Source organism: Streptomyces diastatochromogenes, from assembly GCF_002242805.1.
Lineage (GTDB): Bacteria > Actinomycetota > Actinomycetes > Streptomycetales > Streptomycetaceae > Streptomyces > Streptomyces diastatochromogenes.
This window is the reverse complement of the sequence record NZ_MCGQ01000009.1, coordinates 57672-113446: the sequence shown is the minus strand read 5'-3', so window position 1 is coordinate 113446 and position 55775 is coordinate 57672. Positions and strand designations below refer to the sequence as shown.

Here is a 55775-nt window from a genome sequence, read left to right as displayed (position 1 = left end):
CTCCTCGACAAGATGAAGCAGACGAAGTCGAACGCCGAGTTCCTGATGCAGATTCAGAAGACGACGCCGACGCCCGGCAACGGCGACTAGTCGGTAGGTACTGGGTAAGAAGAGAGGCCGCCCCCCGTCACTCAGGTGACGGGGGGCGGCCTTTTGGCGCTGAGAGGTATCGGGAGCGCACCACGCGCCCCTCCCGTCTCACCTCTCCCTGGGAGCACTCCCTTGCCCACGCCCCTGCCCGGGCGGCACAGACGTCGTATACGCCTTGCCCTGCCCCTCGCCGCCGCCGGTGTCGCCGCCGCCGCGACCGCCGCGCTGCTCACGACGTCCGCCGGTGCGACCACCCCGCTGCCGAAGCCGACCTCCCAGCCCGTCGTCAGCCAGCCCTCCCAGGCCACGCTGGAGAAGCGCATCGCGAGCGCCTCCGCTCTCGACACGTCGACGCGGAGCAGCAGCCCGTCCGCCGTGTCGCCGAGGATCATCGGTGGTACCGAGACCACCATCTCCTCGGCACCCTGGATGGCCCAGCTCTGGTACGTCGACGACAAGGGCACCACCGACACCAGCGACGACACCGGCTTCTTCTGCGGGGGCTCGGTCGTCTCGCCCACGAAGATCCTCACCGCCGCTCACTGTGTCTGGGACGAGGAGCACAACAAGGCCTTCGACTGGAAGGACCACGGCTGGGTCGTCACCGGCACCGACCAGCTGTCCCCGGGCACCGACCTGCACGGCGGCCAGGCCACCGCTGTGCAGCGCCAGTGGAAGAACCCGTCGTACAACCCGGCGACGATCGACAACGACATCGCCGTGCTCACCCTGGACGTCCCGGTCAAGGCGACGCCGATCCGGATGGTGACCTCGGGCGACACCGGCTCCTACGCCGCCACGACGCCGGCGCAGGTCTACGGCTGGGGCCGCACCAGCTCCACCAGCGACAACATCTCCGACACGCTGAAGACGGCCACGCTGCCGATCCAGTCCGACAGCGTCTGCTCCGGCTACTACGGCACCCAGTTCGTCAAAGGCCACATGGTGTGCGCGGGCAGCCCCGCCAGCGGCAGCGACACCGGTACGACCACCACCTGCAACGGTGACTCCGGCGGGCCGCTCGTGGTGAACGGCCGGATCGCCGGCGTGGTCTCCTGGGGCAGGCCGGACTGTGTGCAGAAGGGCTCGTACCCCGTCTTCAGCAAGGTCTCCACGTACGTCGGCGCCGCCTACCCGCAGATCGACGACACCAACCTGAGCCCCCTCAACGGCAAGTCCGACAACAAGGCCGACCTCTTCGTCCGGGCCTCCTCCACCAAGACCGGCTACGAGAAGGACTCCAGCGGCACCTCGTTCGCTGCCCGGGTCTCCTTGGGCGACTGGAGCGGCGTCAACCTGGTCCGGCAGACCGACCTGAACCGGGACGGTTACCAGGACCTGGTCTACCGGGTCAGCTCCACCGGTGATGTGTACTGGGAGCACGTCGTGCTCAACAGTGAGCGTACCCAGGGCACTTGGACCACCACGAAGATCTTCACCGGCTGGAAGACCCGCACCCGGATCATCACGCCCGGCGACCTCACCGGCGACTACCTGCCCGACGTGCTGTCCGTCGACTCGGGCGGCACGCTGTGGCTCTACCCGGGCAAGGGCGACGGCACCTTCGGCGCGCGCGTGCAGGTCGGCACCGGCTGGGGCCAGTACAACATGGTGCTCGGCCACGGCGACTTCACCGGTGACGGCAAGGCCGACCTGCTTTCCCGGCAGAGCAGCACCGGCGACCTGTACCTGTACAAGGGGACCGGGAAGTCCGGCTCCGGCGCCTTCTCCGCCCGGATCAAGGTGCGCAGTGCCTGGACCGGCTACAACGCCTTCGACGCGGTGGGCGATGTGAACGGTGACGGCAAGGCCGACTTCCTGGCCCGCACCTCCGGCGGAACGCTCTACCTGTACAAGGGCACGGGCAAGGCGACCAGCGAGATCTTTGCCACACGTGTCTCGGTCGGTACCGGTTTCCAGCAGTATGACCTCTGGGGCTGAAACCCCAGGTGAGCCAAGCTCACCGAGGTGAAGCCATCACACAGAGTGCCCATCGCCGTACGCGATGGGCACTTTGCGTTGTGCAACCCTTGCCCGAGTTCCTCCGTCTGACCAGACGGAGCGACGATGGTGTGATGGACGAGACCTAGGAGTGACGTGGCCGCCGAGAGCACGCCGGAGCCCGGCATACCGGGGCTGGGCGAGACCGGATCCCGCCGTGGGGGCAGCCGCCGCAAGCCCCGCAGCGGCAGCCGCAAGGCCCTGCTCGCCGTGGCCTGGACGGCAGCCGGTGTGGTCGTGCTGGGGGGTACCGGCGCCGGGTACGTCTACTTCAAGCTCAACGGCAACCTCAAGAGCGTCGACATCAACCAGGCCCTCGGCGCCGACCGGCCCTCGAAGATCGATAACGGCTCCGAGAACATCCTGGTCCTCGGCTCGGACTCGCGCTCCGGCTCGAACAAGAAGCTGGGCGGCGGCACCGACGACGGCAGCGCCCGCTCCGACACGGCGATGATCGTCCACGTCTACGAGGGTCACAAGAAGGCCGGCGTGGTCTCCATCCCGCGCGACACCCTCATCGACCGCCCCGCGTGCACCGACACGGACGGCACCGCGCATCCGGCCGCGGCCGGCGTGATGTTCAACGAGGCGTACTCCACCGGCGGCGCGGCCTGCACCGTCAAGACCGTCGAGTCGCTCACCGGCATCCGCATGGACCACTATCTGGAGGTCGACTTCGCCGGCTTCCAGAAGCTCATCGACGACCTCGGCGGGGTCCCGGTCACCACGACCAAGAACATCGACGACCCGCAGAGCCACCTGAAGCTCAAGGCCGGCACCCACACCCTCGACGGCGAGCAGGCCCTCGGCCTGGTCCGCACCCGGCACGGCGTCGGCGACGGCTCCGACCTGGGCCGCATCCAGCTCCAGCAGGCCTTCGTCAAGGCGCTGCTCGACCAGGTCAAGCAGGTCGGCGTGTTGAGCAACCCCAAGAAGCTGTACGACCTCGCCGACACCGCGACCAAGGCCGTCACCACCGACTCCGACCTCGGCTCGGTCAACGCCCTCGCGGACTTCGCCAACGGCCTCAAGGGCATCAGCTCGTCCCACATGAAGATGGTCACGATGCCGGTCCGGTACGACCCGGCCAACCTCAACCGGGTCCTGGTGCAGAAGTCCAAGGCCCAGCTGGTCTGGGACGCCCTGAAGAACGACCGCCCGATCCCGAAGGCGGCCACACAGGGAACGGCCACCGGCGAAGCCAAGGGCGTGGTGACTCCCTAGGCGCCCCACTCACCCGAGGGAATAGAACAACCGCACCCCCGGTTTGGGAGGATGGCGCCAGTCCTGGCAGACTGGTACGTCGGCTCCGGTTCACGCTTTCGCACCCCGCGGCAGCGACCCGGCGCCCTCCCGGAATCTAGGAGACACCCTTGAAGCGCGACATCCACCCCGAGTACGTCGAGACGCAGGTCAGCTGCACCTGTGGCGCGTCGTTCACCACCCGTAGCACGATCCAGTCCGGCACCATCCGGGCCGAGGTCTGCTCCGAGTGCCACCCGTTCTACACGGGTAAGCAGAAGATCCTCGACACCGGTGGCCGTGTGGCCCGCTTCGAGGCCCGCTTCGGCAAGGCTGCCGCAGGCTCCAAGAAGTAGCGAGCCCCATTTCGCCGGTCCACGGTCGCGCCCCCACCGGGGTGTGCCCGGGACCGGCGTTTTTGGTCGCCGCCACCCCTCCCCCCGCAGTACAGGAGCCGAAAGATGTTCGAGGCCGTCGAGGAACTCGTCGCCGAGCACGCCGATCTGGAGAAGAAGCTCGCCGATCCGTCGGTCCACGCCGACCAGGCGAACGCGCGCAAGCTGAACAAGCGCTACGCCGAGCTGACCCCGATCGTCGCCACGTACCGCTCCTGGAAGCAGACCGGCGACGACATGGAGACCGCGCGCGAGCTTGCCGCCGACGACCCTGACTTCGCGGCCGAGGTCAAGGAACTGGACAAGCAGCGCGAGGAGCTCACCGAGAAGCTGCGCCTGCTGCTGGTCCCGCGTGACCCGAGTGACGACAAGGACGTCATTCTGGAGATCAAGGCGGGCGCCGGCGGCGACGAGTCCGCCCTGTTCGCCGGTGACCTGCTGCGCATGTACCTGCGCTACGCCGAGCGCATCGGTTGGAAGACCGAGATCATCGACGCCACCGAGTCCGAGCTGGGCGGCTACAAGGACGTCCAGGTCGCCGTGAAGACCAAGGGCGGCCAGGGCGCCACCGAACCCGGCCAGGGCGTGTGGGCCCGGCTGAAGTACGAGGGCGGTGTGCACCGCGTGCAGCGCGTGCCGGCCACCGAGTCCCAGGGCCGTATCCACACCTCCGCGGCGGGTGTGCTGGTCACGCCGGAGGCCGAGGAGGTCGACGTCGAGATCAACCCGAACGACCTTCGCATCGACGTGTACCGGTCCTCCGGGCCCGGCGGGCAGTCCGTCAACACCACCGACTCCGCGGTGCGCATCACGCACCTCCCGACCGGGGTCGTCGCCTCCTGCCAGAACGAGAAGAGCCAGCTGCAGAACAAGGAGCAGGCGCTGCGTATCCTGCGCTCCAGGCTGCTCGCCGCGGCGCAGGAGGAGGCCGAGCGGGAGGCCGCCGACGCCCGCCGCAGCCAGGTCCGCACGGTCGACCGCTCCGAGAAGATCCGCACCTACAACTTCCCGGAGAACCGCATCTCCGACCACCGGGTCGGCTTCAAGGCGTACAACCTGGACCAGGTCCTGGACGGCGACCTCGACGCGATGATCCAGGCCTGCGTCGACGCCGACTCGGCGGCGAAGCTCGCGGCCGCGTAAGGGACGTACGAGTACCACACGGAGGACGAGCGTGAACCTGCTGCTCGCGGAGGTGGCCCAGGCCACCCAGCGGCTGGCCGACGCCGGCGTGCCCTCGCCGCGCAACGACGCGGAGGAGCTCGCCGCGTTCGTGCACGGCGTGAAGCGGGGCGCGCTGCACTCCGTGAAGGACTCCGACTTCGACGCGCGCTACTGGGAGGTCATCGCCCGGCGCGAGCAGCGCGAGCCGCTGCAGCACATCACCGGGCGGGCCTACTTCCGGTACCTGGAACTCCAGGTCGGCCCGGGTGTCTTCGTGCCCCGGCCGGAGACCGAGTCCGTGGTCGGCTGGGCCATAGACGCCGTGCGCGCCATGGATGTCGTCGAGCCCTGCATCGTCGACCTGTGCACCGGCTCGGGCGCCATCGCGCTCGCCCTCGCCCAGGAGGTCCCGCGCTCGCGCGTGCACGCCGTGGAGCTGTCCGAGGACGCCCTGGTGTGGACCCGTAAGAACGTCGCGGGATCCAGGGTCGACCTGCGCCAGGGCGACGCCCTGGATGCCTTCCGCGACCTCGACGGCCAGGTCGACCTGGTCATCTCCAACCCGCCGTACATCCCGCTCACCGAGTGGGAGTACGTCGCCCCGGAGGCCCGCGACTACGACCCGGAGCTGGCGCTGTTCTCCGGCGAGGACGGCCTGGAGCTCATCCGCGGCATAGAACGCACCGCGCACCGGCTGCTGCGCCCCGGCGGGGTCGTCGTCATCGAGCACGCCGACACCCAGGGCGGCCAGGTGCCGTGGATCTTCACCGAGGAGCGGGGCTGGGCCGACGCGGCCGACCACCCGGACCTCAACAACCGCCCCCGGTTCGCGACCGCCCGCAAGGCGCTGCCGTGAGCACCCCGACGGCAGTGTTTTCTGAAGCCCCGCATTACGTGTACGAGGAGGCCCGCTAGACATGGCACGGCGATACGACACCAACGACGCGACCGACCGCGTGACGGGTCTGCGTGAAGCCGCGTCCGCGGTCCGCCGGGGCGAGCTGGTGGTGCTGCCGACCGACACGGTGTACGGCATCGGCGCCGACGCGTTCTCCTCGGAGGCCGTCGCCGATCTACTCGCCGCCAAGGGCCGGGGCCGCAACATGCCCACCCCCGTCCTCATCGGCTCCCCGAACACCCTGCACGGCCTGGTCACGGACTTCTCCGAGCTGGCCTGGGAACTCGTCGACGCGTTCTGGCCGGGCGCCCTCACGCTGGTCGCCCGGCACCAGCCGTCCCTGCAGTGGGACCTCGGCGACACCCGCGGCACGGTCGCCGTGCGCATGCCGCTGCACCCGGTCGCCATCGAGCTGCTCACCGAGGTCGGCCCCATGGCCGTGTCCTCGGCGAACCTCACCGGCCACCCGGCGCCGGAGGACTGCGACGCCGCCCAGAACATGCTCGGCGACTCCGTCTCCGTCTACCTCGACGGCGGCGCCACCCCCGGCAACGTGCCGTCGTCCATCGTGGACGTCACCGGCCCGGTGCCGGTGCTGCTGCGCGAGGGCGCGATCTCCCCGGACGAGCTGCGGAAGGTCGTACCCGACCTCGAGGTGGCGAATTGACGGCCCCTGACGCGGGGCGTGGCATAGGCAACGGGGAACGTGACGCGGAGATCACGACGACGTTCGTGGGGCTTCCGCGTGACAGCTTCCGCATCCTCCACGTCAGCACCGGCAACGTGTGCCGCTCGCCCATCACCGAGCGGCTGACCCGCCATTTCGTGGCGGAGCGGCTCGGCGTACTCGGCGGTGGGCTGATCGTGGAGAGCGCGGGCACCTGGGGCCACGAGGGCGCGCCCATGGAGGCCAACGCGGAGGCCGTGCTGGCCGAGTTCGGCGCGGACGCCTCCGGCTTCGTCGGCCGGGAACTGCTGGACGAGCACGTGATCATGGCCGACCTGGTGCTGACGGCCACGCGCGACCACCGGGCCCAGGTGATCTCGATGGGGCACTCGGCGGGGCTGCGGACGTTCACGCTGAAGGAGTTCACCCGTCTGGTCCGCGCGATAGATCCGGCCACGCTGCCGCCGCTGGAGGACGGCGTGGTCGCGCGGGCGCGGGCGCTGGTCCGTGCGGCCGCTGCTCTACGCGGGTGGCTGCTGGCGCCCAACGCCGAGGCGGACGAGGTGTACGACCCGTACGGGGCGCCGCTGCCGTTCTTCCGGTCGATCGGGGACGAGATACACGAGGCGCTGGATCCGGTGGTCACGGCGTTGACCGGCGTAACGGCGCGGATGTAGGCCACTCCGGGCCGGCGCGTCCTCGATACCGGGCATTCCGCACATCCCGGGCCTACATTGGACCTACGTCCCCGCCGACGCCCGGGAGCCCACCATGGCGGTTACCCCTACCCTCGAGACCGACGTCTTGCGGCGACAGGACCCCGAAATCGCCGATCTCCTGCTCGGAGAGCTCACGCGGCAGTCGACGACGCTGCAGCTGATCGCCGCCGAGAACTTCACCTCGCCGGCCGTGCTCGCAGCCCTCGGCTCGCCGCTCGCCAACAAGTACGCCGAGGGCTACCCCGGCGCCCGGCACCACGGCGGCTGCGAACTGGTCGACGTCGCCGAGCGCCTCGCGGTCGAGCGGGCCAAGGCGCTCTTCGGCGCCGAGCACGCCAACGTGCAGTCCCACTCGGGCTCCTCGGCCGTCCTGGCCGCCTACGCCGCCCTGCTGCGCCCCGGCGACACCGTCCTCGCCCTCGGGCTGTCCTACGGCGGCCATCTCACCCACGGCTCGCCCGCGAACTTCTCCGGCCGCTGGTTCGACTTCGTCGGGTACGGCGTCGACGCCGAGACCGGGCTCATCGACCACGACCAGGTGCGCCACCTGGCCCGCAATCACCGGCCCAAGGCCATCGTGTGCGGCTCGATCGCCTACCCCCGCCACCTCGACTACGCCTTCTTCCGGGAGGTCTCCGACGAGGTGGGCGCCTATCTGATCGCCGACGCCGCGCACCCCATCGGCCTGGTCGCCGGGGGAGCGGCGCCCAGCCCGGTGCCGTACGCGGACGTGGTGTGCGCCACCACCCACAAGGTGCTGCGCGGCCCGCGCGGCGGAATGATCCTGTGCGGCGGTGAGCTGGCCGAGCGCGTCGACCGGGCGGTCTTCCCCTTCACCCAGGGCGGCGCGCAGATGCACACCATCGCCGCCAAGGCCGTCGCGTTCGGCGAGGCGGCAACACCGGCGTTCGGCGCGTACGCCCATCAGGTGGTCGCCAATGCGAGGGTTCTCGCGGCCCAGCTGGTCAGCGAGGGGCTGTCGGTCACCACCGGCGGCACGGACACCCACCTGATCACCACCGACCCGGCCCCGCTCGGTGTGGACGGGCGCACCGCGCGCGGCCGGCTGGCGGGCGCCGGGTTCGTCCTGGACTGCTGTGTGCTGCCGCACGGCGACGGCCGCGGGCTGCGCCTGGGGACGGCCGCGGTGACCACGCAGGGCATGGGGGAGCCGGAGATGGTCAAGATCGCCGCGCTGCTGGCCTCGGTCCTGCGGGGCGAGACGGAACCGGCCGCGGCGCGGGAGGAGGTGCGCGAGCTGGCCGGTAGATTTCCGCCGTATCCCGGCTGAGCGGGGGTGGGCGCACATCCGTACACCCCGGTGTGCACCGCCGTGCACAGCCAGGCGTGCAACCATCGTCGCTACCCGGCAGTCCTCATCCATATGCGTCGCTCGCTAGGGTGGTGGGCTGTGATGGCCAGCGAGACCTGTGGGGAAGCCCGTGCGTGAATACCTGCTGACGCTCTGCATCACGGCCGCGGTGACGTATCTGCTGACAGGGCCGGTACGGAAGTTCGCGATCGTGGCCGGAGCCATGCCGGAGATCCGGGCACGTGACGTGCACCGGGAGCCCACTCCGCGCCTCGGCGGGATCGCCATGTTCTTCGGCCTGTGCGCGGGTCTGCTGGTCGCGGACCACCTCACGAACCTCAACGAGGTCTTCGCCAAGTCCAACGAGCCGCGGGCGCTGCTCTCCGGGGCGGCGCTGATCTGGCTGATCGGTGTCCTGGACGACAAGTTCGAGATCGACGCGCTGATCAAGCTGGGCGGCCAGATGATCGCCGCGGGCGTCATGGTCATGCAGGGTCTGACGATCCTGTGGCTGCCCATCCCGGGTGTCGGCAACGTGGCGCTGACCCAGTGGCAGGGCACGCTGCTCACGGTCGCCCTGGTCGTCATCACGATCAACGCGGTGAACTTCGTGGACGGCCTGGACGGCCTGGCCGCGGGCATGGTGTGCATCGCGGCGGCGGCGTTCTTCCTGTACTCGTACCGGATCTGGTACTCGTACGGCATCGAGGCCGCCGCGCCGGCGACCCTGTTCGCGGCGATCCTGATGGGCATGTGCCTGGGCTTCCTGCCGCACAACATGCACCCGGCGCGGATCTTCATGGGTGACTCCGGCTCGATGCTGATCGGGCTGGTGCTGGCCGCGGGTGCGATCTCCATCACGGGGCAGGTCGACCCGGACGCGCTGGCCCTCTTCACGGGTTCGGAGAAGGCGGCGGTGCACCAGACGGTGCCGGTCTACATCCCGCTGCTGCTCCCGCTGACGATCATCGCCGTACCGGCGGCGGACCTGGTCCTGGCCATCGTGCGCCGCACCTGGCGCGGCCAGTCCCCGTTCGCGGCCGACCGGGGCCATCTGCACCACCGGCTGCTGGAGATCGGCCACTCGCACAGCCGGGCCGTGCTGATCATGTACTTCTGGTCGGCGCTGATCGCCTTCGGCGCGCTGGCGTACTCGGTGAACTCGGCGTCGATGTGGATCGTGCTGGGCGTGGTCTTCCTCAGCGCGATCGGCCTGGTCCTGCTCCTGCTGCCCCGCTTCACCCCGCGTGCCCCCAGGTGGGCGGAGCGCTTCGTGCCGCCGCGGTACCGCAGGCGGCGGGCGGTCCCCGCACTCGACGCCGGGCTGCCGGCGGGCGCCGCGGTACGCGAGTGCCACGGCTCCACGGCGCTCCGGGACCAGGCCCTGGTACCGGACCGGGGGCCCGAGGCCGACGTGCGGTAGCCCTGCCGCCACCGTTGTCCGAGTCCCGAATTCAAGATCGCGGAGACCCTGATCAAGGGGCTCTCCTGCCCACGGCAAGGTAAGAATCTGACTAGAGCATTGCCAAGTCGTGGGGGAGCAAAGGGTCCCAATACCAGACAACACACCTCGGTTTTTGCACAGACGCGCGCTGTCACTCTCATGTGTGACAGCGGGCACACCTACCAGGTAAAGACCTCATCAAATAGTTTGTGATACGGTTCACGAGAACCCCGGATAGAGCCGAAGGACCGAAGTGCGTCGGTCCAATGGCGTGAGGTCTCGATCACTCAGCCCGGGACTACGCTCGTCCATGACGACACCCTGCCCCCCTGTGAAAGCGGAGTTGCCGCCATGCCGTCCAATGACGCCCGGATCCTGGCCCAGGCCGCCGTACCCACGGCTGTCGTCGGCGCGCTTGCCGCCGTCGTCAGCGGAGTGGCCGCGGGCGGCAAGGGAGCGATCGGGGCTGTCGTCGCGACGGCGGTCGTGTGCCTCTTCATGGGGTCCGGTCTCTACGTGCTGCAGCGCATCGCCAAATCGCTTCCGCAGTTGTTCCAGGGTATGGGCCTGATGCTTTACACGGCCCAGTTGCTGTTGCTCGTCGTCTTCGTGGCCGTGTTCAAGGACACGACGCTGTTCAATCCCCGCGTCTTCGCCATCGTTCTTGTGGTCACCACCCTGGCGTGGATCATCGCGCAGACCCGTGCCCACATGAAGGCCAAGATCCTCTACGTCGAACCTGACGCCTCGTCGAAGGGCGACAAGCCCGAGAAGACGGGGCACTCACGGTGAGAGGTAGGGCCGGGATAAAGGCACGCCAGAGATGCTGCTATCGTCCGGTGCCAACTGCGGCATCGCGGGCGCGGGCATCTGAGCTGACGCCTGCTCAATCGCGAGGCGAGATGCCCCACAGCCGCCCCCACATCCGTTACACCAGTCCCGTGCCGAACCGCGGCCCCGCGTCGCGCCGACACAACGAGGTTGCCGTACCTATGCGCCACGATGAAGGAGCCCGCGGTGAGTGCTGACCCGACTCAGGTGCTCGCCTTCGAGTCCGACTGTCACATCTTCTCCGGATGTGGATTCCCGGCTCCTGGCCTGCACTCCTTTGTCTTCAAGCCGCTCTTCACTGTCGGCGGGTTCGAGTTCAACAAGCCGATGCTCCTCGCCCTGCTGGGCACGGTCGCGATCGTCGCTTTCTTCTGGGCCGCGTTCGCCAGGCCCAAGCTCGTGCCGGGCAAGCTCCAGATGATCGGTGAGGCCGGGTACGACTTCGTGCGTCGCGGCATCGTCTACGAGACGCTGGGCAAGCGCGAGGGCGAGAAGTACGTACCCCTCATGGTGTCGCTGTTCTTCTTCATCTGGATCATGAACCTGTGGTCCGTGATCCCGCTGGCACAGTTCCCCGTGACGTCCATGATCGCCTTCCCGGCGGGTCTGGCGGCCATCGTCTACATCCTGTGGATGTTCCTGACGTTCAAGAAGCACGGGTTCACCGGCGGTCTGAAGAACATCACCGGTTACGACAAGTCGCTCGGCGCCGTACTGCCGGTGATCGTCATCATCGACTTCTTCTCGAACGTCCTGATCCGGCCCTTCACCCACGCGGTGCGACTCTTCGCGAACATGTTCGCCGGCCACCTGCTGCTGCTGACCTTCACCATCGGCAGCTGGTACCTGCTGAACGGCATCGGCATCATCTACGCTGGCGCCTCGTTCGTGATGACCATCCTGCTCACGGCGTTCGAGCTCTTCATCCAGGCCGTTCAGGCGTACGTCTTCGTACTCCTCGCCTGCAACTACGTTCAGGGCGCTCTCGCCGAGCACCACTGAGCCTCCTCGCCCTCCCTGTCCAACCTGACTGACCGGTGGCCAACCCCCACCGGTACGCGTAAAGAGAAGGAAGATCCGGCATGTCCGCTCTCCAGTTCCTTGCCGCCGACGGCGTTACCGGCAACCTCGGTTCGGTCGGCTACGGCCTCGCTGCGATCGGCCCCGGCATCGGCGTCGGCATCATCTTCGGTAACGGCACCCAGGCTCTCGCCCGCCAGCCCGAGGCTGCCGGTCTGATCCGCGCCAACCAGATCATGGGTTTCGCCTTCTGTGAGGCCCTGGCGCTGATCGGTATCGTCATGGGCTTCCTCTTCCGTAGCTGAAGCGCGCTTCGACGCAACTCCCTTAGACGGAAGGCACTGATGTGAACGCCCTGGTAACGCTGGCGGCGACAGAGGAGCAGAATCCTCTGATCCCCGAGATCCCAGAGCTTGTCATCGGCCTGATTGCTTTCGCCATCGTCTTCATCTTCCTCGCCAAGAAGCTCCTCCCGACCATCAACAAGGTTCTGGAAGAGCGTCGCGAGGCCATCGAGGGCGGTATCGAGAAGGCCGAGGCCGCGCAGACCGAGGCCCAGAGCGTCCTCGAGCAGTACAAGGCCCAGCTCGCCGAGGCCCGGCACGAGGCCGCGCGCCTGCGCCAGGAGGCGCAGGAGCAGGGTGCCGCCCTCATCGCCGAGATGCGGGCCGAGGGCCAGCGGCAGCGCGAGGAGATCGTCGCCGCCGGTCACACCCAGATCGAGGCGGACCGCAAGGCCGCCGCGGGCGCCCTGCGTCAGGACGTCGGCAAGCTCGCCACCGAACTGGCCGGCAAGCTCGTCGGTGAGTCCCTCGAGGACCACGCCCGGCAGAGCCGTGTGATCGACCGCTTCCTCGACGAGCTCGAGGAGAAGGCCGAGGCCACGCGATGAACGGAGCGAGCCGCGAGGCCCTGGCAGCCGCACGTGAGCGTCTCGACGCGCTGACGGACTCCACGTCCGTGGACGCCGTCCAGCTCGCGGACGAGCTGGCGGCCGTCACCGCGCTGCTCGACCGCGAGCCCAGCCTGCGTCGGGTCTTCACCGACCCGGCGCAGCCCGGTGAGGCCAAGGCCGAGCTGGTCCGGCGCCTGATCGGCGGCCAGGTCGGCGAGACCACGGTCGACGTGGTGTCCGGCATGGTCCGTTCCCGCTGGTCGCAGCCGCGCGACCTGGTGGACTCGCTGGAGGAGCTGGCGAACATCGCCGACCTCACGGCGGCGGAGAAGACGGACACGCTCGACGACGTCGAGGACGAGCTGTTCCGGTTCGGCCGGATCGTCTCCTCGAACACCGAGCTGCGTGCCGCGCTCACCGACCGCTCCGCGAGCGTCTCGGCCAAGATCGAGCTGCTGCACCGGCTCCTCGGCGGCCGGGCCAAGCCCGCCACCGAGCGCCTGGTGACGCGCCTCGTGACCGCGCCGCGTGGACGTAGCCTGGAAGCGGGACTGGAGTCCCTGTCCAAGCTCGCCGCCGAGCGCCGGGACCGCATGGTCGCCGTCGTCACCTCGGCGGTGCCGCTGAGCGACGGGCAGAAGCAGCGCCTCGGCGCCGCCCTGACCAAGCTCTACGGCCGCCGGATGCACCTCAACCTGGACGTCGACCCCGAGGTCGTCGGCGGGATCCGGGTGCAGGTCGGTGACGAGGTCATCAACGGTTCCCTCGCGGACCGGCTGGAGGACGCGGCCCGCCGCATGGCGAGCTAGCGGTACCTCGGCATTCGAGAAAAGCAGTACGTACTTACGGCCCTGGTTGGGCCGTGAAGAGGATTCCTGGGGGTCGCCCCCAGACCCCCACAGAAACTTCGGGCCCAACAAGGAGAGCAGGGAACCCAGATGGCGGAGCTCACGATCCGGCCGGAGGAGATCCGGGACGCGCTGGAGAACTTTGTCCAGTCGTACAAGCCGGACGCGGCCTCGCGCGAGGAGGTCGGTACGGTCACCCTTGCCGGCGACGGCATCGCGAAGATCGAGGGTCTTCCCTCGGCCATGGCCAACGAACTGCTGAAGTTCGAGGACGGCACCCTCGGCCTCGCCCTCAACCTCGAGGAGCGCGAGATCGGTGCCATCGTCCTCGGTGAGTTCAGCGGCATCGAGGAGGGTCAGCCGGTCACGCGTACCGGTGAGGTCCTCTCCGTCGCGGTCGGCGAGGGCTACCTCGGCCGTGTCGTCGACCCGCTCGGCAACCCGATCGACGGCCTCGGCGAGATCGAGACGTCCGGCCGCCGCGCCCTCGAGCTGCAGGCCCCCACGGTCATGCAGCGCAAGTCGGTGCACGAGCCGATGGAGACGGGCTACAAGGCCGTCGACGCGATGACCCCGATCGGCCGTGGTCAGCGTCAGCTGATCATCGGTGACCGCCAGACCGGCAAGACCGCCCTGGCCGTCGACACGATCATCAACCAGCGCGACAACTGGCGCTCGGGCGACCCGAAGAAGCAGGTCCGCTGCATCTACGTCGCCATCGGCCAGAAGGGCTCCACCATCGCCGGCGTGCGCCGCGCGCTGGAGGAGAACGGCGCCCTGGAGTACACGACCATCGTCGCCGCCCCGGCGTCCGACCCGGCCGGCTTCAAGTACCTGGCGCCGTACACCGGTTCGGCCATCGGTCAGCAGTGGATGTACGACGGCAAGCACGTCCTCATCATCTTCGACGACCTGTCGAAGCAGGCCGACGCCTACCGCGCCGTGTCCCTGCTGCTGCGCCGCCCGCCGGGCCGTGAGGCCTACCCGGGTGACGTCTTCTACCTGCACTCCCGTCTGCTGGAGCGCTGCGCCAAGCTCTCCGACGACATGGGTGCCGGCTCGATGACCGGTCTGCCGATCGTCGAGACCAAGGCCAACGACGTCTCGGCGTTCATCCCGACCAACGTCATCTCCATCACCGACGGCCAGTGCTTCCTGGAGTCGGACCTGTTCAACGCCGGTCAGCGGCCCGCGCTGAACGTCGGTATCTCCGTCTCCCGAGTCGGTGGTTCCGCCCAGCACAAGGCGATGCGCCAGGTCTCCGGCCGCCTCCGTGTGGACCTCGCCCAGTTCCGTGAGCTGGAGGCGTTCGCCGCCTTCGGTTCCGACCTGGACGCGGCCTCCAAGGCCCAGCTGGAGCGCGGTCAGCGCATGGTCGAGCTGCTGAAGCAGGACCAGTACCAGCCGATGTCCACCGAGAACCAGGTCGTCTCCGTCTGGGCCGGCACCAACGGCCGTATGGACGAGGTCCCGGTCGCCGACATCCGCCGCTTCGAGCGGGAGCTGCTGGACTACCTGCACCGCAAGGAGTCGGGCCTGCTCACCTCGATCCGCGAGGGCGCCAAGATGTCGGACGACACGATCCAGGCGATCGACGACGCCGTCGCGGAGTTCAAGAAGCAGTTCGAGACCTCGGACGGCAAGCTGCTCGGCGAGGACGTTCCTGCCGCTGCCGCCAAGTGACGTAAGGAAGGGACCTGACTCATGGGAGCCCAGCTCCGGGTCTACAAGCGTCGCATCCGATCCGTCAGCGCGACCAAGAAGATCACGAAGGCGATGGAGATGATCGCCGCCTCGCGCGTCGTCAAGGCGCAGCGCAAGGTGGTGGCCTCCACGCCGTACGCGACCGAGCTGACGCGCGCGGTCACGGCGGTCGGTACGGGTTCGAACACCAAGCACCCGCTCACCACGGAGGCGGAGAACCCGACCCGTGCCGCGGTCCTGCTCCTCACGAGCGACCGCGGTCTGGCCGGCGCCTTCAACTCCAACTCCATCAAGGCGGCGGAGCAGCTGACCGAGCGCCTGGAGCGCGAGGGCAAGCAGGTGGACACGTACATCGTCGGCCGCCGTGGTGTCGCCCACTACAACTTCCGTGAGCGCAAGATCTCGGAGTCGTGGACGGGCTTCACCGACGAGCCGTCGTACGCGGACGCCAAGAAGGTGGCGGCGCCTCTGATCGAGGCCATCGAGAAGGAGACGGCGGAGGGTGGTGTGGACGAGCTCCACATCGTCTACACCGAGTTCGTCTCGATGATGACGCAGACCGCGCTCGACGCCCGGCTGCTGCCGCTGCGTCTCGAAGAGGTCGCCGAGGAGGCCAAGCCTTCGGGCGAGATCCTCCCGCTGTACGACTTCGAGCCCTCGGCGGAGGACGTCCTCGACGCCCTGCTGCCGCGCTACGTGGAGAGCCGTATCTACAACGCGCTGCTCCAGTCGGCCGCTTCGAAGCACGCCGCCACGCGGCGCGCGATGAAGTCGGCCACCGACAACGCGGGCGAGCTGATCAACACGCTCTCCCGTCTTGCCAACGCGGCCCGCCAGGCCGAAATCACCCAGGAAATCAGCGAGATCGTCGGTGGCGCGAGCGCCCTGGCCGACGCGACCGCGGGGAGTGACCGATAATGACCACCACTGTTGAGACCGCGACGGCTACGGGCCGCGTCGCCCGGGTCATCGGCCCGGTCGTCGACGTGGAGTTCCCCGTCGACGCGATGCCGGACATCTACAACGCCCTTCACGTCGAGGTGGCCGACCCGGCCAACGCCGGCGAGAAGAAGACGCTGACCCTGGAGGTCGCCCAGCACCTGGGTGACGGCCTGGTCCGCACCATCTCCATGCAGCCCACCGACGGTCTGGTCCGCCAGGCCGCGGTGAGCGACACGGGCGCCGCGATCTCCGTGCCCGTCGGCGACTTCACCAAGGGCAAGGTGTTCAACACCCTCGGTGAGGTGCTGAACGTCGACGAGCAGTACGACGGCGAGCGCTGGCCGATCCACCGCAAGGCCCCGAACTTCGACGAGCTCGAGTCGAAGACCGAGATGTTCGAGACCGGCGTCAAGGTCATCGACCTGCTGACCCCGTACGTCAAGGGCGGCAAGATCGGTCTGTTCGGTGGTGCCGGTGTCGGCAAGACGGTGCTCATCCAGGAGATGATCTACCGCGTCGCCAACAACCACGACGGTGTCTCCGTGTTCGCCGGTGTCGGTGAGCGCACCCGTGAGGGCAACGACCTCATCGAGGAGATGTCCGACTCGGGCGTCATCGACAAGACCGCCCTGGTCTTCGGTCAGATGGACGAGCCCCCGGGCACCCGTCTGCGCGTCGCGCTGGCCGGCCTCACCATGGCCGAGTACTTCCGTGACGTCCAGAAGCAGGACGTGCTGTTCTTCATCGACAACATCTTCCGCTTCACGCAGGCCGGCTCCGAGGTCTCCACGCTGCTCGGCCGTATGCCCTCCGCGGTGGGTTACCAGCCGAACCTGGCCGACGAGATGGGTCTCCTCCAGGAGCGCATCACCTCGACCCGTGGTCACTCGATCACCTCGATGCAGGCGATCTACGTCCCCGCGGACGACCTGACCGACCCGGCCCCGGCCACCACCTTCGCCCACCTCGACGCGACGACGGTTCTCTCCCGTCCGATCTCCGAGAAGGGCATCTACCCGGCCGTGGACCCGCTGGACTCCACGTCCCGGATCCTGGACCCGCGCTACATCGCGGCGGACCACTACAACGCGGCCATGCGCGTGAAGTCGGTCCTCCAGAAGTACAAGGACCTCCAGGACATCATCGCGATCCTCGGTATCGACGAGCTGGGCGAGGAGGACAAGCTCGTCGTCCACCGTGCCCGTCGCGTGGAGCGCTTCCTGTCCCAGAACACCCACGTCGCCAAGCAGTTCACCGGCGTCGACGGGTCGGACGTGCCGCTGGACGAGTCGATCGCCGCGTTCAACGCGATCATCGACGGTGAGTACGACCACTTCCCGGAGCAGGCGTTCTTCATGTGCGGTGGCATTGAGGACCTCAAGGCCAACGCCAAGGAGCTGGGCGTCTCCTGAGCCTCGCGCTCGTGTGAGGGGGCGGGCGCGTCCCGCCCCCTCACTCACGCCCACTAGACTTGTAACCAACACCCGGCAGAACCGCCGGGTGGTGACCCGAGGAGCCACTCTTGGCTGCTGAGCTGCACGTCGAGCTGGTCGCCGCCGACCGCCAGGTCTGGTCCGGCGAGGCCACCCTGGTCGTCGCGCGCACCACGTCCGGCGACATCGGCGTCATGCCCGGTCACCAGCCGCTGCTCGGTGTGCTGGAGTCGGGCCCCGTGACCATCCGTACGAGTGACGGTGGAACGGTCGTCGCCGCGGTGCACGGCGGTTTCATCTCGTTCGCGGACAACAAGCTGTCGCTGCTGGCCGAGATCGCCGAGCTGTCGGACGAGATCGATGTCCAGCGCACGGAGCGCGAGCTCGAGCGCGCGAAGGCGGAGGACGACGCCGAGGCCGAGCGTCGTGCGGATGTCCGCCTGCGGGCGGCGACCGCGGCGCGCTGATCCAGCGCGCGGTATGACGTCACTCAGCCGCGGCCGGCCCGGAGCAATCCGGTGCCGGTCGCGGCTGAGGCAGATGTGGGTGTTTTTTCCTTTTCATTACTCAATTTCATCGCCTAGGAGACGAGGAGGTCGGTGCCGATGGTCCTCGCTCTGACTGTGTGCGGAATCGTGATCGCCCTCGTGGTGGTGGGACTGTTCCTGTTCGGACTGCGCCGCAGACTGATCCAGCGCTCCGGCGGCACCTTCGACTGTTCGCTGCGCTGGGACCTCCCCGAGAAACCGGACTCCAGCGGCAAGGGCTGGAGCTACGGCGTCGCCCGCTACAACGGCGACCGCATCGAGTGGTACCGCGTCTTCTCCTACGCCCCCCGCCCGCGCCGCACCCTGGAGCGCGCCGCGATCGAGGTGGCCGGCCGCCGGCTGCCCGAGGGCGAGGAGGAGCTGGCGCTGCTCTCCGACGCGGTGGTCCTCGCCTGTACCCACCGGGGCACGCGCCTCGAACTCGCGATGAGCGAAGACGCGCTGACCGGTTTCCTCGCGTGGCTGGAAGCAGCCCCGCCCGGTCAGCGCGTCAACGTCGCTTAGCGCTCTTACAGGTTGTTGCTGATGGCGCTCACCAGCTCGCCGTTGCTGGTGTCACCGCTGAACTCCCAGAAGAACGCGCCGCCGAGGCCCTGCGCCTTGGCCCACGCCATCTTGGTGGCGATGGTGGCCGGGGTGTCGTACGACCACCAGTTGCTGCCGCAGTGCGCGTACGCCGTGCCCGCGACGGTGCCGGTCGCCGGGCAGGACGTCTTGAGCACCTTGTAGTCCTCGATGCCCTGCTCGTACGTGCCCGCCGCCGGACCCGTGGCGGTGCCGCCCGGGGCGTCCTGCGTCACGCCGGTCCAGCCGCGGCCGTAGAAGCCGATGCCGATGAGCAGCTTGCTCGCGGGAACGCCGATCGCCTTGTACTTGGCCATCGCGTCGGCGGTGGTGAAGCCCGCCTTCGGGATGCCGCTGTACGAGGTGAGCGGGGAGTGCGGGGCCGTCGGGCCCTGGGCGTCCCAGGCGCCGAAGAAGTCGTACGTCATCACGTTGTACCAGTCGACGTACTGGGCGGCGCCCGCGTAGTCCGCGGCCTCGATCTTGCCGCCGGAGGAACCGTCGGCCGTGACGGCGGAGGTCACCAGGTTGTTCGAGCCGAACTTGGCGCGCAGCGCGGACATCAGGTTCTTGTAGGCCGCGGCCCCGCTGGTGTCACAGCTCAGCCCGCAGGCGTTCGGGTACTCCCAGTCGATGTCGATGCCGTCGAAGACATCGGCCCAGCGCGGGTCCTCGACCAGGTCGTAGCAGGACTGCGCGAACGCGGCCGGGTTCTTCGCGGCCTCGCCGAAGCCGCCGGACCAGGTCCAGCCGCCGAAGGACCACAGCACCTTGATGTTGGGGTACTTGGCCTTCAGCTCGCGCAGCTGGTTGAAGTTGCCGCGCAGCGGCTGGTCCCAGGTGTCGGCGGCGCCGCTGACCGACTGGTCGGCGGTGAACGCCTTGTCGTAGTCGGCGTAGGAGTCGCCGATCGCGCACTTGCCGCCGGTGACGTTGCCGAAGGCGTAGTTGATGTGCGTGATCTTCGACGCGGAGCCGGACGTCACCAGGTTCTTGACGTTGTAGTTGCGGCCGTAGATGCCCCACTCGGTGAAGTAGCCGAGCTTGACCTTGTTGCCGGTGGGCGGGGGAGTGGTGCCGCCGCCGGTGGTGTGGACCGCGACCGCGCCGCTGACCGGACCGGTCTGGTCGGCGGTGTCCCGGGCCTGCACGGTGTACGAGTAGTCGGTGCCGGCGGTGAGGCCGGTGTCCGTGTACGACGTCGTCGTCACGGTGCCGACGACCTTGCCGTCGCGCAGCACGTCGTAGTTCTTGACGCCCTTGTCGTCGGTGGCCGCGCTCCAGCCGAGCTTCACCGAGGTGTCGGTGATCGAGGAGGCGGTCGGGGTGCCGGGCGCGGAGGGGGCCGCGTCGCCGGGGACCGTGGTGCCGTCACAACTGTCGCCGTTGAGCTTGCAGTTGGACGGGGAGCCGGACCCGGCGCCGTTGAAGCCGAAGGAGACCGAGGCGCCGGGGGCCAGGGTGCCGTTGTACGACTTGTTCTTGGCGGTCCAGTGGGTGCCGGAGTTCGTGACGTCCGCGTCCCACGCGGAGGTGACGGACGTACCGGAGGGGAAGTCCCACTCGACGGTCCAGGAGCTGATGCTGCTGGTGCCGGTGTTCTTGATGGTCCACTGACCGCCGAAGCCGGTTCCCCAGTCGGTGGTCTTGGTGTAGGTGGCGGTGGCGTTCCCCGCGGCCTGGGCGGGGCTCGCGAGACCGACCAGGCCGGCCAGGGGGAGCAACAGGGTCGCGAACCCTGCCGCGGCTCTGTGTCTGAAGCGCATGCTGCGCCTCCCTCTTGTATGGGGCTCTCGATAGGGGTGTCGGGGGCATGACTGAGCCTTCACGCCCACGGTGCCGCGAGAATAGAAAGGTCTGGACCACAGGTCAATAGGTCTGGACCACTTGCCCCTGGACCGGCTAGATCCCCAACTCCTGCGCCAGTACGGCCGCTTGGACCCGGCTGCGCAGCTCCAGCTTCGCCAGCAGACGGCTGACGTGCGTCTTCACCGTGCCCTCCGCCATCTCCAGCCGGCCCGCGATCTCGGCGTTGGACAGCCCCTCGCCGATGCACGACAGCACCTCGCGCTCACGCCGGGTGAGACCGTCCAGCACGGCCGGGTCGGCCGCTGTCTCGCGCACCGGCTTCGCCGCGAACTCGGCGATGAGCCGCCGGGTCACCGCCGGCGCGACGATCCCCTCCCCGCGCGCCACCGTCCGCACCGCCTCCAGCAGATCCCTCGCCTCGGTGTTCTTCAGCAGGAACCCGGCCGCCCCCGCCCGCAGCGCCCCGAACACGTACTCGTCGAGGTCGAAGGTGGTCAGCACCAGGACGTCCGCCATCTGCTGCGCGACGATCTGCCGGGTCGCGGACACCCCGTCCAGACGCGGCATCTGAACGTCCATCAGCACCAGGTCCGGCCGCAGCTCACGGGCCAGCTCGACCGCGCGCTCGCCGTCCGCCGCCTCGCCGACGACGTCGATGTCGGGCGCGCTGCGGAGGATGAGGACGAGTCCGGCGCGTACGGCGGACTGGTCCTCCGCGACGAGGACACGGATGGCAGGGGTCATGCGGGGTCTCCTTCGGTGAGCGGAAGTACGGCCCGTACGGCCCAGCGGCCGCTCTCGGGCCCGGCCTCGAAGCTGCCGCCGAGCAGCGCGGCCCGCTCCCGCATCCCGGCGAGACCGGAGCCCGAGCCGGAGACGCGGGAAGCGTCGCCGGGCCGGTACGGGCTGGTCACCCACACCCGCAGGGTGCCGTTCTCCTGGTGCAGGGCGACATGGACACGGCCCTTCGCCGCGTGCTTCAGGGCGTTGGTCAGCGACTCCTGCACGATCCGGTAGGCGGCCAGTTCGACCGGCACGGGCACGCTGTCGTGGCCGGCGTCGAGGGTGACCTCCAGGCCGTTGGCGCGGGCGCCGTCCACCAGGGCGCCAAGGCCGTCCAGCGTGGGGGACGCGGCGGGCTCCCGGTCACCGGAGCCGGCCCGCAGGATCCCGATCAGCCGCCGCATCTCGGCGAGCCCTTCGACGCTGTTCTCCCGGATGACCGCCAGGGCGTCCTTCGAGGTCTTCGGGTCGTCCAGGGAGAGCGCCGCCGTGGAGTGGATGGCGATCGCCGACAGATGGCCCGCGACCATGTCGTGCAACTCCCTCGCGAACCGGGCCCGTTCGGCGGTGACGGCCTGGGTGCGGTCCATCTCGGCCAGCAGCGCGGTCTGTTCGGCACGCAGCCGGGCCGCCTCGGCCGCGTCGCGGTGGTTGCGGACCACCCAGCCCGTGGACGCGGGCGCGAACGCGACCACACCGACGCCCACACCGATGAGCAGCCCCTGTGGATCGCGCCAGAGAGCGGCGGGCACGACTCCGCCGAGCACCGTCAGCATCCCGGTGATCCAGGGGATGCGCCGGGCGGCGGCGGGGCTGCCGTACAGCACGGCCGCGTACATCAGGTCGGTGTACAGCACGATCGTGACGATGTTGCCGAGGGTCACCGTGTCCAGGGTCAGCGCGGCGGTGCCGATCAGCAGACCCGTCCGGGGCCGGATGCGGCGCAGCGGCTCACAGGCGGCGGTCACCGCGAGCGGCACCAGCGGGGCCCACGGCGCCTGCCACAGCACCAGGTGGTCCGAGGCCACGCGGGGGTGGATCCCCAGCACCCACAGCAGCACCCCGCCGAGCAGCCCGCCCACGGTGATGCGCAGGTCGTCGCGGTGCGGGCGGGGGAGCGCGAGGGACATGACCCCATCCAACACGGCCCGCGACCGCCGCGCGTGCTCCCCGGGAACGGTCCCGGACTGCAACTTTCGCTTACGGCGGGTTCGCCCCCGCCGACGATGAACCGCGCGTCCGCCGACGCGAGCCTGGAAGGGTGAGCGAAGGGAGCGAACCGTGATCGTCGGGTTGATCGTCGCCTGTGAGGTGGCCTTCTGGGTGCTGCTGGCCGCCGGGCTGGCCTTCCGCTACCTGTGGCGCATGCCCCGCACGGGCCTCGCGCTGCTGCTGTGCGAGCCGCTGCTGGAGGTGGTGCTGTTCGCGGTCACCGCCATCGACCTCAGGAACGGCGCGGAACCCGACTGGCGGCACGGCCTCGCCGCCGTCTACATCGGCTTCACCGTCGGCCTCGGCCACTCCACGATCAAGTGGGCGGACGCCCGCGTCGCCCACCGCTTCGCCGGTGGCCCGCCGCCCGTCAAGCCCCCGAAGTACGGCACGGCCCGCGCCGTCCACGAGTGGAAGGTCGCGGGCCGCTGGATCCTGGCCGCGCTCGTCGCCGTCGCGCTGCTGCAGGGCGCGGTCTGGTACGTCGGCGGCGCCGGCGACACCGGTTCGCTGCGGGCGTGGCAGCTGCGGATGCTGTGGGTGATCGGCATCAACGTGGTGATCGCCGCGAGTTACACCCTCTTCCCCAAGCGGGAGGGATCCGCGCGGGTCCGCCGCTGAGGGCGGGTCGCGGCGGTCCCGGATGGGCTACGTCCGAAAGGATTGACCGGCACACGTCGTCAATGCTCGGCACACGCCGTCACTTCTCGGAAAGGACTGCGCCTCCATGGGCCTGACCCGGCGTCTCCTCACGCTGCTCTTCGCCCCCCTGCTCGCCCTGCTGCCGGCACCCGCACTGGGGACCGGTTCGGCATCCGCCGTGCCGCTGGCAAAGACGCTCTCGATCGCCCAGGCCCGCAGCCTGCCGCTCGGGACCGTGGTCACCGTGCAGGGCTCGGTGACCACCCCCTCCGGAGCCTTCGAATCCAGCTTCGGCGACAAGGGATTCGGCCTCCAGGACAAGACCGCCGGCCTCTACGTCAGCCTGCGGAGCGACGTGCACGCGTACCCGTGCCGGCACGCACGCGTCACCGGCACGCTGCGCGACAGCTCCGGACTGCTGACCCTGGTGCCGGCCGATCCCTCCGCCGTCGAACTCCGCCACACGGGCCAGACGGTGAAACCGGAACGGGTCAGCACCGCCGGGGTCGGAGAGGCCACCGAGGGACGGCTCGTCAAGGTCGTCGGCCGGATCACCCAGGCCCCGACGAGCGACCTGCCCTACGGGTACAAGCTGTCCGTCGACGACGGTTCGGGCAGCGTGCTGATCTTCGTCAACGTGCAGACGGGGATCGACGTCTCCACCCTGAAGCCTGGGCAGACGGTGCGGGTGACCGGCTTCAGCAGCCAGTTCGGCACGCACTACGAAATCGATCCCCGGTGGCCGAACGACATCAAGGTCGTCGCGGCCTAGGCCGGGCCGGCTTCACCCCCGCTCGCCGCCGGGCACCCACAACACATCCCCGGTCTCCTTGTTCGCGGTCCGCGCCAGGATGAACAGCAGGTCCGAGAGCCGGTTGAGGTAGGTCGCGGTGAGCGGGTTCATGTGCTCGCCGTGCACCTCCAGGGCAGCCCAGGTGGAGCGCTCGGCCCGGCGGACGACCGTGCACGCCTGGTGCAGCAGGGCCGCGCCGGGCGTGCCGCCGGGCAGGATGAAGGAGCGCAGCTTCTCCAGCCGCTCGTTGAAGCGGTCGCAGTCCGCCTCCAGCCGGTCGACGTAGAACTGCTCGACCCTGAGCGGCGGGAACTCCGGCTTTTCCACCACCGGCGTCGACAGGTCCGCGCCCACGTCGAACAGGTCGTTCTGGACCCGGGTGAGGACGGTGACGACCTCCTCGTCCAGCCCGCCCAGTGCGATCGCGGTGCCGATCACCGCGTTGGCCTCGTTGGCGTCGGCGTACGCCGAGATCCTGAGGTCGGTCTTGGCGACCCGGCTCATGTCACCGAGGGCGGTGGTGCCCTTGTCGCCGGTCCTGGTGTAGATGCGCGTCAGATTGACCATAAGACCAGCCTAGTTAGGCTCCGGCCGTCCGGAACACGCGTGTGCCCACTGTCACGGCGAGCCCTGCGAAGCCGACCGCGACGAGTACGCCGTACAGCATGTGCGCGCTCGTGTACTGGCCGACGTACGCGTCGCGCACCGCGTCCACCAGATAGCGGAACGGGACGAAGTGCGAGAGCACGTCCAGCCAGGTGGGGGCGAGGGCCATCGGGAGCATCAGGCCGGACAGGAGCATCGACGGCATCGACACCGCGTTGATCAGGGGGCCGAACTCCTGCGGGGTGCGGACCTTCATGCCCAGCGCGTACGACAGCGAGGCCAGCGAGAGCGTGAGCAGGGCGACGAACGCGAAGCCGATGAGGATGCCCGCAAGGGGTGCGCGCAGGCCCATCACCACCGCGGCGAGTACCAGCAGCACCGCCTGGAAGACGAAGACCGTGGCGTCCCGCAGCACCCGGCCCAGGAGCAGGGCGAGCCGGCTGACGGGCGTCACGCGCATCCGCTCCACCACCCCCTGGGCGTTCTCCATGATGATCGTGAAGCCCGCGAACAGCGCCCCGAACAGCCCGAGTTGGAGCAGCAGCCCGGGCACGAGAACCTGCCAGGAGCTGCCCTGCTCGCCGAGCGGCAGGTCGGTGAGGAGCGGGCCGAAGAAGAGGAGATAGAGGAGCGGGGTCAGCACGCCGAAGAGCAGCGCGAAGCGGGAGCGCAGGGACTGGCGGAGGTAGCGGCCGTAGACGAGGGCGGTGTCGTGAAGAAGCATCTCTCTGATTCCGTGAGCGGTCCGATGAGGCCTATACGGCGACGGGGGCGGCGTCGGCCGGGGCAGGCCCGCGGCCGGTGATGGCGAGGAAGGTGTCCTGGAGGGTGGCGTCGATCGAGCCGCCGTGCGCCAGCTTGAGCGCGCTCGGCGTGCCCTCGGCCGCGACGACACCCCGGTCGACGACGACCAGCCGGTCGGCGAGGGCGTCGGCCTCGTCCAGGTAGTGGGTGGTCAGGAACACCGTGGTCCCGTGCTCGTCGCGCAGCCGGCGCACCAGGTCCCACAGGTCGGCCCGGCTGCCGGGGTCGAGCCCGGTCGTCGGTTCGTCCAGGAACAGCACCTTGGGGCGGTGGGTGAGCGCCATGGCGATGTCGAGCCGCCGCCGCTGCCCACCGGAGAGCGCGGCCGTCTTCCGGTCGAGCAGCTCGGTGAGGTCCAGCTCCCGGGCGAGTTCCGCGGCGCGTACGACCGCCTCCGCCTTCGACAGGCGGTACATCCGCCCCTGGGTGACCAGCTCCTCCCGGACGGTGATCTGCGGGTCCACCCCGCCGGACTGGGCGACGTACCCGGAGACCCGGCGCACCCCGCCCGGGTCGGTCGCCAGGTCGTACCCGGCGACCGTGGCCGCGCCGCCGGTGGGCTTCAGCAGGGTGGTGAGCATCCGCAGGGTGGTCGTCTTGCCCGCGCCGTTGGGGCCGAGGAAGCCGAGGATCTCGCCCTCGCGGACGGTGAGGTCGATGCACCGTACGGCCTCCACGGGGCCGGACTTCGTCTGGAAGGTGCGGGCCAGTCCGGCCGCGCTGATGACTGCTGCCATGCCCACAGAAAAACAGAGTCCCTGAAATTTTGCAATGACACCAAGTTTTCAGTGGGCCCAGCAAAGTTAGGATGCAGGCATGGCTGAGGGACTCAGGGAGCGGAAGAAACGGCAGACCAGGCAGTACATCTCGGATGTCGCCACGGGGCTGTTCATGGAGCGCGGATTCGACGCGGTCACGGTCGCGGAGATCGCCGAAGCGGCCAACGTCTCCGTCAACACCGTCTACAACTACTTCCCGGCCAAGGAGGACCTCTTCTTCGACCGCTCCGCCGGCATGGCCGACCGGCTCGCCCGCTGGGTCCGCGGCCGGGACGCGGGGGAGTCCGCCGCGCGCGCCGTCCTGCGTGAGCTGCGCGGAGAGGTCGAGGCGGTCTCGCCCCGGGTGGGCCTGATGGAGGGGTACGACCGCTTCATGCGCGTCATCCACGAGGCGCCGCCGCTGCGCTCCCGGCTGTGGAGCCTGCAGCAGGAGATCCATGACAACGTGGAGGCGGTGCTGCGCGAGGAGACCGGCGCCGCCACCGACGATCCGCTGCCGGATCTGATGGCTGGTCAGATCTGCTGGATCCATCAGGCGGTCTTCGTCGCCATCGGCCGGGAGATGCTCGGTGGGCGCAAACCGGCCGAAGTGTCACGAGAGGTACTCGTTCTCCTCGACGACATCGAGGACCTGTTGAGCGAACGGGTCCTCGGCTATGCGGTGCGTACGGCAGACCGGATGCCGTGAACTCTGCCGGTATCAGGCAATGCTGAGGCAGCCAGGGCCTTGGTAGCGTCCCCGCTTCGACGGGCACAGGGGGCGGGCGGCATGGGAGCAGACGGCAGATCCGATGTGCCGAAGGGCGACCGCGCTGTGCTGCTCGCCCTTCCGTTCGGCACCTTCGGCACGGGGCTGACCGTCGGCTCCGTGCTGACCTTCGGAGATCTCTCCGGGCGGGGACCGGGTTGGTTCGCCCTCGTCGGTCTGTTCGGGACGCTGTTCACCATTCCCCTGCTGGCCCGCGCCATCGGCACCGACCGCCGCTTCGCCCTCGTCGGCCTCCTCGCCGGAGGGGTGCTCTGCGCCGGACTGATGTACGCCGTCACCGGCGAGGACGCGCCGACCGTGTGGCGGGCGGCTCATGACGACCCCGGCAGCGCCAAGGCCGTGGGCAGTTGGCGGGACGGCGACCTCGTCGTACGCGTTCGGCTCGACCGGCTCACCGCGTACCGTGTCCCGGACGGCACCGTCGCCTGGCGGTGGACGCCGCCCGGCCGTGACGTGGTGTGCGCGATGAGCCGCACTACCGACGCGCACACCAGCCTGGTCGGCCACGCCCCGGAGGACGGCGACTGCGACCAGGTGACAGCGCTGCGGCTGGATTCCGGCAAGCCGCTCTGGACGGACCCGATCGCCCCGTGGAACGACATGGCCGGCGAATACACGAGCCGACCGGACGTCGTCGCGGTGGGCAACGGCACGGCCGTCCTGCCGACCCGCTCCGGCTGGCGAGCGGTGGGCCTGGCCGACGGCCACGAGCGGTGGAGCGCCCGGGCCGACGGGTCCTGCGCGCCTCTCCTGACGTCCACCGGGAGTGCGGAGGCCGTGGTCACGGTCGCGTACTGCGGCACCGACCGGCCACCGGTGCTCCACACCTACGCGGCCGGCACCGGCCGGAGCGGGCTGCGCGTGCGACTGCCCGCGCGAGGCGCCCCGGACGAGCTGATCGTCCTGGCCTCCGACCCCCTCACGGTCTGGGTCAAGGAGAGCACGATACGGGGGACACAGGCCGTTCTGCGCTACGACCGCAGGGGCAAACTCAGCACTACGATCCCGCTCAGAACGGGAGCCCTCGAACTCCGCGCCACGCCCAGCGCGGGCACGCTCGACAGGCCTGCCTTCGCCGTCCGCCCAGCACGCACGGCGGTCGTCAGCGGCGACACACTCATCACGTCCGGAGTGCGCCCCGGCGACAGGCACATCAGCAGCGGACACGGTGGGACCAGCGTGAGCTACGGCGGCCGCCTGGTGGCCTACTCACTGACCGACGGACACGAGGTGTGGAGGGCGGGAACACGGTCCTGGGTGCAGGCCCTGACCGTCCACGGAGACCAGGTCTGGGTGCTCAGCGGAGACCAACTCGCACAGGTCGCCCCGGACACCGGCCGCTTCGTGCACGACATCCTGCTGCACTCCCTGGCCCCCGATACCTACACCTCCCCGGACCTGTGGGTCACCGGAGGCGGGCGGACGTACGCCATCGTCAACGAGGACGGCACCGAGGGCCAGCGTCCCGTGGGCGTCGCCCGCCTGCGGTAGCGCGCCGCTAGCGGAACGATCCGTCCCTGACGGCGCCGACGAACGACGACCAGGATCCGGTGGCGAAGACGAGGGCGGGGGCGGCGGGGGTCTTGCTGTCACGGACGGGGACGGCGGAGGGGATGGTGTCGGAGACTTCGACGCAATCGCCGCCGCTCGTGTTGCTGTAGCTGCTCTTGCGCCAGGTCACGCCGCTCAGGTCGATGGCTCGCACGGCATTTCCTCCAACATCCGCAGGATGAACTTGTGCGACTCGGCATCGTACCTACGCTGCAACTCCTCAACTGAGGCGTTGTCTTCGACCAGTTCGCCGCGCAGGTCGTTCTCGGTGTAGGCGACTGTGCGACCGTCCGCCAAGTGCTCCAACTGCTCCCGCCAGGCTCCCGCGTCGCGCAGTGAAGTGCGCAGCACCGCCTCGGAGAGGATGACTCGGAACAATGGAGGGTCCGCGCTCTCCAGCAGCTGGCGCCGTCCCAGGCGTGTCTCGACCTGCTGGTCCAGCTCGTGGTTCGGATCCCCCACGGCCATCTCCCACATCGCCAGCAGCAGTCCAGGCGTGCCGTAATACTCGTCCAGCGCCTCGGCGACCTCCGGACTGCCCATCGTCTCCCCGCTCTCCAGCTTCTTGAAGAGCGACGGATCCCAGCCGACCGCGTTGGCCAGTCCGCGTAGGCGCTCCTGTAGCCACCCGAGCACGTAGCGTATCGAGCCGGACGTGATCACCATCGGTCTTCGAGGGCGGCGCGGGCGTAACGGTCGAGGGAGAGGCATCGGGCCGGACTCTGGCCAGTGACGTACGGGATCGTTTCCGCAAGGTCCAGGCCGCACAGCTCGGCCAGCACCACGACGTCCATCTGGTCGTGGGGCAGGCGGGTGATGGCATCGAAGCGCCTCACCAGGTCGGGCAGGACCACCACGCGGCCCGGAACGCTCTCGTGGACCTCGCCGGTGGAGAAGACGGCGGCGCGCAGGTCCGGATGGCCGTCGCGATGGGCTGCGCGGACCAGTACGCGGGAACGCAGCAGATGCCAGGCGTGGCGGCGGAGGTTCTCGTCGCCGGCCGCGGTCTCCCAGGACAGCCACAGCAGGTCGAAGGTCTCGTCGACCGCACAGCGGGCGCGGGCGTCGCTCAGCAGGAACATGCGCGCATAGGCGGTGTAAGCGGCGCGCACGCTCCCGCTGAAGGCCCGGAGGGCAAGCGGCGGTGTCTCGGGTTCGCAGGCGACCTGCTGGATGCGGTGCCGGATCCAGCCGAGTTCTTTGTGCGCCTCGCGCGCCGCCGCGGCCCACAGGCGGAGCATCGGCTGGACCGGCAGGCCGAGTACGCGTATCACGCTGAAGGTGATCTCCCAGGCGGGGTAGTAGCCGTTGCCGCGCAGGAGTTCGCTGATCCGGGTCTTGGAGTATCCGGAGCGGTCCGCGAGGTCGTCCAGGGTGAGGTCGCGGAGGCGGACGGCGTCGCGCACCGGCTCCAGCCAGGCCCGGTGCGTGAGGCCGGCGGTTTCGGAGATCGGGCCCGGCTTGCGGCCCCGTCGGCCGACGGCCCTCGGTGCGAGCGGCCGGCCGCTGCCTGCGGCCCGGGTCATCGCGGCGGCTCCTCACCGCCGGTGCCGGTCGCAGTGGGGCCGTCAGGCGTGCGGGAACCGTCGGACCCGCTCAGCGCCTGGACGATCTGCTGCACGAGCAGGCCCAGGGACGGGAGCAGAGTGGCCATGGCCGCGACCTGCCCCAGCACGGTCATCACCGTGCTCCACGTGAGGACCGTCACCAGAACGGCGACGGTCACCACCTTCTTACTCGCCATCTCACATCGATTCCGTGAGCAGAGAACACTCCAACTGCCCTCCTGGAAAGCGTTGTTAAGACGCCATCAGGAGGAGACGTCAGCATGACCCGGCTGCGGCCCACCACGCCACGTGATCACGGGGTTACGGAACAATGCGGGAAAAGAGCCGGGGCTCGCTACCCCGCGCCACCCTGTGCGCGGGGCGCGAACCGCCGCCGAATCAACCCATTGGGCGGAAAAGGGACTACGCGGACACCGGTCGAACATCGGTGGAGAGGCGCCCAATTGGGTGGCGGTTACCGCTGCCGGTGTGATGTCCGTCAGTTGAGACGTGACGCGCGTTACTTACCGCTCACACAGCGGCTCCGGAGCGCTATGGTCCGCCGGAGAAGCAGACTTGGAGCGCGTTCAAAGGAGTCGGAGTGGCACGGAAGCTCGCCGTCATCGGGGCCGGTCTCATGGGGTCCGGCATCGCCCAGGTCGCCGCGCAGGCGGGCTGGGACGTCGTTCTGCGCGACGTCACCGACGAGGCACTGAGGCGTGGCACCGACGGCATCAAGGCTTCGTACGACAAGTTCGTGAGCAAGGGGAAGATGGAGGCGCACGACGCCGACACCGCCCTGGCCCGTATCACCGCGACCACCGACCTGGACGCCGCCGCCGACGCCGACATCGTCGTGGAGGCCGTCTTCGAGAAGCTGGAGGTCAAGCACGAGATCTTCCGCGCGCTCGACAAGATCGTGCGCCCGGACGCCGTGCTCGCCTCCAACACCTCCGCCATCCCGATCACCAAGATCGCGGCGGCCACCGAGCACCCCGAGCGGGTCGTCGGTGTGCACTTCTTCTCGCCGGTGCCGATGATGCAGCTCGTCGAGCTCGTCCGCGGCTACAAGACCAGCGACGAAACCCTCGCCACCGCGCGGGAGTTCGCCGAGTCCGTCGGCAAGACCTGCATCGTCGTCAACCGGGACGTCGCCGGGTTCGTGACCACCCGGCTCATCTCCGCCCTCGTCGTCGAGGCGACCAAGCTCTACGAGTCCGGCGTCGCGACCGCCGAGGACATCGACCTCGCCTGCAAGCTGGGCTTCGGCCACGCCATGGGCCCGCTGGCCACCGCCGACCTGACCGGCGTGGACATCCTGCTGCACGCCACCAGCAACATCTACACCGAGTCCCAGGACGAGAAGTTCGCCCCGCCGGAGCTGATGCGCCGGATGGTGGACGCCGGTGACATCGGACGCAAGAGCGGGCAGGGCTTCTACAAGTACTGATCCGTACACGACCGGACGCACGCCCCGGGAGTGTCACTCCCGGGGGTGAATTCGGTATCGGTTCGCTTACAAGCAGCAACCGCTCTGCCGCTCAGGCAGTCAGACGTTGCACAGCAACAGCACGAGCACCGTCACGGAGTACGCCACACCGCACTCAACGGGAGCGCATATGCACATCAGGGGCGACCACGCCGAGCTGGTCGTCGGGGGCCGCCTCGACGTCCGCAGCGCGGCGGACGCCCGTACGGTTCTGCACTCGGCCGTCGACACCGGAGTCGGCGACCTGGTGCTCGACCTGTCCGAACTGGACTCCTGGGACGCCACCGGACTCGGGGTGATCATGGGTGCCCACCGGCGGGCCGGCCGCTGCGGGCGCCGTCTGGTGCTGCGCCGTGTCCCGCCGCAGATGCAACGCCTGCTGGTGGCCACCCGGCTGCACCGCATCCTCGCCATCGAGGGCGGCATCGGCGTGGAGTCGCTGCCCCGCGTGTAACGCCCTTATCGGGTGTGAACCGGGCGACGGGGGAGACCCGGACGCAGTTGCCGAACCGTACGTCGAGGGCAATCCTCATCGGACTGTGATGTCTCGGACCGCGCGGCACCCCGCCCTGTCGTAGATACTGTGCGAAGGTTTAGGGTTCGGTCGCCCGCTGCCTCGTAACCCTCGATCGAGCGGGCCCGGACCAGAAGCGACAGCGCGGTGTGCAGCAGGCCGGGAGGGGCCGGTATTTGCCAGGGCACACAACGCTTTTGGGGGGCTTGAACCCATGGACCCGATCACTCCGGGACCCGAGGAGCACGGCCAGGCTCCGAGCCGCCGCCCTCCCCGGGAATCCCTCACCTCCGATTTCGGCCAGAGCACGCCCGGGCTCGCCCGTACGGCGCAGCTCGTCTCCGGCGACTTCCTGTTGACCGTCAACCCGGTCGACGGCAGTGAGATAGAGGCCTGCCCGCCCCACGAACGGCCGGGCCGGCCGCGCAAGCGGACCGCCGCCGAGCGCGCCGAGACCGAGCGTGCCGCCCGGCCGCCGGTGCCACCGGGCCCGGCGCAGCCCACGCTCGCCCTCCTCGAACGGCAGGACGAACGCGAGCGCCTGGTCCGTCTCCTGGCCCGCGGCCGCTCCGTGCGCCTCACCGGTCCCGGGGGCTCCGGCCGCACCGCCCTGCTCGACCTGGTCGGCGAGGACTGCCTGGACCTCGCACCGGACGGCGTGGTCCGCCTCACCGGCTTCCACCGCACGGGCACCGACCTCCTCCAGGACCTCTTCCACGCCGTCTACGACGCTCCCCTGCACCGTCCCGACCAGGAGCAGTTGCTCGCCCTGGTGCGGGAGATCGGCGCGGTCGTCGTCGTGGACGACCTGGAGTTCGGCGGCGCCGCACTCGACGAGCTGCTGGACGCCACCCCGGAGTGCGCCTTCCTGCTCGGCGCCACCCCGGACGTCCCCGCGCCCTCCGCCGACTCCGAGGTCGAGGAGGTCTTCCTCACCGGCCTGGACCGCGCGGCCGGCGTGGAGATCCTGGAGCGTGCCGTCAGCCGGGTCCTCACCGAGGAGGAGTCCAACTGGGCCGGCGACCTGTGGTTCGAGTCCGAGGGACTGCCGCTGCGGTTCGTCCAGGCCGGCGCCCTGCTCCGGCAGCGCGACCAGCTGCGCGCCAGCACCGGCGCGGTGGACGAGTACGGCGTCTTCGAGGACGTACGCATTCCCGTCGAGGCACCCCTGGACACGGCGGAGGCGGAGGACGTCCCGCTGCCGTCCCTCGGCGAGGCCGCCGCGCCCGCGCCGCTGCTCGCCTCCCGGCTCAGCGCCTCCGCCCGCGCCACCCTCCGCTTCGCCGTCGCCCTCGGCGGCGAGGTGCCGCACCAGGCGCACCTGCCCGCGCTGGTCGGCGACACCCACGCGGACGCCGCGCTCGGTGAACTCGCGGGCTGCGGACTGGTCTCTCCGGTCGGCTCCCGGTACCGCCTCGCGGCGGGCGTGCTGACCCAGCTGGAGGCCGCCGGGTACGCCGACGACGCCCCGGCGCAGGCCCTCGCCGCCGCCGAGCACTACACCTGGTGGGCCGGGCACCCCTCGGTCACGCCCGAGCGGGTGTCCGCCGAGGCCGACGCGGTCCTCGCCGCGCTCGCGGTCGTGGTGCCCGCCACCCTGCCTCCGGTCGAGGGCGAGGAGAGCGTCGCGGTACGACTCGCCCGTACGGCCGCGCCCGCCTTCGCCGTCGGGCTGCACTGGAGCGCCTGGGAGCGGGCGCTGCGGTCCGGCGCCGAGGCCTCCCGGCTCTCCGGTGAGGTCTCCGAACAGGCCTTCTTCCACCACGAGTTGGGCATCCTCGCGCTCTGCGGCGGGCAGCTCGACCGGGCCCGCGCCGAGCTGGAGGCCTCGGGCGGTCTGCGCGGGGCGCTCGCCGACAAGCGGGGCACCGTCGCCGGGCGCCGGGCCCTGGCCCTGGTCGCCGACCTCACGGGCGACGTGCCCGGGCCGATGGCGGGCGACGAGATACCGGACGCCCGGCACGAGGAGTCGGCGTCGCCGCCCGGCGGGGTACCGGCTCCCTACCCACTGCCGTACATCCCCGCTGACGACACCCTGGTCACGCACCGGCCCCCGGCTCTCAAGTCCGTGGGCGGCATCCGCCGGCTGGCCCGCCGCAACATGGTCGCGGCCGGCTCCGGCGCCCTGCTCGCCGCTGTCCTCGGCACGGTCGTCACGCTCGGCATGACGTCCCACGAGAACGCGGACAAGAACCCGGCCGGGCAGGTCGGCGTCAACCCGTCCGCGAGCCAGGGCCTGGACGACGGCAGCCTGGGCGCGGACCCGAAGAAGGACGACAGCTCGCCCGGCCACACCGGAACGCCTTCCGGCAGCCCGACGGACCCGGGCCCGGACGGCACCTCGGACGCCCCGACCCCGTCGGCGACGGCGCCTTCGGCGAGCCCGACCGGTACGCGGGGGACGGGCGGCGGGGGTACGACTCCCTCCCCGTCCAAGTCGCAGACGACGAAGCCCGGCTCACCGAGGCCGACGAGGACGACGCCGTCGGCCACACCGACCAGCTCCTCGCCGACCCCCACCCCCACGCCCACCCCGACCCCGACGCAGACGGAAACGACCCCGTCGACCACCAACTCGGCCAGCGGCCCGCCGTCATCGAGCAGCCCTGCCGACAGCTCCGCCCCGGTGATGTAGGGGCGAGCAGAATTTCTCCGCCGCGACGCTGCTCGACCACATACGGGTCGAGCGCCGTCGCGGCGGGAATGGGGTTGCCGGTCGCTGTGAGGGGCTGTCGGCGTGCTGTGGCGGAGCGCCCCGCTCAGAACAGCCGCAGCTTGTCGTCCTCGATGCCGCGCATGGCGTCGTAGTCGAGGACCTGGCAGTTGATGCCGCGGTCCGTGGCGAGGACCCGGGCCTGGGGCTTGATCTCCTGGGCCGCGAAGATGCCGCGGACCGGGGCGAGATGCGGGTCGCGGTTCAACAGTTCGAGGTAGCGCGTGAGTTGCTCCACGCCGTCGATCTCACCGCGGCGCTTGATCTCCACCGCGACCGTCTGCCCGTCCGCGTCCCGGCACAGGATGTCCACCGGGCCGATCGCGGTCATGTACTCGCGGCGGATCAGGGAGTAGCCCTCGCCCAGCGTCTCGATGCGGTCGGCGAGCAGCTCCTGCAGGTGCGCTTCCACGCCGTCCTTGATCAGACCGGGGTCCACGCCCAGTTCGTGCGAGGAGTCGTGGAGGATCTCCTCCATCGTGATGATCAGTTTCTCGCCCGCTTTGTTGACGACGGTCCACACGCCCTCGTCCTCGCCCGTGCCCTCCTTGAGCGTGCAGGGCGGCGACATCCAGTTGAGGGGCTTGTAGGCCCGGTCGTCCGCGTGGATGGAGACGCTGCCGTCCGCCTTGACCAGGATCAGGCGGGGCGCCGAGGGCAGGTGGGCGGTGAGCCGGCCGGCGTAGTCGACCGAGCATCGGGCAATGACGAGACGCATGGTCGGCAACGCTACTCGACACACACGGGTGCACGCGATTCGCCCTCCTCGCCGCCCGCCCCGACCGTCAACCGGGACCCCGTGGGTCACCCCATTCATCCTGGAAACTCTTGTTCATCCCTGGCCGATTGTGTGCCTAAAGGGGCCGTTCCATATACGCATTCTGCTGGTGTGGTCACCGACCGTTGCCTACCGTAGTAAACGGGAGGTCGCGATCTGTGTACTGAGCGTGTTCGAAATCGCGAACTTCCCTTTCTGTCAGGCAACCCCTGCTCGTCGGGGGTGCGAGAGGAGAACCCATGTCGCTCGACGTCTCACCGGCCCTACTCGAACAGGCCGAGCGAGGCGAGGTCGACGAAGCAGAATTCGTCGACTGCGTCCGGACCTCCCTGCCCTATGCGTGGGAGATGATCAGCTCCCTGGTGGCCCAGCTGAAGGTGGACGGCGGATCCTTCGCCGACAACCAGACGCCCCCGCCGGACGAGCAGGCGCGCGGTCAGCTGTTGCGTGCGCTCGCGAGTGACGCCATACGCGGCGCGCTGCAGCGGCACTTCGGTGTGCGGCTGGCCTTCCAGAACTGCCATCGGGTGGCGGTGTTCCCGCTCGACGCCTCGGCGGACGAGAGGTTGGCCCGCTTCACCTCGGTGCGCAGCCAGTTGCTGAACCAGTCGCCGGAGCTTCGGGACTGCTGACGCGCGGCTTCCGTGCTTCCGACGCAGTGAGCTTCTCGCTTGCCGCTCCACCCGGGGGAGGTGCGTTCGTGCTGGGGCGGCAAGCGCCCGACGGCAGAAGGGAGTCGGCAGCCGGTCAGCGCAGCTGGGGCAGTACCTCGGCGCCCAGGCGCCGCAGGTTCTCCTCCGTCGCCGCGAGGTCGCCCGACCCCTCGACGAGCAGGGCGAACCGGGAGATTCCGGTGCGCTCCGAGGTGGCCGCGAGCCGGTCGGCGGCCAGTCGCGGGGTGCCCACCGGGTGCAGCCCGCAGAGCAGTTCGGTGTACGCGAGCGGATCCCGCATCGCACGCATCCGGCCATCGACCGTCACATGGGCTTCGAGGCCCTGTTTCAGCCACCCCGGCATCGCCTTCAGCAGCGTCTCCGCCGCTTCCGTGCGCCGGTCCGCGATCTGGCAGACGCCGGCCGAGACATGCGCCGCACCGGCGATCTCCTCGGCCGGCCGTCCCGCGGCCCGCGCGAACTGCCGCCACAGGGCGACCATCTCGGCCTTTTCCTCGTCCCCGACGTGCATGCCGAGCAGCATCGGCAGCCCGCGCTCGGCGGCCAGCCGCACGCTGCTCGGCGAGGTGCAGGCGACGACGACCTCGGGCCCGGGGAGGTCCGTCAGCTCGTCCGACGGGCGGGGCACGACGGGCACCTCCCGGAAGGAGAACCGTTTACCCGAGGCCGACACCGACGGTTCGCGCAGCCAGCGCACCAGCAGATCGAGTGATTCCGGGAACCCGTGCTCGTACGCGTCGAGGCCCGTGCCGAACACCTCCAGGTCCACCCACGGCCCGCCGCGCCCCACGCCCAGCGTGAACCGTCCGCCGCTCGTCATATGCAGCAGCGCGGCCTGTTCGCCGAGGGCGACCGGGTGCGCGGTGGGCAGTACGCTGACCGCCGTGCCGACCCGGATGCGCCGGGTGCGGCCGAGCAGTAACGCGGCCAGGGTGACCGCGGACGGACAGGTGCCGTACGGCACGAAGTGGTGCTCGGCCAGCCACACCGTGTCCAGACCGGCCTCCTCGGAGACCTCCGCCGAGCGGACCGCCCGGTGCAGGGCTTCCCCCGGGCCCTGGCCCGGGAACTGGGCCGCCAGCACAAAACTTCCTACGTGCATCGCTCTTCCTGCTTCCTTGGCTCCGACCGGAGCTCCCCCACCCGGCATAACCGTCTGACACGTGCCGAGGACACGGCCTGGCGGAGGGATTTGCGGATTGTCTGCAGAATGGGCCGCCCGGGAGGGGGACTTGTACGGGTTGGTGCGCTACGCGTACCCCGCTGGGGGCCGCGTAGGCTGGATGCAGCCCGTGCTTCCTGTATAGCTCCGAGAGGTGTCCCGTGTCCCCGCGTCGCAACCGACCGAAGGCAGCCGACTCGTCCGGCCGGAGCGCCGAGGACGACCGGACCGGCCGGTACGGCGGCTGGCAGTCGACGGAGAGCTGGCAGGGCGAGGAGTGGAGCGTGCGCCATGTCGCCGGGGCGAGCGCGGAGGGCAAGACCTACCGCTGCCCCGGCTGCGACCAGATGATCCCCTCCGGTGTTCCGCACGTGGTGGCCTGGCCGGAGCACTCGGGCGTCGACGACCGCCGCCACTGGCACAAGGCGTGCTGGAACGCGAAGGACCGCCGCACCACGCGGGTGCAGCGGTCCCGTAACGCGCCGAAGTTCTGAGCTACACGTCCCGGCTCTGCAGCAGCGCGTAGGCGCCGGCGTACGCCGCGGCCGTCACGCCGAGGATGATCCACAGAGGGTCCCAGCCCGTCGGGCCGGACGAGCTCAGGGTGTTGTCGTAGAAGACGCCCATCTGGCTCGGGATCGAGTACTCCAGCAGTGCCTTCTGCACCTTCTCCAGTGACGACGCGTTCATGAACAGCGCGATCACCAGCGGGGCGAGCACCGCGCCGATCATGATCGTGATGGCGCCCGCGGAGTGCCGGATGATCGAGCCGACGAGCAGCGACAGCAGCCCGAGCAGAGCGATGTAGAGGCTGATGCCGACCGTGGCCTTCAGCCACTCCCCGCCGGACGGGGTGCTCGCGCCGTGGCCCTTCAGCATGGACGCGTGCACCATCGCCACGAACGACACGGTGACCAGCGTCACCACGAAGGCGATGACGAAGAACACGATCGACTTGGCGGCCAGCACCCGGCCCCGGCTGGGGCACGCGGTCATCGTCGTACGGATCATGCCCGTGCCGTACTCGGAGGCCGTGGTCAGCACGCCGAGCGTGATGATGCACATCATGCCGATCAGCAGACCGAAGAAGCCGAGGGTCAGCGGGCTCTGACCGGACAGGTCGCCGGAGCCGCTGACCGCGAAACCGGCCAGCAGGCCGATGCCGACCACGAGCAGGATGAAGACACCGAGCGTCCACATCGTCGAACGCACCGACCTGATCTTCGTCCACTCGGACGCCAGGGCGTGCCCGAGGTGGGTGCGCACGACCGGGATCGGCGAGTTGTAGCCGGGGTACGGACCGCCCGGCGCCGCCTGCCACTCGGGCGCGGCTGCCGGTGCCTGCGGCATCGGGGGCTGGTGGGTGCTCATCGGGCGTCCTCGGACTTGGTCAGGTCGGCGGCGGGGGCCGCGGGAGCGGGCTGGGACGGTTCTGCGGCCGGAACCGGGGGAGCGGCCACCGGAGGCTGACCCTGCGGGGCCGCGTACGGGTTGGGCGCACCCGCGCCCGGAGCGCCGTACGCGCCGGCGGGCGCACCGCCGTACGGCCCCGAGGGCGGCGTCGGCATCGCGAACGGCTGCCCGCCCTGCTGGGGCGGCGGCGGGGCGTACCAGCCCGGCTGGCCCTGACCGGGCACCGGCATGGGCGGCTGGGCGCCGGGCGGCGGCTGCTGCTGCAGGCTCGCCTTCTGGTCGATGGTCGAGCGGTAGTCGACGGCGCCCTGGGTCATCCGCATGTACGCCTCCTCCAGCGAGGCCTGGTGCGGCGACAGCTCCCACAGCCGTACGCCCGCCTCGTACGCGAGGTCGCTGATGCGGGGCAGCGGCAGCCCGGTCACGCGCAGCGCGCCGTCCTGCTCCGGGAGCACATGGCCGCCCGCCTCCGTGAGCGCGGAGGACAACTTCTCGCGCAGCTGGGGCTCGGTGTCCGGGGTGCGCACCCGCGCGAAGTCGGCGGAGTTGGCCGAGATGAAGTCCGTCACGCTCATGTCGGCGAGCAGCTGGCCGCGCCCGATCACGATGAGGTGGTCGGCGGTCAGCGCCATCTCGCTCATCAGGTGCGAGGAGACGAAGACCGTACGGCCCTCGGCCGCGAGCGCCTTCATCAGGTTGCGCACCCAGAGGATGCCCTCGGGGTCGAGGCCGTTGACCGGCTCGTCGAAGAGCAGCACCTGGGGGTCGCCGAGCAGCGCGGCGGCGATGCCGAGGCGCTGGCCCATGCCGAGCGAGAAGCCCTTGGAGCGCTTCCTCGCCACCTCCTGGAGGCCGACGACCCCGAGCACCTCGTCCACCCGCCGGGCCGGGATGCCCGACAGCTGGGCGAGGCTCAGCAGGTGGTTGCGGGCGGCCCGGCCGCCGTGCACCGCCTTGGCGTCGAGCAGCGCGCCCACCTGGCGGGGGGCGTTGGGCAGCTTGCGGTACGGATAGCCGCCGATGGTCACCGTGCCGGACGTCGGGTTGTCCAGCCCCAGGATCATCCGCATGGTCGTCGACTTGCCCGAGCCGTTGGGCCCGAGGAAGCCGGTCACGGCACCCGGTCGCACCTGGAAGGAAAGGTTGTACACGGCGGTCTTGTCGCCGTAGCGCTTGGTAAGGCCTACAGCCTCGATCATGCTCCGCACCCATCGAAAGGTTCAGGACAGCAGGGCACACGCCCCCGTAAGGGTTAGGAGGATATCCGGGCGCTGACGGTTCCGGCCAAGAGAAAGTAAAGCTATGCGTCCCGCTTCCGGAGCACCGCGTAACCGCCGACGAGGGCCGCGATCACCCACAGCACCATGATCCCGAGGCCGCCCCAGGGCCCGTAGGGGGTGTCGTCGTCGATGCGCGGGACCACCTGCATGATCCGGCTGCCGGCCTGGTCCGGCAGATACCGGCCGATCTTCTTGGTCGCGTCGACATTGCCGAGGATGTTCGAGATCAGGAAGAAGAACGGCATCAGGATGCCGAGCGAGAGCATCGGCGAGCGCAGCATCGCGGCGACACCCATGGAGAACATCGCGATGAGCGCCATGTAGAGCCCGCCGCCGAGCACCGCGCGCAGCACACCGGGGTCGCCGATCCCGGTCCCGAGGGAGCCGAGCATCGCCTGCCCGAGGAAGAACGCGGCGAAGCTGGTGACCATGCCGACGGCCAGGGCGAGTGCGGTGGCCACGGCGATCTTGCTGAACAGGAAGGTGGCGCGCTGCGGTACGGCGGCCAGCGAGACACGGATCATGCCGGTGCTGTACTCGTTGGAGACGACGAGCACCCCGAAGACGATCAGCGCGAGCTGGCCGAGGGTCATGCCCGCGAAGCTGATCACCGTCGGGTCGAAGGAGAGCCGCTCCCGCACGGGCATGTTGTCGTACTGGCTCCTCGACAGCGCGGAGATGAGCACCCCGAGGGCGAGCGTGACCACCACGGCGAGCGACAGCGTCCACACCGTGGAGGCGACGGACCGGATCTTGGTCCATTCCGAGCGGATGACCTGAACTGCTGCCATCGGCTTCAGGCCCCCTTCCAGCCGGCGCCCCAGTCCCGCGGGACGGGAGCGGGCGCGGCGTGCGCGTGGTACTCCACCGACTCCGCCGTCAGCTGCATGAACGCCTCCTCCAGCGAGGCCTGCTGCGGGCTCAGTTCGTGCAGCACGATCCCGTACCGCGTGGCCAGCTCCCCGATCCGCTCGGCCTTGCCGCCCGCCACCTCCAGTGCGTCGCCGCCGGCCTCGACGACGGTCACGCCGTCCTCGTGCAGCACGTCCAGCAGCCGCTCACGCTGCGGAGAACGGATCCGTACGTAACTGCGCGCGTTCTCCCGGATGAAGTCCGCCATGGAGGTGTCGGCGAGCAGCCGCCCCTGCCCGATGACCACCAGATGATCGGCGGTCAGCGCCATCTCGCTCATCAGATGACTCGACACGAACACGGTCCGCCCCTGCGCGGCCAGCGACTTCATCAGGTTCCGGATCCAGTGGATGCCCTCGGGGTCGAGCCCGTTGACCGGCTCGTCGAACATCAGGATCCGCGGATCACCGAGCAGCGCGGCCGCGATCCCGAGCCGCTGGCCCATGCCGTACGAGAACCCCTTGGCCTTCTTCCGGGCCACGGCCGTCAGCCCCACGGTGTCCAGCACCTCGGCCACCCGGCGCGTGGGGATGCCGTTGCTCTGCGCGAGGCACAGCAGGTGGTTGTAGGCGCTCCGGCCGCCGTGCACCGCGTTGGCGTCGAGCAGCGCGCCGATGTACGTCATCGGGTCCCTGAGCTGGTCGTAGTGCTTGCCGTCGATCCGCACGTCACCGGCGGTGGGGTGGTCGAGCCCGAGGATCATCCGCATGGTGGTGGACTTCCCGGCCCCGTTGGGTCCGAGGAACCCGGTCACGATGCCAGGGCTGACCGCGAAGGTGAGGTGGTCCACCGCCACCTTCTCGCCGTACCGCTTGGTCAGCCCCGCCAGCTCGATCATGCGGCCACGCTAAGACGGGTGTTGGGCGGCTGCCACCCGGGAGGGCAAACGGATTCCGGCACCCTGGCCTCCCCGGTACCTTGATCAGCGGGGGCGGTGCTGGGGAGCGCCGGAGAACAGAACAAGGGCGGGGGCGACAGTGGTTGAGGACAGCAGACCGCGCACGCAGCGGAGCGCTGTGTGGGCGGGGCCGGCGGTCGTGGCGGCGGGGGCAGCGGTCGGGCTCGCGGTGGAGTTCCACGCGCTGGGGTGGACGTCCATTCCCGGCGGCGAGTGCGGCGGTGACGCAGCGCCCTGCCCGGAGGGCACCACACCCACCATCATCCTGGCGTTCGTGCTGACCTTCGTCGGCCTCGGCCTCCTGGTCCGTGCGATCCAGTCATTCACCGAACGGCGTCCCGGCAAGGTGCTGCCCGCCGTCCTCGCCGTCGCGGGCGTGCTGCTCGCGCTCTGGCCCGGCTGGCAGGCGTTCCTGTGGATGCGCGGCCCCGTTCTCGATGCCGCCTGGCAGGTCGGGCGGGACCGGCCGGCGACCGTACGGGCGCAGGGCGTGTGGACCGTGGGCCGGGACGCCTCGACCGTCGTCCGGGTGCGCGACGACGCGCTCGTCTCGTACGACTCCCATGACGGCGACCGCCGCTGGACGCTGCGCGCCCCCGTGCGGGAGTCGGTGTGCGGGATGAGCGAGCGCGTCGTCGACGGCGTCGGCCTGGTCGCCTTCGCGCGCTACAAGAAACCCTGCGACACGGTGTGGGGCGTCGACACCCGCACCGGCCGCAAGCTGTGGGAGCGGCACATCAAGGGCGTCGCCCGGTTCACCGCCGGAAGCGACAGCCTGCTCGCAGCCGACGGAGACGTGGCCCTCGTGCTGACCGACACGGGTGTCCAGGCGTACGGCCTGGCCGACGGCCGACCGCGCTGGAGCGCCGACCTGCGGCGGAAGCACCGTGACGGCGAGGGGTGCGCGCCGAACGTCGTCTCCGCCACCGGCGGCACCACCACGGTCGTGGTGACGTGCGAGACGGCGGACGGCGGCAGCGGACAGCTGGTGACCCTGGACAACGCCACCGGCAAGCGGCGCGGCAGCCAGGACCTGCCCATCGAGAGCCCCGCCGACACGGTCATGGTGCTCTCCGCCGACCCCTTCACCCTCCTGCTGAAGGAGAGCGACAAGCGCGGCGTCGCGGCTGTCCTGGCCTACCCGGACCACGGCGACCCGGTGCGGATCCCCCTCACCGGCGACGACGAGGACCTCACGCCCCTTCCGGACACCTACGACACCTTCACCGCGCGGCCCGCGCTGTGGGCCGGCATCCGTCAGGACACGCTCGTCGTCGCCACCACCAAACCGGGCGCCTCCTCGCCCGACCGCGTCTCGGGCTACGCGCTGCGCGACGGCCGGCACCTGTGGCACGCCGACCTCGACGGTGTCGCCGCACTGGCCCCCGCCGGCCCCGACCGGGTGGCGGTGCTCGGGAACGGTCGGCTGCGGACGCTCGACACGGCCGACGGACACCGCGTCGGCGAGGCCGACGGCACCACGGTGCGCACCGGCAGCTACGGCACCGGCGGCCAGCTGCTGCGGGCAGGTGACACCTGGGTGGTCGTCAACGGGGACGGCACCGACGACCCGCCCCTCCTGGGACTGCGCTAGACACACGGAAGGGGCGGCGGGACCGAGTCCCACCGCCCCTCACGGTGTCGTACGACTACCGGTGCTTACCGGGACTGCTGCGCCGGAACGCCCCGGGAGATCGGCTCGTCCTCGACGGGCGAGCCGGCCGCGGCCACCGCGGCGCCGGTCAGCGTGGCGAGCATCTCGCGGACGTTCGTCAGCTGGGCGTTGATGCTGTCGCGGCGGTTGGTGAGAGCGGCCAGCTCGCGCTCGGATTCCGAGCGGATCCGGTCGGCCTTGGCGTTGGCGTCGGCCACGATGTCCTCGGCCTGGCGCTGGGCCGTCTCCACCGTCTGGCGGGCGCGGCGCTCGGCGTCCGTGCGCAGCTTCTCCGCCTCCAGACGCAGCTGCTCGGCGCGGTGCTCGATCTCGGCGAGGCGCTTCTCGGCCTTCTGCTGACGCGAGGCCAGGTCGCGCTCGGACTGCTCGCGGCGCTTGGCCAGGTTCGTCTCGAAGTCGGCGGCGGCCTGCGCGGCCTTGGCGCGGGTCTCCTCGAAGAGGGCGTCCGCCTCCTCGCGCTTGGACTGCGCGTCCTTCTGCGCCTCGGAACGCAGCTGGGCGGCGTCGCTCTTGGCCTTCTCGACGATCCGGACGCCCTCGTCCTCGGCCTTGGCCTTGCGCTCCGCGGCGAACGACTCGGCGTCGTTGCGGACCTGCTGGGCCGCCGACTCCGCCAGCTCGCGGTGCTGCTCGGCGGCGCGCCGGGCCTCCTCCCGCAGATCCTTGGCCTCTTCCTCGGCGAGGCGCAGGATCTTCTCGACCCGCGCGCCGAGGCCGGCGTACGACGGCTCTGCGTCGGTTACCTGGGCCTGGGCGTTCTGCGTCTCGAGGTGCAGCTCTTCGATGCGCTTTTCCAGAGCGGTGATGCGGGCGAGAGCGCTGTCACGGTCGGAGACGAGCTTGGAGATACGTTCGTCCACCTGAGCGCGGTCGTACCCACGCCGCACAAGCTCGAAGCCGTAGGGGGAAGTGTCGCTCATGGGGTTCCTGTCGAAAGAGACCGGTGAGGTGATAGGGGGAATCCTAGGGGCCGAAGCGGTGTGTCATCGAGCGGATACGTGTTTGATCTGGAGAATGACACCTCTTTTGAGTGGCTGACCGCGGGACGGCTTGCCAAAGACCGGGGCAAAGCCCCCAGAACACACCGGAAACCATCCCGCCCGCTAGCTGTCCGACGACTTGCCACCCGATCGGGGGGCGCCCACGGTGGCGCCCGCCTTGACTCCGCCGTCCTTGCCGGACGACGGCGCCTCAAAGGATTCCAACGCCTCCAGGACGTCCTGGACACGGGAGATCTCGGCGTTGATGTCCTCGCGCCGGCGCACCAGGATCTCCAGTTCGCGCTTTCCTTCCTCGACCGTGGCCCGGGCCTCGCGGATCGCCTCGGCCTTCAGCTCCTCGGCCTCCCTGACCAGGCTGGCCTTCTTCAGCTCGGCCTCCTTGAGCAGGCCCTCCGCCTTCTTGACGGCGGCGATCCGGACCTTGCCCGCCTCGGAGTTCGCCTCCGACACCAGCTCCTTGGCCTTCGCCTGCGCCTTGCCCAGCTGCTCCTCGGCCGCCTTGATGAGCGCGTCGCAGCGGTCGCCGGTGGACTTCATCGTCTCGGCGGCCTCGCGGCGGGCCCGCTCGTGCAGCTCCTCGATCTCGGTGGTGATGCGGTCGCGCAGCTCCTCCGCGCGCTCCCTTATGGCGGTCGCGTCCCGGCGGGCGCCGACCAGCAGCTCGTCGGCGTCGGTGCGGGCCTTCTCGACCCGCGAGTTGCCCTCGACGGTCGCCTCGGAGACCAGCCGGTCGGCCTCGCTGCGGGCCGCGCCCACCATCGTGTCGGCCTGCGACTCCGCGTCCGCGGTGGCCTTCAGCGCCTGCTGCTGGGCCTCGGTGAGCAGCTTGTCCGCCTCGGCCGTGGTCTCCGTGATGAGCGTGTCGACCTGCTCGGCCGCCTCCGAACGCCGCTTGTTCGCGTCCTTGCGGGCCTCGTCGAGGGTCCGCTCGGCCTCCTCGCGCGCGGAGTTGACGAGCCGCTCGGACTCCGCCTCCGCGTCCGCCCGCAGCCGCTCGGCCTCGCTGCGCAGCCGCTCCGCGTGCTGCTGGGCCGAGCCCACCGTCTCGGCGGCCTCGGCACGCAGCCGCTCCGCGTCGCCGGTGGCGTCCGAGAGGAGCTGCTCGGCGTTCGCGAGGGCCTCGGCCCGGACCCGGTCCGCCTCGCTGAGCGTCTCCGTGCGCACCCGCTCGGCCTCGGCGGCCGTCTCGATCTGCAGCCGCTCGGCCTCGCTGCGCGCCTCGGTGATGAGCGTGTCCGCCTGGGTCGCCGCGTCCGAGCGGATGCGGTTGGCGTCCTCGCGGGCGTCCGCCCGGGTGCGGGCCGCCGCCTGGTCGGCCTCGGCGATCGCGTCCGACGCCTCCGTGCGCACCCGCTGGGCGTGCGCGGACGCGTCCGAGCGCAGCCGCTCGGACTCCGCGATCGCGTCGCCGACCGTACGCTCGGCGAGCGCCTTGGCGGCTTCCGACTCCTCGTTCGCCTCCCGCCGGACCCGCGAGGCGTCCTCGCTCGCCCGCTCCCGCTCGGCGTAGGCGTCGGCGCGGACCCGGTCCGCCTCCTCCTCGGCCTCCCTGCGGGTACGGTCCGCCGCGTGCTCGGCGGCCGAGCGGAGCCCGGTGATCTCGTCCTGCGCCTGCTCGTGCAGCCCGACGACGGAGTCCCGCACCTGCTGCGCGTGCTGCTCGGCGGCGGACACCATCTCGGTGGCGCGCCGGTCGGCCTCCTCGACCAGCCGGACCGCCTCGGTCTGCGCGTCCTCCACCCGCTTGCGCGCCGAGGCCAGCAGCTCCTCGCTCTGCTCGCGGGCCCGCTCGCGCTCTTGGTCGGCCTCGGACCGCGCGGCACCGAGCAGTTCCTCGGCCTCGCGACGGCGCCGGGCGGCCTCCTCCTGCGCGGCGGCGAGCGTCTCGGACGCCTCCGCGCCGAGCCGCTCGGCGGCGGACTGCGCCTCCGCCCGGACCCGGTCGGCGGTGTCCTGGGCCTCCACCTTCAGCCGCTCGGCCTCGGCCGCCGCCTCCGAACGCAGGCGTACGGCGATGGCCTCGCCCTCGGCGCGCGAGGCGGACGCGTCGGACGCGGCCTCGTTGCGCAGCCGGTCGGCCTCGGCCTCGGCCTGCTGCTGGAGCGTACGGATCCGCTCGGCGGACTCGGCGCGCAGCCGCTCGCTCTCCTCGGCGGCCTCCCGGCGGATCCGGGCCGCCTCCTCACGGGCGTCGGTGAGCGCCTGCTCGGCCGCCGCCAGCCGCTCCTGGGTCTCCGTCTGCAGCCGGGTCAGTTCCTCGGCGGCCTCGGTACGACGGGCCTCGACCGCCCGCTCGGTCTCCTCGCGCAGCTCGCGCGCGGCCTGCTCGGCGTCCGACCTGGCCGCGTCGGCCTGCTCACCGGCCTCCGCGCGGAGCCGTTCGGCCTCCTTGCGGGTGCGCTCCAGGGTCTCCTCGGCCTGCCGGCGCAGCGTCGTGGCGCGCTCGATCGCCTCGGTGCGGACCTTCTCGCTGTCCCCGGTCGCCTTCTGCCGCAGTTCGTCGGCGTCCGCCTTGGCCTTGGCCAGCAGCTCCTCGGCGGACTTGGCCGCCTCCTCGATCTGCACCACGGCCTCGCGGCGGGCCTCGGCGCGGATGGACTCGCCCTCGGCGACCGCGTCGGCGCGCAGCTGCTCGGCCTCGCCGCGCAGCCGGCGGGCCTCCTCCTGCAGCTCGACCGTCTTGGCGCGGTACTCCTTGGTGTCGTCCTTCGCCGCGCCCTTGAGCTGCTCGGCGATGTCGTGCGCCTCGGCGCGCAGCCGGTCCGCCTCGGCCTCGGCCTCCGTGCGGATCCGCTCGGCCTCCTCGGCGGCGGCCTTGGTGGTGTTCTTGGCCTCGTCCGACGCCTTGTTGAGGACGTCCTCGGCGGTCTTGGCGGCCTTGGACAGCTGGGTCGCGCTCTCCTCGGCGGTGATCGTTCGGGCCTTCTCGGAGGCCTCCGCGACGATCTTCTCGGCCTCGGCACGGGCGTCGGCGACCACCTGCTCCGCGTCGGACCTGGTGGTCTCGGCCTCCTTGGTGGCCTCCTCGACCAGCCGGGCGACCTGCTCCTTGGCCGTGCGCGTGCGGGTCTCGTTGGCGGCCTCGGCGCTCGACAGGGTCTTGGCGGCGGCCTGCTCGGCCTCCGTGACCAGCTTCTCGGCCTCGGCCTGCGCCTTGCGCAGCGCCTCCTCGGCCTGCGCCATGCGCTCCTCGGCGGCCCGGCTCAGCTCGGTGGACTGCCGGCGGGCGGCGTCCGACTCGCTGACGGTGGAGGTGCGCAGCTGCTCGGCGTGGTCGGTGGCCTCCTGGGCCTGCGTGGAGGCGGCGTTCAGCAGTCGCTCGGCGTCCGTGCGGGCGCGGCGCAGGATCTGCTCGGCCTCCGTACGCGCCGTCTCGGCGTCGTTCTGCAGCCGCTGCCGGGCCTCGCTGGTCAGCCGCTCGGTCTCCGCGCGGGCGGCGGCCAGCGCCTGGTCGGCCTCGGCGCGGGACTCGTCGAGGAGCCGGCGGGCCTGCGACTCGGTCCGGGCGCGCAGCTGCTCGGCCCAGGCCACGTTCTCGTTGACGTGCGACTCGACGGTCTGCCGGCGCTCGGCCAGCTCCTGGTCCAGCTGCTGCCGGCGGGTGACCGCCTCCTGGCGCAGCTGGTCGGCCTGGATCTGGGCGTTGCGGAGCAACTGTTCGGCCTGATAGCCGATGTCACCGCCGTCGTAGGCGGGCCGGGTCATCAGAGTGCGGCGCGCCTCGTGCAGCTTGGCGCGCAGCACCTCGACCTGGTAGCCGAGGTCCTCGGCGTGCTGGATCGCCTTTTCCCGCTCGGTCTTCAGCCGCTTCATCTCGGCCTCGAACCGAGAGAGGTGGTCGACGTCAGCCGCCGGCTCTCGCTCCTGGCTCTCGTAGCCCCGCACTGCGCGGTCCCATCCGTCCCCTGGTCAGCTTCTCCAACGAGCTCCGTCCATCCGCCGGACGGGGCCCCCGGGGAATGGTGTCAGATCAACGGCGGAGCACGGGCTGCTGCCCCGACGCTCGTCCCCCGAAACCCGGACCCCGGCATGCGGTCGCCCCGGTTATGAGGACGACCGCCCCCAACCCTACCGGCCCTTATGTACGAGGGTCAGTGCTCAGGTGACTCAACCGGGGCCGAAGTGACCAGTTCTGTCAGGACACCGTGGCAGTCCTTGGGGTGCAGGAAGGTGATCCGCGACCCCATGGAGCCGCGTCGTGGCTCGTCGTACAGAACGCGTACGCCCTTGCCGCGGATGTCCTCGGCGTCCCCGTCCACATCCGCCGTACCGAAGGCGATGTGGTGGACGCCCTCCCCGTTCTTCGCCAGCCACTTGCCGACCGCGGAGTCCTCCCGGGTCGGCTCCAGCAGCTGGAGGTAGGAGGCGCCGCCGTCGGACGTCTCGTTGATCTTGAGCATGGCCTCCCGCACGCCCTGCTCCTCGTTGACCTCGGTGTGGAACACCTCGAAGCCGTAGGTGGCCTTGTAGAACTCGACGGTCGCGTCGAGGTCGTGACAGGCGATCCCGATGTGGTCGATTCGCGTCAGCATGGGTTCAGTGCAGCGCCACGGAGGTGGTTACGCAACGTGCGCGCGATCACACCGACGGCCCGATGACGGCACGGAGTGCCACTCAGTACATTCGAAGTAAACCCTCGTTCACTCCTCGGCTCCTTGTAGCTGGAAGGGGATCGCAGCTCATGTCTTCTGGAACGACCAGCTCGGTGATCGTCGCGGGCGCCCGCACGCCCATGGGGCGACTGCTGGGCTCGCTGAAGTCCTTCTCCGGAGCCGACCTCGGCGGCTTCGCGATCAAGGCCGCCCTCGACCGTGCGGGGATCGGCGGCGACCAGGTGCAGTACGTGATCATGGGCCAGGTGCTGCAGGCCGGGGCGGGGCAGATCCCGGCCCGCCAGGCCGCAGTCAAGGCCGGCATCCCGATGAGCGTCCCGGCGCTCACCATCAACAAGGTCTGTCTGTCCGGCCTGGACGCGATCGCGCTGGCCGACCAGCTGATCCGCGCCGGCGAGTTCGACATCGTGGTCGCCGGCGGCCAGGAGTCGATGACCAACGCCCCCCACCTGCTGCCGAAGTCCCGCGAGGGCTTCAAGTACGGGGCGATCGAGATGCTCGACGCGATGGCCTACGACGGCCTGACCGACTCCTTCGAGGGCATCGCCATGGGCGAGTCGACGGAGAAGCACAACACGCGCCTCGGCATCCAGCGCCCCGAGCAGGACGAGATCGCCGCCCTGTCCCACCAGCGGGCCGCCGCCGCGCAGAAGAACGGCGTCTTCGAGGCCGAGATCACCCCGGTCGAGATCCCGCAGCGCAAGGGCGAGCCGGTCGTCTTCAGCAAGGACGAGGGCATCCGCGGCGACACCACCGTGGAGTCCCTGGGCAAGCTGCGCCCGGCCTTCACCAAGGACGGCACCATCACCGCCGGCACCTCCTCGCAGATCTCGGACGGTGCGGCGGCCGTGATCGTGATGAGCAAGGCCAAGGCCGAGGAGCTGGGCCTGGAGTGGCTCGCCGAGATCGGCGCGCACGGCAACGTGGCCGGACCGGACAACTCGCTGCAGTCGCAGCCGTCCAACGCCATCGAGCACGCCCTGAAGAAGGAGGGCCTGGAGGTCTCCGACCTCGATCTCATCGAGATCAACGAGGCCTTCGCCGCGGTCGCCGTGCAGTCAATGAAGGACCTCGGCGTGTCCACGGAAAAGGTGAACGTCAACGGTGGCGCCATCGCCCTGGGTCACCCGATCGGCATGTCCGGTGCCCGTCTCGTGCTCCACTTGGCGCTGGAGCTCAAGCGCCGGGGCGGCGGCGTCGGCGCGGCCGCGCTGTGCGGTGGCGGCGGCCAGGGCGACGCACTGATCGTGCGCGTGCCGAAGGCCTGAGTTTCCTGTACGTCGGTGAAGTGAACGGAGCTGTTTGATGCAGGACGTCTCCTCTCTGGTGGCCCAGGCCAGGGAAGGCCGGCCGCGGGCCGTGGCCCGGCTCATCTCCCTGGTGGAGGGGGCGTCCCCGCAGCTCAGGGAGGTCATGGCGGCGCTGGCCCCGCTGACCGGCAACGCCTACGTGGTCGGTCTGACGGGCTCTCCCGGCGTCGGCAAGTCCACCTCCACCTCCGCCCTGGTCACGGCGTACCGCAAGCAGGGCAGGCGGGTCGGCGTCCTGGCCGTCGACCCGTCGTCGCCGTTCTCCGGCGGCGCCCTGCTCGGCGACCGGGTGCGCATGTCGGACCACGCCTCCGACCCCGGCGTCTACATCCGCTCCATGGCCACGCGAGGCCACCTCGGCGGCCTCGCCTGGGCCGCGCCCCAGGCGATCCGCGTCCTGGACGCGGCGGGCTGCGACGTGATCCTGGTCGAGACGGTCGGCGTCGGCCAGTCGGAGGTGGAGATCGCCTCCCAGGCCGACACCTCCGTCGTCCTGCTGGCCCCCGGCATGGGCGACGGCATCCAGGCTGCGAAGGCCGGAATCCTGGAGATCGGCGACGTGTACGTCGTCAACAAGGCGGACCGGGACGGCGCCGACGCCACCGCCCGCGAACTGAACCACATGCTGGGCCTGGGCGAGGCCCGAGGCCCCGGTGACTGGCGCCCGCCCATCGTCAAGACGGTCGCGGCCCGCGCCGAGGGCGTCGACGAGGTGGTCGAGGCCCTGGAGAAGCACCGCGCCTGGATGGAGGAGCACGGCGTCCTCGCCGAACGCCGCAAGTCCCGCGCGGCCCGCGAGGTGGAGACGATCGCGGTCACCGCCCTGCGCCAACGCATCGGCGACCTCCACGGCGACCGCCGCCTGAGCACCCTCGCGGAGCGCATCGTCGCCGGCGAGCTGGACCCGTACCGCGCGGCGGACGAACTCGTGACGGGCCTGACGGAGGGCTGAGGGTCGTCGACTCGGGGCCGCTGCTGCTAGCTTGACCGGCATGTTCCTCTCCTTGGCATAGAGCGCGCACCGGATCGCGGGGCCCGGCACAGGGTCACCGCGTCCCTCGGTGTCCCCTCTTCCGCCTCGCTCAGAGGAACTTCGGCGTGTCCACACACCCTGCGCGGCCCACGTACGCCGCCGTCCTGCGCGTCCCGCACGCGCGCCGCACCTTCGCCGCCGCCCTGGCGGCCCGCCTGTGCTACGGCACGGTCACCCTGGCCGTCCTGCTCTCCGTCACCCGGGCCACCGGGTCCTACGCCGTCTCCGGGGCCGTGATGTCCCTGTTCGGCGGCGCGGCGGTCTTCCTGATGCCCCTGCGGGCGTCCCTGGTCGACCGATACGGCCCGCGTCGCGCCCTGCTCCCGATGGCCGTCCTCTACGGCACCTTCCTGTGCGCTCTGGCGGCCCTCACCTGGCGTCCCGGGGCGCCGGCGCCCCTCATCGCCACGGCCGCCGCCCTCGCGGGCACCTGCGCACCCCCGCTGGGCCCCACGATGCGCGCCCTGTGGGCCGAACTGGTCGCCGACCGGAGCCTGTTGCGGCGCGCCTACAGCCTGGACGGCGTCGCCGAGGAACTGCTGTACGTCTCCGGTCCGGCGCTGGTCGGCGTGCTGGTGGGATGGGCGCCACCGGCGTCGGGCATCCTGCTCAGCGCCTTCCTGAACGTGGCGGGCACCTGCGCCTTCGTCACGTCCCCGGCGATGCCCGGACCGCGTCCCCAGCCCCGCGGGAAGAGCCCCGGCGGCGGTCGCGGCCTGCTGCCCCCGGTCGCCGTGGCGACGGGGGTCGGACTGGCCCTCAGCGGCGTCGAGCTGCTGGTGCTGGCCTTCGCCGCCGAGGGCTCGTACGACACCGCCCTGGTGCCCTGGGTCCTGGGCGCGCTCTCGGCGGGCAGCGCGGTGGGCGGGCTGGTCAACGGGGCGGTGGAGTGGCGTTCGGCCGCCCGGGTACGGCTGTGCTGGTTCGCGGTGGGCCTCGGCCTGGTGATCGCCGCAGCGGGCCTGGCACCGGGCCTGTGGACCCTCACGGTGGCCATGGCCTGCGCGGGCGCGTTCATCGCCCCGGCCCTGACGACGGCCTATCTGCTGGCCGACGAGACCGCGACGGAGGGCGCTCGGACGCGGGCGGGGGCGTGGGTGAACACCGGAGTGAACGCGGGGAGCTCGGCTGGGGCCCTGGTGACAGGGCTGCTGATCGGCCGACTCCCGCTGACGCTGTGCTTCGCCCTGGCCGGCGGGACTGCTGTGCTGGCCGCCCTGACTGCGGGCAGTCGTGCCGCTGGGGCGGCACGGGTGGGCGGTGGGGGTCCCCCCGCTCGAGCGAAGTCGAGAGTGGGGGAGGCACCCCGCTAGCGCCGGGCCGCGCGGACCCACCCCCGCCCAGCTGCTACTCCCTGAGGTTCCCAGCGAGCCTCAGGGACGCCCCCGCTGCCCCCTCAGGTGCTCAGCGATCGGCTTCAGCCCCTTGTCCAGCTCTATCAGCGCCTCCGGCGACAGCAGATCGATGAAGTGCTTCCGCACCGATGCCACATGGTGCGGAGCAACCTTCTTCATCGTCTCCATGCCGTGCTCCGTCAGCACGGCGTACAACCCCCGCCGGTCGGACTCGCAGTTCTCGCGCCGCACCAGGTTCGCGTTCTCCATCCGCGTGATCTGGTGCGAGAGCCGGCTCTTGGACTGCAGCGTCGCGGAGGCCAGGTCGCTCATCCGCATCCGCACGTCGTCCGACTCGGACAGGTTCACGAGGATCTCGTAGTCGTTCATAGTCAGGCCGAACGGCTGCAGATCCTTCTCGAGCTGGTACGTCAACAGCCTGTTGACCTCCAGGTGGGTGCGCCAGGCGCACTGCTCCGCATCGGTCAGCCAGCGCGTGGCCGTCTCGGTCTCCATGAATGAAGTCTACCTAAGAAGTTGAAAGACGAACTACTTCGGATGGTGTGACGGTGCGCACGCGTTCGACCGTCACACTCCGCAGACTACCGCTCACAGCCCGAAGCGACGCTGGAGGTCTCCCAGCTGTCCGGGAAGGCGCGGTACGCCCGGCGATTGCGGACCGTGTCCGGACGGTGCCGCTCCGCCACCACCGGGCACCCCCGGTTCGGGTGGAACGGCCCCCGTGGCCTGCTCGGCCATCAGGGTCTCGCTCGACTGCAGCAGGACCGTCCCGGCTCCCACGAACTCGAACTGGTGCTCCTCGCCGGAAGCCCCGCCCAGGCCCGTCATCGCACGTAGACCGCCCATCACGCCTGTCAGGTACCCGTGGTCGTAGTGATGACAGGGTGACGGGCAGTCGGCCCACCCGACGAGCGCCTGGGGGTCGACCCGGATCGGAGGTTCCATGAACACCACCGGACCGTTAGATGCGGCCACAAACTTTCCGGTTCCGATAAGGGTCAGAAAACCCGGCACGATCGACTGTTTGAGCGCGAGACTTGGCTGAAAAGCGAGCAGGTTGCCCGCGCGAATGGTCAAGTTCCCGTCGTCCAGGTCGTAGGAGTTGACGTCGAAAGCCCGGTCGGCCAGCAGCATCTTGCCCGAGCCCTGCGCCACGACCCAGTCGCTCGCGTGCAGTGGCGAATGGAAAGACGTACGGACAAGTCGGTCGAGTCGGCCGTGCCCGATGCCGTTGAACTCGATCGCCCCGTAGTAGGCGATCATCTTTCCCTTCTGCAGGAACCACTGCCCGCTCTTGAGCTCGACGCAGAACGTGTACTTGTTGACGTTGTCGTCGACGGGCAGCGTCATCGGGTCGTGCACCACCGGGCCGCCGGCGGGACCGTACGCGCTCACAGCTTCTCCTCCGAGGCCTGGACGTACACCGTGCCGCTGCCGCTCAGCTCCAGCTGGAACGCCTCGCCGGAGCCGCGGCCCACCATGTCGCGCCAGCCCAGCGCGGTGGACAGCTTGTTGCGTACGTCGCCGTGGTGGGCGACGTACGCCTGCGGGTCCACATGGACCGGGCGCTGGGGTGTGATCGGGATCTCGAAGACGCCGCCGTGCGCCATCACGGCCACTGAGCCCTGCCCCTGGAGGGTGGTGGTGAACAGGCCCTGCCCGGTGACCTGGCCCCGGACCAGGCCCATGACCCCGCCCTGCGAGCCCATGAACATCGTGCCCTGGCGCAGTGTGCCGTCGAAGGCGAGCAGGCGGTCGGCCTCGACGTACAGGGTGTCGCCGGTGAGGTTGATGACGTGCACATGGTGGCCGCCGTGCCCGAAGAAGACGGTGCCGCTGCCCTCGACGGTCATCAGCGGGGTCGCCTCGCCGGCCACCCGCCGCCCGAGCATGGACATCAGCCCGCCCTGGCCGCCCTGGAGGTTGGGTGTGAAGGACACGTCCCCCTTGTAGGCGAGCATCGCCCCGCGCTGGCTGAACAGCCGCTGCCCGGGCAGCACGGTGGCCTCGACCATTTTGGAGTTGATCTCCCGGAAGGTCATCTCACAGGTCCCCCGCGATCGTGTTCCGCTCGCTCGGCTGCACATAGACCAGCCCGTCGCCCTCGAAGCGGATCTGGAAGGCCTCGCCGCCGCCCTCCCCGAAGAACGTGCGGAACGTCACACCGGACTGGAAGGACTGTCGTACGTTCCCCTGATGGGCGATGTACGCGCCCGGGTCGACGATCAGCGGGTACTGCGGGCTGACCCGCAGCACCACGGCCGGACCGTCGGAGACGATCGCCGCCTGCCCGTGTCCCTCGACGGTCGTCGTGAACAGACCGTTGCCCTGCGAGGCACCGCGCAGCCCGGTGAACGTCGTGCCCGTTCTGAGCCCGGCGTCGGTCGCGAGCAGGTTGCTCGACTCGACGTAGAGCTTGTCCCCCTGGAGGCCGACCAGGTTGATCTCCGAGGCCCGGTCCGCGAACCAGCACGTCCCGTGGCCTCTCACCTCCATCACCGTCATCTGTTCGCCGGTGAGCCGCCGGGTCACCATCCCGCGCAGTCCCTCACCGCCACCGCTCAGCTTCTTGAAGGCCATCTGCCCGTCGTACGCGACCATCGAGCCGTTCTTCGCCTTCACGGCGTCCCCGGTCATGTCGACGGCGAGCACCTTGCTCCCTTGGAGTCGGAACATCGCCACGCTGCGAAAGTAGCGGCGACGCGGGTGGGCCGAACAGGGCCCGTGGGTGGAGCGCGACCCTGAGCGCACCCCTAGGGGCACGGTTTGCCACAATGGGCGAACGCTTGTGCTTCCGTTCACAAACTGCGACGTCTCTCCCACCGAAGGTGACCCGTGGATCTCAAGACAGCCTCCGCCATCCGCCGCCTCCGCCTGATCTCCGTGCCGGAGGGCATCTCCTGGATCATTCTCGCGACCTGCACGATCATCAAGTACACGGTC

At 70.3% G+C, this 55775-nt stretch carries 57 protein-coding genes (2 of these 57 cut by a window edge); 34 read left to right on the top strand and 23 right to left on the bottom strand.

Translation table 11 applies throughout. The features are described 5' to 3' along the window. The 20 genes from rho to BEK98_RS10060 form a co-directional block, all read left to right on the top strand. A protein-coding gene (rho, locus tag BEK98_RS10155; RefSeq protein ID WP_094216106.1) for a transcription termination factor Rho crosses the window boundary here: on the top strand, positions 1–90 show its 3' portion. Its footprint begins 1914 nt before the window's first position; the window shows 90 of its 2004 coding nt (coding positions 1915–2004); its start codon lies beyond the left edge, outside the window; its stop codon occupies positions 88–90. Between the two features lie 168 nt (positions 91–258). After that, positions 259–2031, top strand: a complete 1773-nt coding sequence (locus BEK98_RS10150) for a trypsin-like serine protease (RefSeq protein ID WP_094216239.1) — start codon at positions 259–261, stop codon at positions 2029–2031. A gap of 156 nt (positions 2032–2187) precedes the next feature. Next, positions 2188–3315 carry an LCP family protein gene (locus tag BEK98_RS10145; RefSeq protein ID WP_094216105.1) on the top strand — a complete coding sequence of 376 codons (1128 nt, stop codon included), beginning with the start codon at positions 2188–2190 and terminating at the stop codon, positions 3313–3315. Between the two features lie 149 nt (positions 3316–3464). Continuing rightward, entirely contained in the window at positions 3465–3689 is a 225-nt protein-coding gene (rpmE, locus tag BEK98_RS10140; RefSeq protein WP_030672379.1) for a 50S ribosomal protein L31, read from the top strand. Positions 3690–3794: 105 nt separating this feature from the next. Beyond that, positions 3795–4871, top strand: coding sequence for a peptide chain release factor 1 (prfA, locus tag BEK98_RS10135; RefSeq protein WP_094216104.1), 1077 nt, complete (start codon positions 3795–3797; stop codon positions 4869–4871). Positions 4872–4902: 31 nt separating this feature from the next. After that, positions 4903–5748 (top strand): peptide chain release factor N(5)-glutamine methyltransferase, encoded by an 846-nt coding sequence (gene prmC, locus BEK98_RS10130; protein ID WP_094216103.1) that lies wholly within the window; start codon positions 4903–4905, stop codon positions 5746–5748. Between the two features lie 61 nt (positions 5749–5809). After that, complete coding sequence (locus tag BEK98_RS10125; protein ID WP_094216102.1) at positions 5810–6457, top strand: L-threonylcarbamoyladenylate synthase; 648 nt, start codon at positions 5810–5812, stop codon at positions 6455–6457. After that, the gene (locus BEK98_RS10120) at positions 6454–7134 is read left to right on the top strand and encodes an arsenate reductase/protein-tyrosine-phosphatase family protein (RefSeq protein WP_094216101.1); all 681 of its coding nucleotides are present in this window, start codon (positions 6454–6456) and stop codon (positions 7132–7134) included. Before BEK98_RS10125 ends, BEK98_RS10120 begins: the two co-directional genes overlap by 4 nt. A 94-nt stretch (positions 7135–7228) precedes the next feature. Then, positions 7229–8467: a serine hydroxymethyltransferase gene (locus tag BEK98_RS10115; RefSeq protein WP_094216100.1), complete on the top strand. Its 1239-nt coding sequence runs from the start codon at positions 7229–7231 to the stop codon at positions 8465–8467. A gap of 151 nt (positions 8468–8618) precedes the next feature. Continuing rightward, the gene (locus tag BEK98_RS10110; protein ID WP_094216099.1) at positions 8619–9911 is read left to right on the top strand and encodes an MraY family glycosyltransferase; all 1293 of its coding nucleotides are present in this window, start codon (positions 8619–8621) and stop codon (positions 9909–9911) included. Between the two features lie 372 nt (positions 9912–10283). After that, a complete protein-coding gene (locus BEK98_RS10105) occupies positions 10284–10724 on the top strand; it encodes a Cg1360 family ATP-synthase-associated protein (protein ID WP_094216098.1) in 441 nt (146 codons plus the stop codon). 210 nt (positions 10725–10934) lie between these two features. Beyond that, entirely contained in the window at positions 10935–11765 is an 831-nt protein-coding gene (gene atpB / locus BEK98_RS10100) for a F0F1 ATP synthase subunit A (protein ID WP_094216097.1), read from the top strand. Between the two features lie 80 nt (positions 11766–11845). After that, a complete protein-coding gene (gene atpE, locus BEK98_RS10095; protein WP_094216096.1) occupies positions 11846–12088 on the top strand; it encodes an ATP synthase F0 subunit C in 243 nt (80 codons plus the stop codon). Positions 12089–12129: 41 nt separating this feature from the next. After that, positions 12130–12675: a F0F1 ATP synthase subunit B gene (locus BEK98_RS10090; protein ID WP_094216095.1), complete on the top strand. Its 546-nt coding sequence runs from the start codon at positions 12130–12132 to the stop codon at positions 12673–12675. Next, positions 12672–13487: a F0F1 ATP synthase subunit delta gene (locus BEK98_RS10085; RefSeq protein WP_094216094.1), complete on the top strand. Its 816-nt coding sequence runs from the start codon at positions 12672–12674 to the stop codon at positions 13485–13487. The genes BEK98_RS10090 and BEK98_RS10085 overlap by 4 nt, the downstream gene beginning before the upstream one ends. Positions 13488–13616: 129 nt before the next feature. Beyond that, entirely contained in the window at positions 13617–15209 is a 1593-nt protein-coding gene (atpA, locus tag BEK98_RS10080; RefSeq protein WP_094216093.1) for a F0F1 ATP synthase subunit alpha, read from the top strand. 21 nt (positions 15210–15230) lie between these two features. Next, positions 15231–16148: a F0F1 ATP synthase subunit gamma gene (locus BEK98_RS10075; protein WP_094216092.1), complete on the top strand. Its 918-nt coding sequence runs from the start codon at positions 15231–15233 to the stop codon at positions 16146–16148. Then, positions 16148–17584, top strand: a complete 1437-nt coding sequence (atpD, locus tag BEK98_RS10070) for a F0F1 ATP synthase subunit beta (RefSeq protein ID WP_094216091.1) — start codon at positions 16148–16150, stop codon at positions 17582–17584. Before BEK98_RS10075 ends, atpD begins: the two co-directional genes overlap by 1 nt. A gap of 110 nt (positions 17585–17694) precedes the next feature. Further along, positions 17695–18072 carry a F0F1 ATP synthase subunit epsilon gene (locus BEK98_RS10065; RefSeq protein ID WP_094216090.1) on the top strand — a complete coding sequence of 126 codons (378 nt, stop codon included), beginning with the start codon at positions 17695–17697 and terminating at the stop codon, positions 18070–18072. 138 nt (positions 18073–18210) lie between these two features. Further along, positions 18211–18657: a DUF2550 domain-containing protein gene (locus tag BEK98_RS10060; protein ID WP_094216089.1), complete on the top strand. Its 447-nt coding sequence runs from the start codon at positions 18211–18213 to the stop codon at positions 18655–18657. Between the two features lie 5 nt (positions 18658–18662). On the opposite strand, the gene BEK98_RS10055 is transcribed toward BEK98_RS10060, so the two are convergent. The 3 genes from BEK98_RS10055 to BEK98_RS10045 form a co-directional block, all read right to left on the bottom strand. Further along, positions 18663–20483, bottom strand: a complete 1821-nt coding sequence (locus BEK98_RS10055) for a glycoside hydrolase family 18 chitinase (RefSeq protein WP_094216088.1) — start codon at positions 20481–20483, stop codon at positions 18663–18665. Between the two features lie 136 nt (positions 20484–20619). Then, positions 20620–21270 carry a response regulator gene (locus tag BEK98_RS10050; RefSeq protein WP_094216087.1) on the bottom strand — a complete coding sequence of 217 codons (651 nt, stop codon included), beginning with the start codon at positions 21268–21270 and terminating at the stop codon, positions 20620–20622. Continuing rightward, positions 21267–22439: a sensor histidine kinase gene (locus tag BEK98_RS10045; protein ID WP_094216086.1), complete on the bottom strand. Its 1173-nt coding sequence runs from the start codon at positions 22437–22439 to the stop codon at positions 21267–21269. The genes BEK98_RS10050 and BEK98_RS10045 overlap by 4 nt, the downstream gene beginning before the upstream one ends. Before the next feature lie 151 nt (positions 22440–22590). Between BEK98_RS10045 and BEK98_RS10040 the strand changes: the two genes are divergently transcribed. Further along, positions 22591–23142 carry a hypothetical protein gene (locus tag BEK98_RS10040; protein WP_094216085.1) on the top strand — a complete coding sequence of 184 codons (552 nt, stop codon included), beginning with the start codon at positions 22591–22593 and terminating at the stop codon, positions 23140–23142. A 106-nt stretch (positions 23143–23248) separates the two neighbouring features. Then, the gene (locus BEK98_RS10035) at positions 23249–23935 is read left to right on the top strand and encodes an ATP-dependent DNA helicase RecG (RefSeq protein WP_094216084.1); all 687 of its coding nucleotides are present in this window, start codon (positions 23249–23251) and stop codon (positions 23933–23935) included. A gap of 12 nt (positions 23936–23947) precedes the next feature. Here BEK98_RS10035 and BEK98_RS10030 read toward each other — a convergent pair whose 3' ends face one another. From BEK98_RS10030 to BEK98_RS10020, 3 genes are read right to left on the bottom strand one after another with little or no spacing between them, the layout of a single operon-like run. Beyond that, positions 23948–24523: a cob(I)yrinic acid a,c-diamide adenosyltransferase gene (locus BEK98_RS10030; protein ID WP_094216083.1), complete on the bottom strand. Its 576-nt coding sequence runs from the start codon at positions 24521–24523 to the stop codon at positions 23948–23950. A 13-nt stretch (positions 24524–24536) separates the two neighbouring features. After that, positions 24537–25286, bottom strand: a complete 750-nt coding sequence (locus BEK98_RS10025) for an ABC transporter permease (protein ID WP_094216082.1) — start codon at positions 25284–25286, stop codon at positions 24537–24539. A 31-nt stretch (positions 25287–25317) separates the two neighbouring features. Next, positions 25318–26103: an ABC transporter ATP-binding protein gene (locus BEK98_RS10020; protein ID WP_094216081.1), complete on the bottom strand. Its 786-nt coding sequence runs from the start codon at positions 26101–26103 to the stop codon at positions 25318–25320. 79 nt (positions 26104–26182) lie between these two features. Between BEK98_RS10020 and BEK98_RS10015 the strand changes: the two genes are divergently transcribed. Beyond that, on the top strand, positions 26183–26833 hold the full coding sequence (locus tag BEK98_RS10015; RefSeq protein WP_094216080.1) for a TetR/AcrR family transcriptional regulator: 651 nt from the start codon (positions 26183–26185) through the stop codon (positions 26831–26833). An 81-nt stretch (positions 26834–26914) separates the two neighbouring features. Beyond that, positions 26915–28405 carry an outer membrane protein assembly factor BamB family protein gene (locus BEK98_RS10010; protein WP_107428266.1) on the top strand — a complete coding sequence of 497 codons (1491 nt, stop codon included), beginning with the start codon at positions 26915–26917 and terminating at the stop codon, positions 28403–28405. Positions 28406–28412: 7 nt separating this feature from the next. Here the strand turns inward: BEK98_RS10010 and BEK98_RS10005 are convergent, their stop codons facing one another. Genes BEK98_RS10005 through BEK98_RS09990 form a run of 4 tightly spaced genes read right to left on the bottom strand, consistent with a single transcriptional unit; the run spans position 28413 to position 30209 of the window. Beyond that, positions 28413–28619, bottom strand: a complete 207-nt coding sequence (locus BEK98_RS10005; RefSeq protein WP_094216078.1) for a DUF397 domain-containing protein — start codon at positions 28617–28619, stop codon at positions 28413–28415. Next, positions 28601–29176, bottom strand: a complete 576-nt coding sequence (locus tag BEK98_RS10000; RefSeq protein WP_167444123.1) for a Scr1 family TA system antitoxin-like transcriptional regulator — start codon at positions 29174–29176, stop codon at positions 28601–28603. The genes BEK98_RS10005 and BEK98_RS10000 overlap by 19 nt, the downstream gene beginning before the upstream one ends. Continuing rightward, a complete protein-coding gene (locus BEK98_RS09995) occupies positions 29125–29991 on the bottom strand; it encodes a helix-turn-helix transcriptional regulator (RefSeq protein WP_094216076.1) in 867 nt (288 codons plus the stop codon). Before BEK98_RS09995 ends, BEK98_RS10000 begins: the two co-directional genes overlap by 52 nt. Then, positions 29988–30209 (bottom strand): hypothetical protein, encoded by a 222-nt coding sequence (locus tag BEK98_RS09990; RefSeq protein ID WP_094216075.1) that lies wholly within the window; start codon positions 30207–30209, stop codon positions 29988–29990. Before BEK98_RS09990 ends, BEK98_RS09995 begins: the two co-directional genes overlap by 4 nt. Before the next feature lie 404 nt (positions 30210–30613). On the opposite strand from BEK98_RS09990, the gene BEK98_RS09985 reads away from it, so the two are divergent. From BEK98_RS09985 to BEK98_RS09975, 3 genes are all read left to right on the top strand, one after another. Next, a complete protein-coding gene (locus BEK98_RS09985) occupies positions 30614–31462 on the top strand; it encodes a 3-hydroxyacyl-CoA dehydrogenase family protein (protein WP_094216074.1) in 849 nt (282 codons plus the stop codon). 169 nt (positions 31463–31631) lie between these two features. Continuing rightward, entirely contained in the window at positions 31632–31955 is a 324-nt protein-coding gene (locus tag BEK98_RS09980; RefSeq protein WP_094216073.1) for an STAS domain-containing protein, read from the top strand. Between the two features lie 274 nt (positions 31956–32229). After that, the gene (locus BEK98_RS09975; protein ID WP_094216072.1) at positions 32230–34650 is read left to right on the top strand and encodes an ATP-binding protein; all 2421 of its coding nucleotides are present in this window, start codon (positions 32230–32232) and stop codon (positions 34648–34650) included. Positions 34651–34774: 124 nt separating this feature from the next. Here the strand turns inward: BEK98_RS09975 and nucS are convergent, their stop codons facing one another. Then, entirely contained in the window at positions 34775–35446 is a 672-nt protein-coding gene (gene nucS, locus BEK98_RS09970; RefSeq protein ID WP_094216071.1) for an endonuclease NucS, read from the bottom strand. Positions 35447–35745: 299 nt separating this feature from the next. Between nucS and BEK98_RS09965 the strand changes: the two genes are divergently transcribed. Then, positions 35746–36138: an SCO5389 family protein gene (locus BEK98_RS09965; protein WP_094216070.1), complete on the top strand. Its 393-nt coding sequence runs from the start codon at positions 35746–35748 to the stop codon at positions 36136–36138. Positions 36139–36253: 115 nt separating this feature from the next. Here BEK98_RS09965 and BEK98_RS09960 read toward each other — a convergent pair whose 3' ends face one another. After that, entirely contained in the window at positions 36254–37282 is a 1029-nt protein-coding gene (locus BEK98_RS09960) for an LLM class flavin-dependent oxidoreductase (RefSeq protein WP_094216069.1), read from the bottom strand. Positions 37283–37503: 221 nt separating this feature from the next. Here BEK98_RS09960 and BEK98_RS09955 point away from each other — a divergent pair, with 221 nt between their 5' ends. Continuing rightward, a complete protein-coding gene (locus tag BEK98_RS09955) occupies positions 37504–37836 on the top strand; it encodes an ATP/GTP-binding protein (RefSeq protein WP_094216068.1) in 333 nt (110 codons plus the stop codon). Between the two features lies 1 nt (position 37837). Here the strand turns inward: BEK98_RS09955 and BEK98_RS09950 are convergent, their stop codons facing one another. The 4 genes from BEK98_RS09950 to BEK98_RS09935 form a co-directional block, all read right to left on the bottom strand. Then, positions 37838–38713, bottom strand: a complete 876-nt coding sequence (locus BEK98_RS09950) for an ABC transporter permease (protein ID WP_094216067.1) — start codon at positions 38711–38713, stop codon at positions 37838–37840. Next, positions 38710–39954, bottom strand: coding sequence for an ABC transporter ATP-binding protein (locus tag BEK98_RS09945; protein WP_094216066.1), 1245 nt, complete (start codon positions 39952–39954; stop codon positions 38710–38712). Before BEK98_RS09945 ends, BEK98_RS09950 begins: the two co-directional genes overlap by 4 nt. A 101-nt stretch (positions 39955–40055) precedes the next feature. Next, complete coding sequence (locus tag BEK98_RS09940; protein ID WP_094216065.1) at positions 40056–40826, bottom strand: ABC transporter permease; 771 nt, start codon at positions 40824–40826, stop codon at positions 40056–40058. A gap of 5 nt (positions 40827–40831) precedes the next feature. Beyond that, entirely contained in the window at positions 40832–41785 is a 954-nt protein-coding gene (locus BEK98_RS09935; RefSeq protein WP_094216064.1) for an ABC transporter ATP-binding protein, read from the bottom strand. A gap of 199 nt (positions 41786–41984) precedes the next feature. Here BEK98_RS09935 and BEK98_RS09930 point away from each other — a divergent pair, with 199 nt between their 5' ends. Then, positions 41985–43439 (top strand): outer membrane protein assembly factor BamB family protein, encoded by a 1455-nt coding sequence (locus BEK98_RS09930; RefSeq protein ID WP_279635457.1) that lies wholly within the window; start codon positions 41985–41987, stop codon positions 43437–43439. A gap of 65 nt (positions 43440–43504) precedes the next feature. On the opposite strand, the gene BEK98_RS09925 is transcribed toward BEK98_RS09930, so the two are convergent. From BEK98_RS09925 to mce, 3 genes are all read right to left on the bottom strand, one after another. Next, positions 43505–44440, bottom strand: coding sequence for a coiled-coil domain-containing protein (locus BEK98_RS09925; protein ID WP_094216062.1), 936 nt, complete (start codon positions 44438–44440; stop codon positions 43505–43507). Positions 44441–44623: 183 nt separating this feature from the next. Beyond that, positions 44624–48406, bottom strand: coding sequence for a polarized growth protein Scy (scy, locus tag BEK98_RS09920; protein WP_094216061.1), 3783 nt, complete (start codon positions 48404–48406; stop codon positions 44624–44626). 206 nt (positions 48407–48612) lie between these two features. Next, positions 48613–49053 carry a methylmalonyl-CoA epimerase gene (gene mce, locus BEK98_RS09915; RefSeq protein ID WP_094216060.1) on the bottom strand — a complete coding sequence of 147 codons (441 nt, stop codon included), beginning with the start codon at positions 49051–49053 and terminating at the stop codon, positions 48613–48615. Between the two features lie 149 nt (positions 49054–49202). Here mce and BEK98_RS09910 point away from each other — a divergent pair, with 149 nt between their 5' ends. The 3 genes from BEK98_RS09910 (at position 49203) to BEK98_RS09900 (ending at position 52790) form a co-directional block, all read left to right on the top strand. Further along, on the top strand, positions 49203–50402 hold the full coding sequence (locus BEK98_RS09910) for an acetyl-CoA C-acetyltransferase (RefSeq protein ID WP_094216059.1): 1200 nt from the start codon (positions 49203–49205) through the stop codon (positions 50400–50402). Between the two features lie 37 nt (positions 50403–50439). Then, the gene (meaB, locus tag BEK98_RS09905) at positions 50440–51396 is read left to right on the top strand and encodes a methylmalonyl Co-A mutase-associated GTPase MeaB (protein ID WP_094216058.1); all 957 of its coding nucleotides are present in this window, start codon (positions 50440–50442) and stop codon (positions 51394–51396) included. A gap of 146 nt (positions 51397–51542) precedes the next feature. Next, complete coding sequence (locus BEK98_RS09900) at positions 51543–52790, top strand: MFS transporter (protein WP_094216057.1); 1248 nt, start codon at positions 51543–51545, stop codon at positions 52788–52790. Positions 52791–52850: 60 nt separating this feature from the next. Here the strand turns inward: BEK98_RS09900 and BEK98_RS09895 are convergent, their stop codons facing one another. The 4 genes from BEK98_RS09895 to BEK98_RS09880 all read right to left on the bottom strand — a co-directional run bounded on the left by BEK98_RS09895 (position 52851) and on the right by BEK98_RS09880 (position 55508). Then, on the bottom strand, positions 52851–53327 hold the full coding sequence (locus BEK98_RS09895; protein WP_094216056.1) for a MarR family winged helix-turn-helix transcriptional regulator: 477 nt from the start codon (positions 53325–53327) through the stop codon (positions 52851–52853). A 93-nt stretch (positions 53328–53420) separates the two neighbouring features. Further along, on the bottom strand, positions 53421–54182 hold the full coding sequence (locus BEK98_RS09890; protein ID WP_094216238.1) for an AIM24 family protein: 762 nt from the start codon (positions 54180–54182) through the stop codon (positions 53421–53423). Between the two features lie 41 nt (positions 54183–54223). Next, positions 54224–54874 carry an AIM24 family protein gene (locus BEK98_RS09885; RefSeq protein WP_094216055.1) on the bottom strand — a complete coding sequence of 217 codons (651 nt, stop codon included), beginning with the start codon at positions 54872–54874 and terminating at the stop codon, positions 54224–54226. Position 54875: 1 nt separating this feature from the next. Further along, positions 54876–55508, bottom strand: a complete 633-nt coding sequence (locus tag BEK98_RS09880) for an AIM24 family protein (RefSeq protein ID WP_094216054.1) — start codon at positions 55506–55508, stop codon at positions 54876–54878. Between the two features lie 159 nt (positions 55509–55667). On the opposite strand from BEK98_RS09880, the gene BEK98_RS09875 reads away from it, so the two are divergent. Continuing rightward, positions 55668–55775, top strand: partial view of a DUF3817 domain-containing protein gene (locus BEK98_RS09875; protein ID WP_094216053.1) — the beginning only. It continues 243 nt past the right edge of the window; the window shows 108 of its 351 coding nt (coding positions 1–108); it begins with the start codon at positions 55668–55670; its stop codon lies beyond the right edge, outside the window.

What these genes read in the sequence shown, in the direction of transcription:
- BEK98_RS09965 (WP_094216070.1), top strand. Translation starts at nt 35,746, where the DNA reads ATGTCGCTCGACGTCTCACCGGCCCTACTCGAACAGGCCGAGCGAGGC.
- BEK98_RS10050 (WP_094216087.1), bottom strand. Translation starts at nt 21,270, where the DNA reads ATGACCCCTGCCATCCGTGTCCTCGTCGCGGAGGACCAGTCCGCCGTA.
- prfA (WP_094216104.1), top strand. Translation starts at nt 3,795, where the DNA reads ATGTTCGAGGCCGTCGAGGAACTCGTCGCCGAGCACGCCGATCTGGAG.
- mce (WP_094216060.1), bottom strand. Translation starts at nt 49,053, where the DNA reads ATGCTGACGCGAATCGACCACATCGGGATCGCCTGTCACGACCTCGAC.
- BEK98_RS10020 (WP_094216081.1), bottom strand. Translation starts at nt 26,103, where the DNA reads ATGGCAGCAGTCATCAGCGCGGCCGGACTGGCCCGCACCTTCCAGACG.
- BEK98_RS10025 (WP_094216082.1), bottom strand. Translation starts at nt 25,286, where the DNA reads ATGCTTCTTCACGACACCGCCCTCGTCTACGGCCGCTACCTCCGCCAG.
- BEK98_RS09910 (WP_094216059.1), top strand. Translation starts at nt 49,203, where the DNA reads ATGTCTTCTGGAACGACCAGCTCGGTGATCGTCGCGGGCGCCCGCACG.
- BEK98_RS09940 (WP_094216065.1), bottom strand. Translation starts at nt 40,826, where the DNA reads ATGGCAGCAGTTCAGGTCATCCGCTCGGAATGGACCAAGATCCGGTCC.
- BEK98_RS09950 (WP_094216067.1), bottom strand. Translation starts at nt 38,713, where the DNA reads ATGAGCACCCACCAGCCCCCGATGCCGCAGGCACCGGCAGCCGCGCCC.
- BEK98_RS10010 (WP_107428266.1), top strand. Translation starts at nt 26,915, where the DNA reads ATGGGAGCAGACGGCAGATCCGATGTGCCGAAGGGCGACCGCGCTGTG.
- BEK98_RS10105 (WP_094216098.1), top strand. Translation starts at nt 10,284, where the DNA reads ATGCCGTCCAATGACGCCCGGATCCTGGCCCAGGCCGCCGTACCCACG.
- BEK98_RS09890 (WP_094216238.1), bottom strand. Translation starts at nt 54,182, where the DNA reads ATGACGCTGCCCGTCGACGACAACGTCAACAAGTACACGTTCTGCGTC.
- BEK98_RS10000 (WP_167444123.1), bottom strand. Translation starts at nt 29,176, where the DNA reads ATGCCTCTCCCTCGACCGTTACGCCCGCGCCGCCCTCGAAGACCGATG.
- nucS (WP_094216071.1), bottom strand. Translation starts at nt 35,446, where the DNA reads ATGCGTCTCGTCATTGCCCGATGCTCGGTCGACTACGCCGGCCGGCTC.
- BEK98_RS10035 (WP_094216084.1), top strand. Translation starts at nt 23,249, where the DNA reads ATGGGCCTGACCCGGCGTCTCCTCACGCTGCTCTTCGCCCCCCTGCTC.
- BEK98_RS10125 (WP_094216102.1), top strand. Translation starts at nt 5,810, where the DNA reads ATGGCACGGCGATACGACACCAACGACGCGACCGACCGCGTGACGGGT.
- BEK98_RS09925 (WP_094216062.1), bottom strand. Translation starts at nt 44,440, where the DNA reads ATGAGCGACACTTCCCCCTACGGCTTCGAGCTTGTGCGGCGTGGGTAC.
- BEK98_RS10075 (WP_094216092.1), top strand. Translation starts at nt 15,231, where the DNA reads ATGGGAGCCCAGCTCCGGGTCTACAAGCGTCGCATCCGATCCGTCAGC.
- BEK98_RS09895 (WP_094216056.1), bottom strand. Translation starts at nt 53,327, where the DNA reads ATGGAGACCGAGACGGCCACGCGCTGGCTGACCGATGCGGAGCAGTGC.
- BEK98_RS10030 (WP_094216083.1), bottom strand. Translation starts at nt 24,523, where the DNA reads ATGGTCAATCTGACGCGCATCTACACCAGGACCGGCGACAAGGGCACC.
- BEK98_RS09885 (WP_094216055.1), bottom strand. Translation starts at nt 54,874, where the DNA reads ATGACCTTCCGGGAGATCAACTCCAAAATGGTCGAGGCCACCGTGCTG.
- BEK98_RS10055 (WP_094216088.1), bottom strand. Translation starts at nt 20,483, where the DNA reads ATGCGCTTCAGACACAGAGCCGCGGCAGGGTTCGCGACCCTGTTGCTC.
- BEK98_RS09945 (WP_094216066.1), bottom strand. Translation starts at nt 39,954, where the DNA reads ATGATCGAGGCTGTAGGCCTTACCAAGCGCTACGGCGACAAGACCGCC.
- atpA (WP_094216093.1), top strand. Translation starts at nt 13,617, where the DNA reads ATGGCGGAGCTCACGATCCGGCCGGAGGAGATCCGGGACGCGCTGGAG.
- BEK98_RS09975 (WP_094216072.1), top strand. Translation starts at nt 32,230, where the DNA reads ATGGACCCGATCACTCCGGGACCCGAGGAGCACGGCCAGGCTCCGAGC.
- atpD (WP_094216091.1), top strand. Translation starts at nt 16,148, where the DNA reads ATGACCACCACTGTTGAGACCGCGACGGCTACGGGCCGCGTCGCCCGG.
- atpB (WP_094216097.1), top strand. Translation starts at nt 10,935, where the DNA reads ATGAAGGAGCCCGCGGTGAGTGCTGACCCGACTCAGGTGCTCGCCTTC.
- atpE (WP_094216096.1), top strand. Translation starts at nt 11,846, where the DNA reads ATGTCCGCTCTCCAGTTCCTTGCCGCCGACGGCGTTACCGGCAACCTC.
- BEK98_RS09995 (WP_094216076.1), bottom strand. Translation starts at nt 29,991, where the DNA reads ATGACCCGGGCCGCAGGCAGCGGCCGGCCGCTCGCACCGAGGGCCGTC.
- BEK98_RS10015 (WP_094216080.1), top strand. Translation starts at nt 26,183, where the DNA reads ATGGCTGAGGGACTCAGGGAGCGGAAGAAACGGCAGACCAGGCAGTAC.
- BEK98_RS09935 (WP_094216064.1), bottom strand. Translation starts at nt 41,785, where the DNA reads ATGATCGAGCTGGCGGGGCTGACCAAGCGGTACGGCGAGAAGGTGGCG.
- BEK98_RS09960 (WP_094216069.1), bottom strand. Translation starts at nt 37,282, where the DNA reads ATGCACGTAGGAAGTTTTGTGCTGGCGGCCCAGTTCCCGGGCCAGGGC.
- BEK98_RS10115 (WP_094216100.1), top strand. Translation starts at nt 7,229, where the DNA reads ATGGCGGTTACCCCTACCCTCGAGACCGACGTCTTGCGGCGACAGGAC.
- BEK98_RS10085 (WP_094216094.1), top strand. Translation starts at nt 12,672, where the DNA reads ATGAACGGAGCGAGCCGCGAGGCCCTGGCAGCCGCACGTGAGCGTCTC.
- BEK98_RS09990 (WP_094216075.1), bottom strand. Translation starts at nt 30,209, where the DNA reads ATGGCGAGTAAGAAGGTGGTGACCGTCGCCGTTCTGGTGACGGTCCTC.
- meaB (WP_094216058.1), top strand. Translation starts at nt 50,440, where the DNA reads ATGCAGGACGTCTCCTCTCTGGTGGCCCAGGCCAGGGAAGGCCGGCCG.
- BEK98_RS09880 (WP_094216054.1), bottom strand. Translation starts at nt 55,508, where the DNA reads ATGTTCCGACTCCAAGGGAGCAAGGTGCTCGCCGTCGACATGACCGGG.
- BEK98_RS10060 (WP_094216089.1), top strand. Translation starts at nt 18,211, where the DNA reads ATGGTCCTCGCTCTGACTGTGTGCGGAATCGTGATCGCCCTCGTGGTG.
- BEK98_RS09980 (WP_094216073.1), top strand. Translation starts at nt 31,632, where the DNA reads ATGCACATCAGGGGCGACCACGCCGAGCTGGTCGTCGGGGGCCGCCTC.
- BEK98_RS10045 (WP_094216086.1), bottom strand. Translation starts at nt 22,439, where the DNA reads ATGTCCCTCGCGCTCCCCCGCCCGCACCGCGACGACCTGCGCATCACC.